Origin of the sequence: Streptomyces flavusporus (assembly GCF_046267975.1) — a bacterium.
Classification (GTDB): Bacteria; Actinomycetota; Actinomycetes; order Streptomycetales; family Streptomycetaceae; genus Streptomyces; species Streptomyces flavusporus.
The window spans coordinates 7,608,101-7,650,000 of sequence record NZ_CP176503.1 but is presented as its reverse complement, the minus strand read 5'-3'; the positions used below and the strand labels follow the sequence as shown (position 1 = coordinate 7,650,000).

40 protein-coding genes and 3 pseudogenes (2 of these 43 running past the window's edge) are annotated in these 41,900 nt (G+C 68.9%); 19 read left to right on the top strand and 24 right to left on the bottom strand.

Annotated elements, in window-relative coordinates; genetic code table 11:
- On the top strand, window positions 1–796 hold the 3' portion of the coding sequence (locus tag ACKTSN_RS36085) for a recombinase family protein (protein ID WP_409472950.1). Its footprint begins 671 nt before the window's first position; only the last 796 of its 1,467 coding nucleotides appear in the window; its start codon lies beyond the left edge, outside the window; it ends in the stop codon at window positions 794–796.
- Between the two features lie 163 nt (window positions 797–959).
- Window positions 960–1,127: a hypothetical protein gene (locus ACKTSN_RS36080; RefSeq protein WP_409472949.1), complete on the top strand. Its 168-nt coding sequence runs from the start codon at window positions 960–962 to the stop codon at window positions 1,125–1,127.
- A gap of 169 nt (window positions 1,128–1,296) precedes the next feature.
- On the opposite strand, the gene ACKTSN_RS36075 is transcribed toward ACKTSN_RS36080, so the two are convergent.
- The 7 genes and pseudogenes from ACKTSN_RS36075 to ACKTSN_RS36045 form a co-directional block, all read right to left on the bottom strand.
- On the bottom strand, window positions 1,297–1,764 hold the full coding sequence (locus ACKTSN_RS36075; RefSeq protein ID WP_409472948.1) for an NUDIX hydrolase: 468 nt from the start codon (window positions 1,762–1,764) through the stop codon (window positions 1,297–1,299).
- A gap of 598 nt (window positions 1,765–2,362) precedes the next feature.
- The gene (locus ACKTSN_RS36070) at window positions 2,363–2,965 is read right to left on the bottom strand and encodes a hypothetical protein (protein ID WP_409472947.1); all 603 of its coding nucleotides are present in this window, start codon (window positions 2,963–2,965) and stop codon (window positions 2,363–2,365) included.
- 178 nt (window positions 2,966–3,143) lie between these two features.
- Window positions 3,144–3,386, bottom strand: a complete 243-nt coding sequence (locus ACKTSN_RS36065; protein ID WP_409470354.1) for a hypothetical protein — start codon at window positions 3,384–3,386, stop codon at window positions 3,144–3,146.
- A gap of 38 nt (window positions 3,387–3,424) precedes the next feature.
- Window positions 3,425–5,137 carry a group II intron reverse transcriptase/maturase gene (gene ltrA / locus ACKTSN_RS36060; RefSeq protein ID WP_409467920.1) on the bottom strand — a complete coding sequence of 571 codons (1,713 nt, stop codon included), beginning with the start codon at window positions 5,135–5,137 and terminating at the stop codon, window positions 3,425–3,427.
- A gap of 725 nt (window positions 5,138–5,862) precedes the next feature.
- Window positions 5,863–6,207, bottom strand: a pseudogene (locus ACKTSN_RS36055) (transposase); the annotation flags it as partial.
- Window positions 6,208–6,302: 95 nt separating this feature from the next.
- Complete coding sequence (gene ltrA / locus ACKTSN_RS36050) at window positions 6,303–7,553, bottom strand: group II intron reverse transcriptase/maturase (RefSeq protein ID WP_409468519.1); 1,251 nt, start codon at window positions 7,551–7,553, stop codon at window positions 6,303–6,305.
- Between the two features lie 574 nt (window positions 7,554–8,127).
- Window positions 8,128–8,664, bottom strand: a pseudogene (locus ACKTSN_RS36045) (IS630 family transposase); the annotation flags it as partial.
- Between the two features lie 144 nt (window positions 8,665–8,808).
- Between ACKTSN_RS36045 and ACKTSN_RS36040 the strand changes: the two are divergent.
- Window positions 8,809–10,071 carry an IS701 family transposase gene (locus ACKTSN_RS36040; protein WP_409467247.1) on the top strand — a complete coding sequence of 421 codons (1,263 nt, stop codon included), beginning with the start codon at window positions 8,809–8,811 and terminating at the stop codon, window positions 10,069–10,071.
- 152 nt (window positions 10,072–10,223) lie between these two features.
- On the opposite strand, the gene ACKTSN_RS36035 is transcribed toward ACKTSN_RS36040, so the two are convergent.
- A complete protein-coding gene (locus ACKTSN_RS36035; protein WP_409470352.1) occupies window positions 10,224–10,553 on the bottom strand; it encodes a hypothetical protein in 330 nt (109 codons plus the stop codon).
- A 48-nt stretch (window positions 10,554–10,601) separates the two neighbouring features.
- On the opposite strand from ACKTSN_RS36035, the gene ACKTSN_RS36030 reads away from it, so the two are divergent.
- The 3 genes from ACKTSN_RS36030 to ACKTSN_RS36020 all read left to right on the top strand — a co-directional run bounded on the left by ACKTSN_RS36030 (window position 10,602) and on the right by ACKTSN_RS36020 (window position 14,279).
- Window positions 10,602–11,588, top strand: a complete 987-nt coding sequence (locus ACKTSN_RS36030; protein WP_409470353.1) for an IS630 family transposase — start codon at window positions 10,602–10,604, stop codon at window positions 11,586–11,588.
- Window positions 11,589–12,249: 661 nt separating this feature from the next.
- On the top strand, window positions 12,250–13,962 hold the full coding sequence (gene ltrA, locus ACKTSN_RS36025; protein ID WP_409467920.1) for a group II intron reverse transcriptase/maturase: 1,713 nt from the start codon (window positions 12,250–12,252) through the stop codon (window positions 13,960–13,962).
- 38 nt (window positions 13,963–14,000) lie between these two features.
- Complete coding sequence (locus tag ACKTSN_RS36020) at window positions 14,001–14,279, top strand: hypothetical protein (RefSeq protein ID WP_409472946.1); 279 nt, start codon at window positions 14,001–14,003, stop codon at window positions 14,277–14,279.
- A 280-nt stretch (window positions 14,280–14,559) separates the two neighbouring features.
- Here the strand turns inward: ACKTSN_RS36020 and ACKTSN_RS36015 are convergent, their stop codons facing one another.
- Window positions 14,560–15,171 (bottom strand): DNA-3-methyladenine glycosylase, encoded by a 612-nt coding sequence (locus ACKTSN_RS36015; RefSeq protein ID WP_409472945.1) that lies wholly within the window; start codon window positions 15,169–15,171, stop codon window positions 14,560–14,562.
- Between the two features lie 14 nt (window positions 15,172–15,185).
- Window positions 15,186–15,443: pseudogene (locus ACKTSN_RS36010) on the bottom strand (DNA-3-methyladenine glycosylase); the annotation flags it as partial.
- Window positions 15,444–15,581: 138 nt separating this feature from the next.
- Here ACKTSN_RS36010 and ACKTSN_RS36005 point away from each other — a divergent pair.
- From ACKTSN_RS36005 to ACKTSN_RS35995, 3 genes are all read left to right on the top strand, one after another.
- Window positions 15,582–16,364: a sporulation protein gene (locus ACKTSN_RS36005; RefSeq protein WP_409472944.1), complete on the top strand. Its 783-nt coding sequence runs from the start codon at window positions 15,582–15,584 to the stop codon at window positions 16,362–16,364.
- A 40-nt stretch (window positions 16,365–16,404) separates the two neighbouring features.
- Window positions 16,405–16,944, top strand: coding sequence for a YbhB/YbcL family Raf kinase inhibitor-like protein (locus ACKTSN_RS36000; RefSeq protein WP_409472943.1), 540 nt, complete (start codon window positions 16,405–16,407; stop codon window positions 16,942–16,944).
- Between the two features lie 185 nt (window positions 16,945–17,129).
- A complete protein-coding gene (locus ACKTSN_RS35995; protein WP_409472942.1) occupies window positions 17,130–17,639 on the top strand; it encodes an HNH endonuclease in 510 nt (169 codons plus the stop codon).
- A gap of 105 nt (window positions 17,640–17,744) precedes the next feature.
- Here the strand turns inward: ACKTSN_RS35995 and ACKTSN_RS35990 are convergent, their stop codons facing one another.
- From ACKTSN_RS35990 to ACKTSN_RS35980, 3 genes are all read right to left on the bottom strand, one after another.
- Entirely contained in the window at window positions 17,745–18,692 is a 948-nt protein-coding gene (locus ACKTSN_RS35990) for an SPFH domain-containing protein (RefSeq protein WP_409472941.1), read from the bottom strand.
- 146 nt (window positions 18,693–18,838) lie between these two features.
- The gene (locus ACKTSN_RS35985) at window positions 18,839–19,270 is read right to left on the bottom strand and encodes an NfeD family protein (protein WP_409472940.1); all 432 of its coding nucleotides are present in this window, start codon (window positions 19,268–19,270) and stop codon (window positions 18,839–18,841) included.
- 93 nt (window positions 19,271–19,363) lie between these two features.
- Window positions 19,364–20,161: an ABC transporter ATP-binding protein gene (locus ACKTSN_RS35980; RefSeq protein ID WP_409472939.1), complete on the bottom strand. Its 798-nt coding sequence runs from the start codon at window positions 20,159–20,161 to the stop codon at window positions 19,364–19,366.
- Window positions 20,162–20,312: 151 nt separating this feature from the next.
- Between ACKTSN_RS35980 and ACKTSN_RS35975 the strand changes: the two genes are divergently transcribed.
- Window positions 20,313–21,101, top strand: coding sequence for a hypothetical protein (locus ACKTSN_RS35975; RefSeq protein ID WP_409472938.1), 789 nt, complete (start codon window positions 20,313–20,315; stop codon window positions 21,099–21,101).
- Window positions 21,102–21,325: 224 nt separating this feature from the next.
- Here the strand turns inward: ACKTSN_RS35975 and chpE are convergent, their stop codons facing one another.
- The 3 genes from chpE to ACKTSN_RS35960 all read right to left on the bottom strand — a co-directional run bounded on the left by chpE (window position 21,326) and on the right by ACKTSN_RS35960 (window position 23,511).
- Window positions 21,326–21,571, bottom strand: a complete 246-nt coding sequence (gene chpE / locus ACKTSN_RS35970; RefSeq protein ID WP_409472937.1) for a chaplin ChpE — start codon at window positions 21,569–21,571, stop codon at window positions 21,326–21,328.
- 160 nt (window positions 21,572–21,731) lie between these two features.
- On the bottom strand, window positions 21,732–22,373 hold the full coding sequence (locus ACKTSN_RS35965) for a response regulator (RefSeq protein WP_409472936.1): 642 nt from the start codon (window positions 22,371–22,373) through the stop codon (window positions 21,732–21,734).
- Window positions 22,366–23,511, bottom strand: a complete 1,146-nt coding sequence (locus ACKTSN_RS35960; protein WP_409472935.1) for a GAF domain-containing sensor histidine kinase — start codon at window positions 23,509–23,511, stop codon at window positions 22,366–22,368. The genes ACKTSN_RS35965 and ACKTSN_RS35960 overlap by 8 nt, the downstream gene beginning before the upstream one ends.
- A 224-nt stretch (window positions 23,512–23,735) precedes the next feature.
- On the opposite strand from ACKTSN_RS35960, the gene ACKTSN_RS35955 reads away from it, so the two are divergent.
- The 3 genes from ACKTSN_RS35955 (at window position 23,736) to ACKTSN_RS35945 (ending at window position 26,691) form a co-directional block, all read left to right on the top strand.
- Entirely contained in the window at window positions 23,736–24,434 is a 699-nt protein-coding gene (locus ACKTSN_RS35955; RefSeq protein WP_409472934.1) for an SDR family NAD(P)-dependent oxidoreductase, read from the top strand.
- Window positions 24,431–25,567, top strand: a complete 1,137-nt coding sequence (locus tag ACKTSN_RS35950; protein ID WP_409472933.1) for an S-adenosylmethionine:tRNA ribosyltransferase-isomerase — start codon at window positions 24,431–24,433, stop codon at window positions 25,565–25,567. The genes ACKTSN_RS35955 and ACKTSN_RS35950 overlap by 4 nt, the downstream gene beginning before the upstream one ends.
- 299 nt (window positions 25,568–25,866) lie before the next feature.
- Window positions 25,867–26,691 (top strand): transglycosylase SLT domain-containing protein, encoded by an 825-nt coding sequence (locus ACKTSN_RS35945; protein WP_409472932.1) that lies wholly within the window; start codon window positions 25,867–25,869, stop codon window positions 26,689–26,691.
- Window positions 26,692–26,802: 111 nt separating this feature from the next.
- On the opposite strand, the gene ACKTSN_RS35940 is transcribed toward ACKTSN_RS35945, so the two are convergent.
- Entirely contained in the window at window positions 26,803–29,316 is a 2,514-nt protein-coding gene (locus tag ACKTSN_RS35940) for an ABC transporter ATP-binding protein/permease (protein ID WP_409472931.1), read from the bottom strand.
- Window positions 29,317–29,557: 241 nt separating this feature from the next.
- Between ACKTSN_RS35940 and ACKTSN_RS35935 the strand changes: the two genes are divergently transcribed.
- A complete protein-coding gene (locus ACKTSN_RS35935) occupies window positions 29,558–31,267 on the top strand; it encodes a streptophobe family protein (protein WP_409472930.1) in 1,710 nt (569 codons plus the stop codon).
- A gap of 157 nt (window positions 31,268–31,424) precedes the next feature.
- Entirely contained in the window at window positions 31,425–32,633 is a 1,209-nt protein-coding gene (serB, locus tag ACKTSN_RS35930) for a phosphoserine phosphatase SerB (RefSeq protein ID WP_409472929.1), read from the top strand.
- Between the two features lie 70 nt (window positions 32,634–32,703).
- Here the strand turns inward: serB and ACKTSN_RS35925 are convergent, their stop codons facing one another.
- The 4 genes from ACKTSN_RS35925 to ACKTSN_RS35910 all read right to left on the bottom strand — a co-directional run bounded on the left by ACKTSN_RS35925 (window position 32,704) and on the right by ACKTSN_RS35910 (window position 35,137).
- Complete coding sequence (locus ACKTSN_RS35925; protein ID WP_409472928.1) at window positions 32,704–33,222, bottom strand: SixA phosphatase family protein; 519 nt, start codon at window positions 33,220–33,222, stop codon at window positions 32,704–32,706.
- Window positions 33,223–33,287: 65 nt separating this feature from the next.
- Complete coding sequence (locus ACKTSN_RS35920) at window positions 33,288–33,494, bottom strand: hypothetical protein (protein WP_409472927.1); 207 nt, start codon at window positions 33,492–33,494, stop codon at window positions 33,288–33,290.
- A 181-nt stretch (window positions 33,495–33,675) separates the two neighbouring features.
- A complete protein-coding gene (locus tag ACKTSN_RS35915) occupies window positions 33,676–33,792 on the bottom strand; it encodes an SGM_5486 family transporter-associated protein (RefSeq protein WP_129797136.1) in 117 nt (38 codons plus the stop codon).
- A 43-nt stretch (window positions 33,793–33,835) separates the two neighbouring features.
- Complete coding sequence (locus ACKTSN_RS35910) at window positions 33,836–35,137, bottom strand: CynX/NimT family MFS transporter (RefSeq protein ID WP_409472926.1); 1,302 nt, start codon at window positions 35,135–35,137, stop codon at window positions 33,836–33,838.
- Window positions 35,138–35,218: 81 nt separating this feature from the next.
- Here ACKTSN_RS35910 and ACKTSN_RS35905 point away from each other — a divergent pair, with 81 nt between their 5' ends.
- On the top strand, window positions 35,219–35,914 hold the full coding sequence (locus ACKTSN_RS35905) for a FadR/GntR family transcriptional regulator (RefSeq protein WP_409472925.1): 696 nt from the start codon (window positions 35,219–35,221) through the stop codon (window positions 35,912–35,914).
- Here the strand turns inward: ACKTSN_RS35905 and ACKTSN_RS35900 are convergent.
- The 3 genes from ACKTSN_RS35900 to fabG form a co-directional block, all read right to left on the bottom strand.
- A complete protein-coding gene (locus ACKTSN_RS35900; protein WP_409472924.1) occupies window positions 35,889–36,239 on the bottom strand; it encodes a hypothetical protein in 351 nt (116 codons plus the stop codon). The genes ACKTSN_RS35905 and ACKTSN_RS35900 overlap by 26 nt on opposite strands.
- 156 nt (window positions 36,240–36,395) lie before the next feature.
- Complete coding sequence (fabI, locus tag ACKTSN_RS35895) at window positions 36,396–37,163, bottom strand: enoyl-ACP reductase FabI (RefSeq protein ID WP_409472923.1); 768 nt, start codon at window positions 37,161–37,163, stop codon at window positions 36,396–36,398.
- A gap of 5 nt (window positions 37,164–37,168) precedes the next feature.
- Complete coding sequence (gene fabG, locus ACKTSN_RS35890) at window positions 37,169–37,888, bottom strand: 3-oxoacyl-[acyl-carrier-protein] reductase (RefSeq protein WP_409472922.1); 720 nt, start codon at window positions 37,886–37,888, stop codon at window positions 37,169–37,171.
- A gap of 244 nt (window positions 37,889–38,132) precedes the next feature.
- Here fabG and ACKTSN_RS35885 point away from each other — a divergent pair, with 244 nt between their 5' ends.
- The 3 genes in view from ACKTSN_RS35885 to tyrS are tightly spaced (at most 57 nt apart) and all read left to right on the top strand, a layout consistent with a single transcriptional unit that may run on beyond the window.
- Window positions 38,133–39,656 (top strand): TldD/PmbA family protein, encoded by a 1,524-nt coding sequence (locus ACKTSN_RS35885; protein WP_409472921.1) that lies wholly within the window; start codon window positions 38,133–38,135, stop codon window positions 39,654–39,656.
- Window positions 39,653–41,050: a metallopeptidase TldD-related protein gene (locus tag ACKTSN_RS35880; protein WP_409472920.1), complete on the top strand. Its 1,398-nt coding sequence runs from the start codon at window positions 39,653–39,655 to the stop codon at window positions 41,048–41,050. The genes ACKTSN_RS35885 and ACKTSN_RS35880 overlap by 4 nt, the downstream gene beginning before the upstream one ends.
- A gap of 57 nt (window positions 41,051–41,107) precedes the next feature.
- On the top strand, window positions 41,108–41,900 hold the 5' portion of the coding sequence (gene tyrS, locus ACKTSN_RS35875; RefSeq protein WP_409472919.1) for a tyrosine--tRNA ligase. Its footprint extends 476 nt past the window's final position; only the first 793 of its 1,269 coding nucleotides appear in the window; its start codon is at window positions 41,108–41,110; its stop codon lies beyond the right edge, outside the window.

Here is a 41,900-nt window from a genome sequence, read left to right as displayed (position 1 = left end):
GAACCTCCGGTCTGTCCTCTTGAAACCGAGGAACGCGGGCATCCAGACCTACTCCCAGTGGGTCGAGAAGCCGGACGGGAGGCGCGTGCGGGTGACCGAGGAGACCGGCCCAGGCAACTGGGAGCCGATCGTCTCCGAGGGAATGTTCCGAGCTCTGGCGCGCTACCTGAGCGACCCTGAGCGCAAGACCGGCGGCGGAGGGAAGCGCAAGGCTCTGTTGTCCGGCGTGGTCCGCTGCTCAAAGTGTCAGGCCGTCGTGACACAGGGATGGAGCAAGAAGAACGCGGCAGGCGAGCGGTACCGGATCTACACCTGTTCAGGCGGCCGGTGCATCACATGCCCGGCAGACCCCCTTGACTCCTTCGTGGTCCGAAATGTCATCACCAGGGCCGAGGAGTGGAACCAGGCTCCGGCCACGGATGCCGCAGACGAGGAGCGCGAGGCCGAGCTGCTGGCCGAGGAGGTAGCCACATCCGAGAGGCGTACCGCCCTAGCGGAGATGTTCGCCGTAGGGGACATCGACGCATCGACCATGCGCGCAGGCATCGGCAGGTGTGATGCCGACCTGGCGAAGGTCCGGACCGAGCTGGCAGACCTGGCAGCAAAGCGGGTGCGGGTGGATCTGGGGGACGTCGAGTACCTGTGGGAGGAGCTGGACTACGAGGACCCCGACCGGATCGACTACGTGCGGACGGTCGTCATGCAGGTCTGCGAACTCGTCGAGCTGATGCCGAGAGGTCGAGGAGTCCGAGAGTTCAAGCCGGACCACTGCCAGATCACCTTCCGGAACCCGTGAGCGGTGCGTGACGGTCGGCTGAGTGGACGGTAGCCAACGACAGGGGCGCCCTACGGGGCGCCCTTCGGCGTCTTCATGCAACAACGCGCATACCCGCCTCCGTTCATGGACGGCCAGGGATGGCCTGTTTCTATGGGGGTGTTTGCGCCCCGATAGAAACACCTTGTCCCTACCGTCGGCCCGTCCGGAGCCCGTCCCGGGCTGCCGGGACCGCCTCGGCCTCGCGGTGCAGCGGGTCAACGCCGGATCGGTCGGGGACTACTCCAAGGTGTCCGACATGAACGTGACCCTGCCGGCTCACCTGCGTGACGCGCACGGGGACGAACAGTGATGTGCGTGTCTGTAAGCACCTGTTTTGGCTCCAGTGCACGGAGCTGTTTTGGCTCCAGCGACAGGCTGGAGGGAGCGTGCATTGGTGCGATTCACGCCCCTGTAGCAAGGTGATTTGGCCCCACTTCGATCGGGTGGTTCCGCTGGCCGGGGTGGGGGGCGTTGACGCCTCAGTGCTGGATCAGGCCGCCGACCGGGACAGGAGCGACGTGGCCCGTTGCCGGAAGGTCCTGTGCCAGGGTGAGACCGATGTCAACCAGCGATGACCGGCGCAGGCCAGCGACGTCGGAGATCGCAGTCCAGACCGACTCGGCGATTTCGCCGTTCGGCTCAGGCCGGAGCTGGCCGCCGGTGATACGGACCCGGTAGAAGATGCCGACATTCTGGTGCTCGACTCCCGCACGAGCGACGGCCGCAGGGATCACCCGTGAGTCCACTCCCAGCAGGCGATCCACCACCGCGTCGCAGCCGGTCTCCTCGGCGACCTCCCGGATCACCGCATCGAACGGATCCTCCCCCTGCTCGACCCTCCCGCCCGGAAGAGTCCAGTTACTCCCGCCCTCCGGTGGTACGTGACGGGCGAGCAGCACCCGCCCGTCCTCGATGCACACGGCGTACGCCGCCAGCCGGAAACTCATCCCCGCACCTCCCGCTGGACCCTATCCAACGTCCAAGATCTGCGCATCGCTACGCGGGGTGGAGCCAGATCAACTTCTTACGCCCTGGAGCCACTTCTGTTCCGTGCGGTGGAGCCCAAAGAGGTGCTTACAAACAGATGTGCGCCATGCTGCGGTAGTCCAGCACCGAATCACGCAGCACCCGGATACGGAAGTGACCTTCGAGGCGGAGTGTCTGGCCTATGGCTGCGGGTGGACGGCGACGCCGTCACCGGACGGCGCAGGTGTCGACGTGGAGTGCATGAGCCACACCGGTCGGACGGGGCACGGCAGCTTCCGGCGTATCTGTACGTCGTTCGCTTTGGTCGTGCGGGACGAGTGACCAGGACACCTGGCGTGCCGAGTGACGGCGAGCGTGACAGGTCTTGGTGCGTCGGAAGGGGAGCGGTCGAGCGACACGCGCCCCCGTGTTGACCCCTGTCGACTTCCCCCTGACCGATAGGGATCGACATCGCCCGAACCCATGTACGCACCCATGGGAGCGCTCAGCGGTTCGTGATGTGACTGCCGGGCTGGCCAGAGCGGAAAGCACAGCGGCCCCGGTCTACAAGAAGTCATCTCACTTGAGGGTTTCATGCTGTGGGACGCGATGAGGATCATGCCGGGCCTGCTCGGCCCACCGGACCGCATATGGCATCGCCAGTCCCGCAAGCACGAAGACACCACCCAGCGCCAGCCAGCCGGGGACGCCCCAGGTGAGGCAGAACAGGGCCAGGACCGACGGCGCCAGGGAGCTCACCAGGCCCGTGCCGGTGGCGTGCAGGCCGGAGTACTGGCCCTGAGCCTGGGCGGGCGCGAGTCCGAAGCTCAGCTCGAGCGAGGCCGCCGTGTGCCAGAGCTCACCGATCGTGTGCACGACGACACCGGCGCCGATCAGCACAGCGGCGAGCCACCCGGGCATACCCGCAGCGGCCGCGATCGCCGCCATGCCGAGCAGGAACGCCACGCCGGAACGGACCGCGACCCGCCCCGCCGAGGCGTTGTCGACGACACCCCGGCTCGCCCGCACCTGGAACGCCACCACCATCAGCGTGTTGACCACCGCGCATGCCCCGATGAGCCACTGGGGTGCTTTGCTATGGCCGACAATCCACAGCGGCAGCGCGAACACCAGAACGTGTCCCTGAAATGAGAGGACCGCGTCGAGCACGGTCACCACCATGTACGGACGGTCCTTCAGCACGGCCCACCGGCCAGCAGGGGGCGCCTCCGATGCAGATGTGGGCTCCAGTTCGCGCACAGGCGGCAGGTGCGGCAGTCGGGTCACGACGGCCGCGCAGAGAAGGAAGCTCAGGGCGTTGGCCAGTACTAGTGCTGCTCCGCAGAAGTTCGTGGAGGGGTCAGGCCGCTTCCTTGAGTGGGGTGCCGTCGTAGGTCCAGCGGAAGGGACGAGCGTGGTCGTTCCGCTGGATCGTCCAGGTGTCCATCTTCTCGATCAGGTCGTTTCGGCTGGTGAAGTCGCCGTGTCGTAGGACGGCGCGGGTCAGCGCGGAGAAGACGAGTTCGTCGGGTAGGACCGCTGCATTGCTGCAGCGGTCCCCCCTCAGAACCGGCCGTGCCCGCTTTCCAGGCAACCGGCTCAAGCAAGCCCCTTGGGCTCGCGGGCGAACAGAAGTGCTGGTCACCGGCCGGGGCCAGTGGCCAGCCGACGCCGGCAGTGGGTGTGTATCAGGCGTGAGGCGGCGGGTTTGTCCGGCTTGCCGTTGCCCGCTTCGGCGGTGACCGCGTGTTTGCGGATCGCGATGCGGGTGACCTTGAGCCACTGCTCCCACTGGTCGGGAGTTTGCGGCTCGTGGTCGGCGTGCAGCAGCAGCCCTCCGCAGAGCGGACATCGGCCGTCTTGCATCTGCAACAGATGCAAGGTGCCCTTGCCCAGCGGGAGTTTGCCGCGGCGGCACCGCTTGGCCCAGAAGTCGGCCAGGGCGGGATCGTCGGTTGACGCCCTCCCTGGCACCATCCGGTGCCGGACGATCGGCGTCCAGGCGAACTTGTAGAGGTAGAAACCGCTGGTGCGGTCCCCGAATACCCATGTGTCCTGCCTGAACGGGTTGAACATGGCGAAGTACCGGGCAGTCACCCAGCGCATCGGCTTGTTCGGGTGGGAGAACTTGGCCCACTTGTAGACCAGTCTCCACACGTAGGCGTCCAGCGAGTTGAACGCCCGCTTGGACACCCCGATCCGGTAGTAGGCAGCCCAGCCCTTGATGATCGGGTTGAGCTTGGCGATCACCGCGTCGGCGTTGGCCCCTCGCAGGGCCAGCACCTCGGCGGCAAGCCGTTCCCGGATCCGCCGCAAGGCCGCGTTGCTCGGTTTGGTCAGCAGCTTGCTGCGGTAGCGTCGGATGTTGAACCCCAGGAAGTCGCAGCCCTCATCGAGGTGGACAATGCGCGTCTTGTCCTCGTTGAAGGCCAGGCCCCGGGGCGCGAGCCACACAGTCAGCCGCGCCTTGACCTGCTCGGCCTGTTCCCGAGAATGACACAGGGCGAGAAGGTCGTCGGCGTAGACGACCAGAACCGGAGAATCGCGCGCCAGAATCGTGGCATCACTGCCGAGATTCTGGTAGCGGACTCCAGCAGCCTTTCCCATGCCGTGCAAGGCGATGTTCAACAACGCGGGACTGATCACCCCGCCCTGGGGAGTTCCCTCCACCGTGGGGGTGAACCAACCTTTCTCGACCACACCCGCCTTCAGCCATCCGGCGATCATTCCCCTCCCGGGAAAGGAGCCCAATGACGCGAGCAGGTGATCGTGGTCGATTCGGTCGAATGCCGCTTTCAAGTCCGCGTCGAGCACCCACAAGCGTTTGGCGTTCTTGCCGCTCGCCGTCGTGTGGATGGCAACGATCGCGTCATGACAGCCACGGCCTGGACGGAAACCGTAGACCTTCGGTTCCAGCCGTGCCTCCCACTCGGGCTCCAGTGCATTCAGCGTCAGAGCTTGAAGGCATCTGTCGGCGATCACAGGAATTCCAAGTGGGCGCTGCTTCCCATTCGCCTTGGCTATATACACCCGCTTGACGGGCTTGGGCTTCCACGGGGCCGCGCCATGCTGGACCCAGTCGGCCAACTCGGCCTTTCCCTGGGGCAGCAGGACGACTTTCCCGTCGATGCCCGCCGTCTTGCGGCCAGCGTTGACTTCCGTGACCCGCCGCACACTCGCGAGTGTGTTGGCGCGGGAGCGGAGCATCAACTTCTGCAGATTCCTGACCTTGGCCAGGTCTCCTGCCTGCGATGCCGTGAAGATGCGTTGCCGCAGACGCCGTACGTCGTCCTCGACGGTCCGCCAGTCGATCGACGGCCAGTCGGTGATCTCGTCCTCCGGTCCGTTCGCCATGCCGGCTGCGGTCGCAGCGGCTTGCGCCGCCCCAGCCACGTGTGTCGTCACGGCGTCCAACTTGCCCTTCGGTTCAGGTGTCTTTGGTCATCGTTTCTTCACGGGCTCACCAGACCCACGTCAGCGCCCTTTCAGGCCGGGACATCGGCCCCTATCCGGCCAGTTATGCGGGGACCACCGACGGAGGTGTCAGCGCATGGTTCCCGGTTTCCTGTTGCCTTTCGGCGACCGGCATTCGCTTGCTGGGTCTTCCTGCGCCCGCTGGAGAGTTGGGCCTTCCTTGCGGTTGGCTTACCAGGTCAGAATTGCATTGCCTGGACTCCATCGGGGTTGTCACGTTCCGCATGAGAGAGATGCTGCCGGTGAGGGGGCCCTCTGCACCCCGGGGACGGCGGTGCACTCCCGACTGGCCAGATTTCCCCAGTCGGCGCCTGCCGATTTCCAGCGGCCAGTCCCTATCTCTCGCTGAAACGACCCATCGGCGAGAGTGCTCATGACGAGGCATCATCAAGGGTTTCATTCGCATTCACCCGTCCGGCATTTCCCAGCCTGTAACCCCCGGATGGAACGAGGATCCTTGGGCATTTCCCCAGGCTTCGCACCCCGCGATTACTCACGACGCACGCTGAGGCGGGAACGAGCCCTGTGCACTGGCTCGGGAGCTACACCTTCGACATCAGTCGATCCTCCTTCGGTGAGTCCGCTCTTCTCAAGCGGCTTTCGTGTCGCACGACCTGGTTGATCCACGAGGAGCCGGTCGGGGTGAAGTGCATGTGAAAGCGTGGGTGCTTGGACAGCCACGTCCTGATCGCGGGCGTTTTGTGGGTGCCGTAGTTGTCGCAGATCAGATGGACCTGGAGATGTGCGGGCACCTCCTTGTCGATCCTGATCAGGAACTTCTTGAACTCCGCCGCCCGGTGCCGGCGGTGCAGGGAGCTGATGACCTCGCCGGTGGCGACGTCGAACGCGGCGAACAGGGTGGTCAGGCCGTTGCGGACGTAGTCGTGGGTGCGCCGCTCGGGCATGCCCGGCATTATCGGCAGCACCGGCTGAGACCGGTCCAGGGCCTGGGTGAGTCGGCGGCGGGAGTTTCACCCGCCGCCGCTCTCAGAACCGTGCGTAAGCCTCTCGGCTTACACGGCTCCCATCGTCCAGTCGTTCGCGGTCACGGCTTGACGAACTTCCAGTGGGCGAAGAGTCCGGGGAACCGCCTGGCGTGACGGCTCAGGGCTTCACGCGCTCTGGCTCGTTTCCGTTTGAACCGCTTGTACTTGCGGACGAGCCACCGCACCAGGTAGTCGTTGATGCGGTTGAGGCTGGGGTACAACGCGGACGGATGGAAGCGCCCGAAGTAGTTGATCCAGCCCCGCACGACCGGGTTGATCTCCCGGGCGAGCTGCTCCAGGGTCGTCTCACTTCGCAAGTGCAGCCGCCAGCGGCGGATCTGCACCCGGATCTGCTTGGCGGCCTCGTCGCTGACGGCCGGGTTGAAGCCGAAGAAGAAGTCTCCGCGCTTCGTCCGGAGTTTCCGTACGCGAAACCCGTACCCCAGGAACACGAACGAGGTGTGCTCGGCCAAGCCACGCCTGTTCCTGTCCCTGCAATACACGATGCGGGTCTTCTGGGGATGCAGTTGCAGCCCCCCGCAGTCGGCCAGCCGCCCGGCGATGGCCTCACGCATCTGATGCGCCTGGACCTCGTTGCGACAGTGGACCACCACGTCATCGCAATAGCGCTCGAACTGGACGCCAGGGTGCTCCCGGGCCATCCAGGCGTCGAACGCGTAGTGCATGAACAGGTTGGACAACACGGGTGAGACCGCCGAGCCCTGCGGGCTGCCGCGGTCCCGGGCTTGCAGGCTGCCGTCCGGCCGCTGGAGCGGGGCCTTGAGCCACCGCTCCACATACAGCAGGACCCACCGCTGGTCGGTGTGGTGCGCGACCGCCTTGAGGACGAGATCATGATCGAGGTTGTCGAAGAAGCCCCGGATGTCCAGATCGATCACCCAGTCCGTCTTCCAGCACCGCTCCCGGCACACCGCGACCGCATCCAGCGCACTGCGGCGGGGCCGGTAGCCGTAGGAGTCCGGGTGGAACACAGGTTCCACCAGCGGCTCCAGCACCATGGCCACCACCGTCTGCGCGATTCTGTCCGCAACCGTGGGCACACCGAGGATCCTGACCCCGCGTCCTCCCGGCTTGTCGATCTCCACCATCCGCACCGGCGGCGGGAAGTAGCAGCCCGACGACATGCGATTCCACAGCTTGTAGAGGTTGCCCCGCAGGTCAGCCTCGAACTGCTCGATCGACTCGCCGTCGACGCCCGCCGCTCCCTTGTTGGCCTTGACCCTCAAGTACGCCTCGAACACCAGGTGTTTCGAGATCCCGAACGACTTTGGTCCGCTCGTCCGGCTCATCCCGGGCACTCCGGTTGACCGCCAAACAGACCCGGACGACCCGTCCCCTTCGCTCCACCCGCATTACCGGGCTTCACCACTACTACGAGACGGTCCGCCCCCGTGCCCCGCTTCGGTACTCGGCCCCTCGCGGTCTTGTCCGCTTGGAGCACTCCCTCTCGCCGCCGGCCCACCGGGCCGACCGCAGTATCGGGGCGACAGGTTCCCACGTTCCGTGCAAGAGCCCGGGCCAGGCTCGCGCCGCCTCCATGCCGGACGCCATCCGGGCAGTCGGCAGGCTCCCCCCGGACTTGTCCCGGAGCCCAAATCATGCCCCGGTTTCGACGCCATTGAAGAAAGTTACGACACGTCGTCAGCGGTTCGCTCACGCTCGCCTTCCTGACCCACACCTGACGCGATCACTGCCGCGCCTTTTGCCGCAGCGCTCACCACGATCGGCACTTAACCGACGCAGCCTGCGGTGGTTTGGAGCCTCCCCCTGCAGGGCGACCCCGGAGGACCTATCTCCATCTCCTGCACAGCACCGCTTCCAGAAGCTGCTACATCAATGCCTCCTTCAGCGTTCGTGGCACACGATCTGGGACTTCTCGTCCACCGAGAGGACCACCGCGCCCTCGGGCGGGTTGAAGTACAGCCCGACGACGTCGTAGACCTTCTCCACGAACAGCGGGTCCGTCGACAGCTTGAACGTGTCGGTCAGGTGCGGCTTGAGCTGGAACTTCCGCCAGATCCGGCCGACCGTGGACTTCGACAGGCCGCTGTGCTCCGCCATCGACTTCCGCGACCAGTGGGTGGCGTTCTTCGGGATCTCCTCCAGCGTGGCGACCACGACCGCCTCCACCTGGTCAACGCTGATGGTGGGCGGCCGGCCCGGCCGGGGCTCGTCGACGAGGCCGTCCAGCCGCTCGGCCAGGAACCGGCGCCGCCACTTGCGGACGATATCGGCGGCCACCCGCAACTCGCGGGCGACCGCGACGATCGGCGGGATCTCCGGGCCTGCGCACGCCAGCACGATCCGCGCCCGCAGGGCAAGCGCCTGGGCCGACGACGCCCGCCGCGACCACCGCTCCAACACCGCCCTCTCGTCATCAGACAGCAGCAACGGTTCCAGCTTCGGGCCCCGACGAGGAACTGACGCACCAGCAGCAGAAGTCACGCAACAACTAACGATCAACTACTGGCGCAGGACACTAGTAGGGCTTTGTTAGGTACCCCGATTGATCATCGTCAGGTAGATTGTGATGTTCTGTCAGGTGTGACACCTGAGGAGATGGAGACGGTCCGCCCGCGCCTGGAGGCGTTCGCGGCGGAGATGCTCGGTTCGCTGGCGCGTCGGGACCAGCGGGCCAAGGGCGAGCTGTATCTGCGCGGGCTGATGCTGGACGGCAAGCGCAAGTCCATGCAGCCGATGGCCGAGCGCCTGGGCGTGGACCACCAGCAGCTGCAGCAGTTCGTCTCATCGTCCACCTGGGACTACTCCAAGGTCCGTGAGCGGCTGGCCCGTTGGGCTGCCGCGCACATTTCTCCCGAGGCGTACGCGATCGATGATGTCGGCTTCCCCAAGGACGGCTACGACTCACCGGGGGTGGCGCGGATGTACTGCGGCGCCCTGGGTAAGCGCGGCAACTGCCAGGTCGGCGTCAGTGTGAACCTGGTCAGTGACCGTGCGTCATCGGCTGTCGACTGGCGCCTGTTCCTGCCCGAGAGCTGGGACGACACCAAGTACGGCGAGGACGCGCTGATGGCCGAGGCGATCCGGCGCCGCCGCGCCAAGGCGGGAATCCCGGACACCGAGCGGCACCGGGAGAAGTGGCGCCTGGCGCTGGACATGCTCGACGAGGTGCGCGACAACTGGGAGTTGCCCGACCTTCCGGTCGCCGCCGACGCCGGATACGGCGACGCCACCGGCTTTCGCGAGGGCCTGACCGAGCGCGGCCTGACCTACGCGGTCGCGGTCAAAGCCACCACGACCGCGCACCCCGGCAATGCCACACCCCAACGCCCGCCGTACTCCGGGCAGGGCCGCCCTCCCGTGTCCGCCTACCCCCAACCGCACACCACCCTGCGCGCCCTGGCCCTGGCCGTCGGCCGAGCGGCCACCCGCACCGTCACCTGGCGCCAGGGCAGCAAGGCCACCAGACGCAACCCGAACGCCGAGATGCGCTCGCAGTTCCTGGCCCTGCGGGTCCGACCGGCCAACCGCACCATCCGCCGCGCCGCCGACGGCTCCCTGCCCGACTGCTGGCTGCTCGTCGAGTGGCCACCCGACTCCGCCGAGCCAACCGACTACTGGCTCTCGACGCTTCCCGCCGACACCCCACTGCGCGAACTGGTACGAATCGCCAAGATCCGATGGCGAGTTGAGCACGACTACCGCGAGCTCAAGGACGGTCTGGGCCTGGACCACTTCGAGGGCCGCAACTACCTCGGCTGGCACCGCCACGTCACCCTCGCGTCCCTCGCCCAGGCCTTCTGCACCATGCTCAGGCTCGACCCAAAAGCCCCTGCGCCGGCCTGACCCTCTACGCGGTCCTCCGCGAACTCCAGGCCCTCCTGGCCACCTGGACCGGCGCCTGCTCGATATGCGGCCAACCCGCACCAGCACCCGAACCCCACCACAGGACCTAACAAAGCCCTACTAGTGCTGCTCCGCAGAAGTTCGTGGAGGGGTCAGGCCGCCGGGCTGTCGAGGTAGAGGCCGCAGGCGCAGTCCAGGCATTCCTCGGGGCTGCCGACGGGGAGGCCGCTGGGTAGCACGTTGTCCTGGTAGCCGCCTCGGCTGGCGAGGTAGAGAGCGAAGCCCCAGGAGTGCAGGACGCCCGCGAAGCGCAGGCGGCACAGCGGCAGCTGTTCGCCGTCCTTCAACTCGCCGTCCACATAGGCGAATCCGGCTCGAAAGCGGACTCGGACCCGGGCGAGCTGCGGCCAGCGCTCGCTGGCGCGGGCGTTCAGCCGCTGGCGCAGGTGGTGCTGCATGGACTCGGGTGGGTTCTTCGGCACAGCCCCATCCTGCCGCCCCGACCGGCGCCTGCGCCATGATCACTGCTCATGGCGGAGGGCTCGGGGCGGTGTGCGGCGGCGGCCGTGGTGGTGGACGAGGAGGTGCGCGGCGTGCTGGAGCGGATCGTGTCCTCGACGAAAGCGCAGGTGCGGCAGGTGCTTCGGGCCAGGATCGTGCTGGCGGCAGCCGACGGAGTGGGCAACGCGGCGATCGCACGTCGGCTGGCGGTGAGCGTGCACACGGTCCGCAAGTGGCGCGGGCGGTTCGCCGGGCTGGGTTTGGCGGGACTCAAGGACGCCGCTCGCTCGGGCCGACCGCGCCGCTACGACGACCTGGTGCGCGTCGCGGTGGTCGCCGCGGCCACCAGCGCCCCGCCCGTCCCCGCCGCGACCTGGACCCACGTGTCCATCGCCGCTCAGGTCGCGGGCACGGTGTTCGCACCGATCTCCGCCTCCCAGGTCGGCCGGATCCTGGCCGACCTGGACCTCAAGCCGCACAAGGTGCGCGGCTGGCTCACACGCCGCGACACCCCCGACTTCTGGGAGCGGGTCAAGGACATTTGCGAGCTGTACCGCAACCCGCCGACCGGGGCGATCGTGCTGTCCATCGACGAGAAGACCGCGATCCAAGCCCGCGAGCGCCGCTACCCCTCACAGCACGTCCGACCAGGCCGAGCGGCCCGGCACGAGTTCGAGTACCGACGCCACGGCACCGCCTCGATCGTCGCCGCGCTGGAGGTCACCACCGGACAGACCCTGATCGAGACCATAGAACGCAACAACGCCGCAACCTTCACCGCCTTCCTGGACCGCCTCGACCGGCTCCTGCCACGCGACAAGGAAATCCACGTGGTTCTCGACAACGGCTCCTCCCGCACCGCGAAGCACACCAAAGAGTGGCTCGCGGCCCACCAACGCTGGCACATCCACTGGACCCCACCCCACGCCTCCTGGCTCAACCAGGTCGTGCGACACGAAAGCCGCTTGAGAAGAGCGGACTCACCGAAGGAGGATCGACTGATGTCGAAGGTGTAGCTCCCGAGCCAGTGCACAGGGCTCGTTCCCGCCTCAGCGTGCGTCGTGAGTAATCGCGGGGTGCGAAGCCTGGGGAAATGCCCAAGGATCCTCGTTCCATCCGGGGGTTACAGGCTGGGAAATGCCGGACGGGTGAATGCGAATGAACCCTTGATGATGCCTCGTCATGAGCACTCTCGCCGATGGGTCGTTTCAGCGAGAGATAGGGACTGGCCGCTGGAAATCGGCAGGCGCCGACTGGGGAAATCTGGCCAGTCGGGAGTGCACCGCCGTCCCCGGGGTGCAGAGGGCCCCCTCACCGGCAGCATCTCTCTCATGCGGAACGTGACAACCCCGATGGAGTCCAGGCAATGCAATTCTGACCTGGTAAGCCAACCGCAAGGAAGGCCCAACTCTCCAGCGGGCGCAGGAAGACCCAGCAAGCGAATGCCGGTCGCCGAAAGGCAACAGGAAACCGGGAACCATGCGCTGACACCTCCGTCGGTGGTCCCCGCATAACTGGCCGGATAGGGGCCGATGTCCCGGCCTGAAAGGGCGCTGACGTGGGTCTGGTGAGCCCGTGAAGAAACGATGACCAAAGACACCTGAACCGAAGGGCAAGTTGGACGCCGTGACGACACACGTGGCTGGGGCGGCGCAAGCCGCTGCGACCGCAGCCGGCATGGCGAACGGACCGGAGGACGAGATCACCGACTGGCCGTCGATCGACTGGCGGACCGTCGAGGACGACGTACGGCGTCTGCGGCAACGCATCTTCACGGCATCGCAGGCAGGAGACCTGGCCAAGGTCAGGAATCTGCAGAAGTTGATGCTCCGCTCCCGCGCCAACACACTCGCGAGTGTGCGGCGGGTCACGGAAGTCAACGCTGGCCGCAAGACGGCGGGCATCGACGGGAAAGTCGTCCTGCTGCCCCAGGGAAAGGCCGAGTTGGCCGACTGGGTCCAGCATGGCGCGGCCCCGTGGAAGCCCAAGCCCGTCAAGCGGGTGTATATAGCCAAGGCGAATGGGAAGCAGCGCCCACTTGGAATTCCTGTGATCGCCGACAGATGCCTTCAAGCTCTGACGCTGAATGCACTGGAGCCCGAGTGGGAGGCACGGCTGGAACCGAAGGTCTACGGTTTCCGTCCAGGCCGTGGCTGTCATGACGCGATCGTTGCCATCCACACGACGGCGAGCGGCAAGAACGCCAAACGCTTGTGGGTGCTCGACGCGGACTTGAAAGCGGCATTCGACCGAATCGACCACGATCACCTGCTCGCGTCATTGGGCTCCTTTCCCGGGAGGGGAATGATCGCCGGATGGCTGAAGGCGGGTGTGGTCGAGAAAGGTTGGTTCACCCCCACGGTGGAGGGAACTCCCCAGGGCGGGGTGATCAGTCCCGCGTTGTTGAACATCGCCTTGCACGGCATGGGAAAGGCTGCTGGAGTCCGCTACCAGAATCTCGGCAGTGATGCCACGATTCTGGCGCGCGATTCTCCGGTTCTGGTCGTCTACGCCGACGACCTTCTCGCCCTGTGTCATTCTCGGGAACAGGCCGAGCAGGTCAAGGCGCGGCTGACTGTGTGGCTCGCGCCCCGGGGCCTGGCCTTCAACGAGGACAAGACGCGCATTGTCCACCTCGATGAGGGCTGCGACTTCCTGGGGTTCAACATCCGACGCTACCGCAGCAAGCTGCTGACCAAACCGAGCAACGCGGCCTTGCGGCGGATCCGGGAACGGCTTGCCGCCGAGGTGCTGGCCCTGCGAGGGGCCAACGCCGACGCGGTGATCGCCAAGCTCAACCCGATCATCAAGGGCTGGGCTGCCTACTACCGGATCGGGGTGTCCAAGCGGGCGTTCAACTCGCTGGACGCCTACGTGTGGAGACTGGTCTACAAGTGGGCCAAGTTCTCCCACCCGAACAAGCCGATGCGCTGGGTGACTGCCCGGTACTTCGCCATGTTCAACCCGTTCAGGCAGGACACATGGGTATTCGGGGACCGCACCAGCGGTTTCTACCTCTACAAGTTCGCCTGGACGCCGATCGTCCGGCACCGGATGGTGCCAGGGAGGGCGTCAACCGACGATCCCGCCCTGGCCGACTTCTGGGCCAAGCGGTGCCGCCGCGGCAAACTCCCGCTGGGCAAGGGCACCTTGCATCTGTTGCAGATGCAAGACGGCCGATGTCCGCTCTGCGGAGGGCTGCTGCTGCACGCCGACCACGAGCCGCAAACTCCCGACCAGTGGGAGCAGTGGCTCAAGGTCACCCGCATCGCGATCCGCAAACACGCGGTCACCGCCGAAGCGGGCAACGGCAAGCCGGACAAACCCGCCGCCTCACGCCTGATACACACCCACTGCCGGCGTCGGCTGGCCACTGGCCCCGGCCGGTGACCAGCACTTCTGTTCGCCCGCGAGCCCAAGGGGCTTGCTTGAGCCGGTTGCCTGGAAAGCGGGCACGGCCGGTTCTGAGGGGGGACCGCTGCAGCAATGCAGCGGTCCTACCCGACGAGCGGTGGTTCGGCTTCCTGGCCGACCAGAAGATCCGCCGCGGCGCGCACAAGAACGTCCAGGCCCTGGAAGCCGACATCCGCGCCTGGGTCAAGGAGTGGAACGAGGACCCCAAGCCGTTCATCTGGACCAAAACGGCCGAGGAAATCCTCGACTCCCTCGCCCGCTTCTGCCGACGGATCTCCGGCGCAGGACACTAGCGGGGAATCATACAAAACGGGGAGGACCCCCATCAGGGGCCCTCCTGGTTGGTGCCGGTTCGGCTCAGTCTTCGCTGTACACGGTGACCGTGACCCTGGCGGTGCGGAAGAACTCACCAAGGGGGTCATCCCCCACCCTTCCGACCCGAGTCGGCGCACGTCGACAGTCACCGGACCGGCCGGGAACGCGTCACGCGCCACGCTCGCGAGCGATCACGCACCTTCGGGCCCAACTTCCGCGCCGACTCACCGGCGAGCCGCGAGCGAGGCGCACAACGGCTCAGGCTCCAGAGGGCGGCTTGGCTCTCGAGCTCAGTCGGTACACCGAGACCGTTGGATCACCAGCGAGGTAGAAACGGTGCTGCCAGTCGTGGGCTCTGCTCACGCCCACCCGAGGACCGACCCGGATGAGTTCGGCGGGTACTGGCTCGCCCTCGGACAGCGTGACCGAGGCGCCTGTGAGTAGATCTGTGCCGTTGTGCTCTGCCGTGATGCCGAGCGCCTGGCAGAAGTTCCCCGGGCCGCGCGCAAGGCGTGGGCCCTCGACCTTCGCCCCTCGCCGCTTGCGTGCCAGGTCTTCCCCTTCGATGACCCTGCCTGCCCGGATGAGGACGGCTGAGGCGATGCCGTCTGTCCCGGTGACGATGTTCGCGCACCAGTGGAGACCGTGAGACCGGTAGACGTACAGGTGTCCTGCGGGCCCGAACATGACGGCGTTGCGGGGCGTCCTGCCTCGGTAGGCGTGGGAGGCTGGGTCGGCCGCACCGGAGTACGCCTCGGTCTCCGTGATGGTGATGCTCACGGTTCCCTCGGGGGTCTCGTGGGTGAGGATGGCACCGAGCAGCTCGGGGGCGACTTCTTCAGCGAGACGAGCGAGATTCACAGCGTTCATGCTGACCGACTTGACATGCCGTAGGTGAAGTAGACGTACACATGGCCGGGCGGACCGAACATCACGTCGTTGCGGGCCGTGCGGCCGCGATAGGCGTGAGAGCCGGGGTCGTTCGGGCCGTCGTAGGCCTCGACCTCCGTCAGGCGCAGGGTGATCGGACCGTCCGGGGTCGTCCGCACGAGGAAGCGGCCGAGGAGGTCGGGGGCCACGTCCAGTACGGGCCGGTCGAAGAACCTCCGGGGCAGGGGCGTACGGTCGGGGGTCGCGATCATGCCGTCCGAGGGTAGTGCAGACGGCTGGGTGCAGCAGGGTGGTCAGGGGACGTTCGCCTTGCCGGAGTGGGGCGCGGAACCGGTCGCGGCCGGATCGCGTTTGTAGTGATCAGAGACGTTAGTGAACGAGGGAGAGACATGGCGTTCAAGAAGCTGCTCGCGAGTCTGGGGGCCGGTGGCGCTTCGGTCGAGACGGTGCTGACCGAGGTCAACGTGGTTCCGGGCGGTGTCGTCCAGGGTGAGGTGCGGATCCAGGGCGGGTCCGTCAGTCAGCAGATCGAGGCGCTGTCGGTCGGTCTGCAGGCCAAGGTCGAGGTCGAGGGTCAGGACACCGAGTACAAGCAGGACATCGAGTTCACGAAGGTACGGCTGGGCGGTGCCTTCGAGCTGCAGGCGAACGCCGTGCACGCGGTGCCGTTCGGGCTGGACATCCCCTGGGAGACGCCGATCACGATGATCGACGGTCAGCCGCTGCGTGGCATGCACATCGGTGTGACGACCGAGCTGGAGATCGCGCGTGCGGTGGACTCCGGTGACCTGGACCCGATCAACGTGCATCCGCTGCCGGCGCAGAAGGCGATTCTCGACGCCTTCATCCAGCTGGGCTTCCGTTTCAAGAACGCGGACGTGGAGCGCGGACACATCCGGGGTACGCGCCAGAAGCTGCCGTTCTACCAGGAGATCGAGTTCCTTCCGCCGCAGCAGTACCGCGGGCTGAACCAGGTGGAGTTGAGCTTCGTGGCCGACGAGCAGGCCATGGACGTCGTGCTCGAGATGGACAAGAAGCCGGGGCTGTTCAGCGAGGGCAGCGACACCTTCCGGTCGTTCCAGGTGGGGTTGCACGACTACCAGGGCACCGACTGGGTGGCGTATCTCAACCAGTGGCTGTCCGAGGTCGGCAGCAAGCGCAACTGGTTCTAGGCTCGGAGCCCACTGAACCATCCGATCAGGAGGTACCGAGGTGACCGAGCTCAAGAGGCGGCCGCTCCCCCACGACTTCCATCCGCCCGTGCCGTCGTTCACGGTCACGAGTGAGGACGTCGAGGAAGGCGCGACGCTCAAGGACGCTCAGGTCTACGCGGCCGGCAACACGTCACCGCACCTGCGGTGGGAGGGCTTCCCGCCCGAGACCAAAAGTTTCGCCGTGACCTGCTACGACCCGGACGCCCCGACGGGGAGCGGCTTCTGGCACTGGGTCGTGTTCGACATCCCGGTGTCGGTGACGGAGCTGCCGGCGGGTGCGGGCAGCGGGAAGTTCGAGGGGTTGCCGAAGGGTGCCGTACAGGCGCGCAACGACTACGGCACGAAGGACTTCGGCGGTGCCGCGCCGCCGCCCGGGGACGGGCCGCACCGGTATGTGTTCACGGTGTACGCCGTGGACCAGGAGAAGCTCGGTGCGGACGCGGACGCCAGCCCGGCCTTCGTGGGTTTCAACCTGCGATTCCACACGCTGGCGCGCGCCCAGCTGATCGGTGAGTACGAGGTGCCCGCCACACCCTGACGTTCACCGAACGTTTGCCCGCCTCTGGTCTTGGACGTGATCAGAGGCGGGCATTTTTGTTGCCGGGGGTCACGGGACACCCCTGTGGAGCAGCAGATATTGCGTTGTCCATCTCGGCGTGCACGGCCAGAGTTGATCCCAGCCCGCCATGGGGTGGGCCGGTGCACACGGGAGGTGGGCTGGTTATGCGGGACACGCTGGTTCTGAACGCGAGCTTCGAGCCGCTGTCGACGGTGACGTTGAACCGAGCCGTCGTTCTGGTGCTTCAGGACAAGGCCGTCGTCGAGCAGGCCCACCCCGAACTGCGTATGCGCGGAGCCGCGGTCGACATACCGGCGCCCCGGGTGATCAGGTTGTGCAGGTATGTACGGGTGCCGTTCCGAAGACAAGCGCCGTGGTCGAGGCGGGGTGTCCTGGTGCGGGACCGGCACAGGTGCGCGTACTGCGGGCGGCGGGCGACGACCGTGGACCACGTGGTGCCGCGGTCGCAGGGTGGTCAGGACACTTGGCTGAATACGGTCGCCTCGTGCGCGGAGGACAACCACCGGAAGGCGAATCGGACGCCGGAGGAGGCGGGGATGCCGTTGCTGCGGGAGCCGTTTGAGCCGACGCCGACGGATGCGATGTTGCTGGCGCTGGCCAACGATGACTTTGAGGCGCTGCCGGATTGGTTGGCGCAGTCGGCTGCTGCCTAGACCGTAGGGCTGCGGGTTTTGTTGACCTGCGGGCCGTATGTGTTGATCGCGCAGTCCCCGCGCCCCTGAGGGGGGTGTGGGGAACTGCGCGTTGTAAGGCGGCCGTCAGTCGATGCTGGGCTTCTCTCGGCGTTCGGGGGCTGTGCCGCTGTTGCCCGAGGAGCCCGAACCTCCTGCGTTCGGGGCGAAGTTGCCCATGGCGCCGGAGAGGCCCTTGAGGGCGTCACCGATTTCGCTGGGGACGATCCAGAGCTTGTTGGCGTCGCCCTCGGCGATTTTCGGGAGCATCTGGAGGTACTGGTAGGAGAGCAGCTTCTGGTCGGGGTCGCCGGCGTGGATCGCCTCGAAGACCGTACGGACGGCCTGGGCCTCGCCCTCGGCGCGCAGTGCGGCGGCCTTGGCCTCACCCTCGGCGCGCAGGATCTGGGACTGCTTCTCACCCTCGGCGCGCAGGATTTCGGACTGCCGGACACCTTCGGCCTGGAGGATAGCGGCGCGCTTGTCACGGTCGGCTCGCATCTGCTTCTCCATCGAGTCCTGGATGGAGGTGGGCGGTTCGATCGCCTTGAGCTCGACGCGGTTGACGCGGATGCCCCACTTGCCGGTGGCCTCGTCGAGGACGCCCCGCAGGGCCGCGTTGATCTCCTCGCGTGAGGTGAGGGTGCGTTCCAGGTCCATGCCGCCGATGATGTTGCGCAGCGTGGTGACGGTGAGCTGCTCGATCGCCTGGATGTAGCTGGCGACTTCGTAGGTGGCGGCGCGGGCGTCGGTGACCTGGTAGTAGATGACGGTGTCGATGTTGACCACCAGGTTGTCCTGGGTGATCACCGGCTGCGGCGGGAACGGGACGACCTGTTCGCGCAGATCGATGCGGTTGCGGATGGTGTCGATGAACGGGACGACGATGTTGAGGCCCGCGTTCAGCGTCCGCGTGTAGCGGCCGAAGCGCTCCACGATGGCGGCGCTGGCCTGCGGGATGACTTGGATCGTCTTGATCAGGGCGATGAAGACCAACACCACCAGAATGATCAGGACGATGATGACCGGTTCCATCGTCGTTCCCCGTACCCTTCTTCCGCCTCGGCGCTTTCGGCAGTTCTTATGGCGCAGATCTTATGGCTGTTGAAGATCTTGCTGGTCGAGTCTGACAGACCGTCGCGCAGCTCGTGCGGTGTTCGGTCACCTTGCGTCGCGCGAGGTCACATGACGATCGCCGTGGCACCCTCGATGTCCACGACGTCCACTTCCTGGCCTGCCTCGAAGGTGCGGCCGGCGTCGAGGGAGCGTGCCGACCAGACCTCACCGGCCAGCTTGATGCGTCCGCCCGAGCCGTCGACGCGCTCCAGCACGACGGCCTGTCGGCCTTTCAACGCCTCTACGCCGGTGGCGAGTTGGGGGCGTTGTGCGCGGTGCCGGTTGGCGATGGGCCGTACCACCGCGATGAGGGCCGTCGAGACGACGGCGAAGACCACGACTTGGAAGACGGCGTCACCGCCGAAGATGCCGGCGGTCACCGAGGCCGCGATGGCGCCCACCGCGAGCATGCCCAGTTCGGGCATCGCGGTGATCACGAGTCCTAGGCCGAGCCCCGCCGCTCCGATCAGCCACCACAGCCACGCGTCGATTTCCACACGGTCATGGTAGGACCGCGGAACGTGCGCGGACAGGGCGCGATCAGGTTGGGAGGTGCTTCTTACCCGTCTCTTTGCGGGTACTTCACCGGCTCAGGACAGCGGGAGGCCCTGGGCGGTCCAGCGGTCGCCGACCTGCTCGACGACGAGCGGGAGGCCGAAGCAGAGGGAGAGGTTGCGGGAGGTGAGCTCGAGCTCGATCGGGCCGGCGGCGAGAACCTTGCCCTGGCGGATCATGAGGACGTGGGTGAAGCCGGGGGCGATCTCCTCGACGTGGTGGGTGACCATGAGCATCGAGGGGGCGATCGGGTCGCGGGCGAGGCGGCCGAGACGGCGTACGAGGTCCTCGCGACCGCCGAGGTCGAGGCCGGCGGCGGGCTCGTCGAGGAGGAGCAGCTCGGGGTCGGTCATCAGGGCGCGGGCGATGAGGGTGCGCTTGCGTTCGCCCTCGGAGAGGGTGCCGAACTTGCGGTCCAGGAAGTCGGACATGCCGAAGCGGTCCAGGAACGCGCGGGCGCGCTGCTCGTCGATCTCGTCGTAGTCCTCGTGCCAGTGGGCCGTCATGCCGTACGCGGCCGTCAGCACGGTCTCCAGGACGGTCTGGCGCTTGGGGAGCTTGTCCGCCATGGCGATGCCGGCCATGCCGATGCGGGGGCGCAGTTCGAAGACGTCGGTGCCGGGGGTGCCGAGAGTTTCGCCGAGGATGGTGGCGGTGCCCTTGCTGGGGTAGAGGTAGCTCGAGGCGACGTTGAGGAGGGTGGTCTTGCCGGCGCCGTTGGGGCCGAGGATGACCCAGCGCTCGCCCTCCTTCACCGACCAGGAGACCTGGTCCACCAGAGCCCGGCCCTCGCGGACCACGGATACGTCCTGAAGCTCCAGAACATCGCTCATGAGCGCGTTGTCTCCCCTTGCAGTGTGGCCGGTCTCGGCTGTCGCGTACGCCTGTGGCTCGGTCCGCCGCGCCGGTGGGCGCAGCCCTCAAGGAAATCTACGCCACCGGTCGGCCAGTCCATTCCATCGGTCCGGTACTTAGGGTGGAGGCATGCTTTCGGAACCGCGCTCTGGACGCCTTGCCGCTTGGGGAAATGCCCTTCTTGCCGGACTTGTGTCGCCGGACGACGCCGTGCTCGCCATCGTCGGGGACGATGCCGTGCACCGGGTGGAGGGGCTGCCGGGTGAGTCGGCGCCGGTCGGGCTCACGCTTGCGCTGGGGCGGCTGCGGGCGCTCGGGGTGACCGGGCTGCGGGTGGCGCTGCCGGCGCCGGGGCATCCGCTGGGGCTGAGCGGGCCGCCGGAGTTCAATGCGCGGGCGCTGGACGCCGAGGAGGCGGTGATCTGCCACGGCGGTGCGCTCGGGCTGGTGCCGGAGGTGTACGAGGCCGGGCCCGACGGTGATGTTCATGTCGAGGTCGTGTGGCATGTGCTGCCGGTGCGGGAGGCGCCGCCGGCCGATGTGCCGTCGCTCGGGGAGGCGGAGCGAGAGCTGGCGGAGGCGCTGCGGGAGGCGACCGAGGTGCTGACGCGGCTGGACGTGGCCGGGTCGGGGCCGGTGGCGGAGGCGGCGATCGATGCGTATCGGGCGCGGGCCGAGCGGGGGCGGGAAGTGTTGGCGCCGGGGTATCCGGGGCGGGCCGTGCGGGTGCTGGAGCTTGCGCAGCGGGTGGGGATGCTGATCTCGGTGGCGTACGAGAACGGGCATGGGGGTGCGGTGAGTGCGTCTGAGATGGCGGCGCGGTCTCAGGCGTTGCGGCCGGTGGAGCGGGTGGCTCGGCGGGCGCAGGTCGCGGCGTACAACTCCGTTGTGGAGGAGCGGGAGCGGGGCGTGAGGTGAGGGTCGGTTGCTGTGGTGACCGGTGTTGGTGCGGGGCGGGGGTGGGTGCGCGGCCCGGCGCTGACGGGGTGCCGCCCGCGCCCACCCGTGCCGCCCATGGGGGTCCCCCAGGCCCTTAAGGCACTGGGGGAGGCACGACTGCCCGCGGCTCGACGCGGCAAAACTGACCGGCCTCCCGGAGGGAACCCGGGAGGCCGGAGGTCACTGCGGCTTTGCCGTGGACGTCAGCGGTTGACGCCCAGGTTGCCGAAGGCCGGGTTCAGCACGCCGATGACGTTCACGCTGTTGCCGACCGCGTTCACCGGGACGTGCACCGGGGCCTGGACGACGTTGCCCGAGAGGACACCCGGCGAGCCCACGGCCTTGCCGTCGGCCGTTGCGCCGTCGGTGGCGGAAGCCATCCCGGCACCGGCGGCCATGAGACCCCCGGCCACCATCGTCACGGCCGCTGCCTTCTTCAGGTTCTTCACTTCTGAGCCCTTCTGATGCGATCGCCGCGGCCAGTCGCCGCAGCACGCACTGAAGAACGGCGGAGATCGAGGAAGGATGCGCCATTCGGGGGACATTCCCACGACGGTATGAATCTCAGCCCGGAGCGGAACCCTCCATATTGCCGGACAGGCGTACTGATCAGCCGGTCACCCCATGGCGTACGGCCCACAGTGCCGCCTGGGTGCGGTCCGCCAGGTCGAGCTTCATCAGGATGTTCGAGACATGGGTCTTCACCGTCTTCTCGGACAGCACCAGCGCGCGGGCGATCTCGCGGTTGGAACGGCCGTCGGCTATCAGGCCGAGCACCTCGCGTTCCCGCTCGGTGAGCGAACCCGCCCTGCCCGGTCCGGAGTTGGCCCCCTCGTGGGACAGCAGGGCACCTGCCACCTCGGGCTGGAGCAGGACGTGCCCCGCGTGCACCGAGCGGATGGCGCCGGCCAGCGCGTCGGGATCGACGTCCTTGTACACATAACCGGCGGCACCCGCGCGCAGGGCCGGGACCACCGTGCGCTGCTCGGTGAAGCTCGTGACGATCAGCACGCGCGCGGGATTGTCCAGCTCGCGGAGCCTGCGCAGCGCCTCGACGCCGTCCATGCCGGGCATCTTGACATCCATGAGGACGATGTCGGGCTTGAGCTCCTCGGCGCGGGCGACGCCTCCGGCGCCGTCGGAGGCCTCGCCCACCACCTCGATGTCGTCCTGCACCTCGAGAAAGGTGCGCAGGCCCCGGCGGACCACCTGGTGGTCGTCGACGAGCAGCACCTTGATCGCTTCAGCCACCGGGGACCTCCATCTCGATGGTGGTGCCCTTTCCGGGCGCCGATTCCACAGTGAGCGTGCCGCCGACCCCGCTCGCCCGGTCCCGCATGGAGACCAGACCGAGGTGGCGTCCCGCCCGGCGCACCGCGCGGGGTTCAAAGCCGCTGCCGTCGTCCGTGACCCGCAGGACGGCACCGCTGCCGCGCCTCTCCAGGGTCACGTCGACCCGGTCGGCCCCGGAGTGCCGCAGGGCGTTGTGCAGGGCCTCCTGGGCGACCCGCAGCATGGCCTCCTCCTGGGCGGCGGGCAGGGCGCGCACTCCTCGGCCGGTGAAGGTCACGTGCGCGGTGTGGGCGCGGTCGAGGACCTGGATCTGGGTGCGGAGAGTGGCGACGAGGCCGTCCTCGTCGAGGGCCGCGGGGCGCAGTTCGACGACGGCGGCGCGCAGTTCGTCGGCGGCCTCGGCGGCGAGTGCGGCCACCTGCTGCAGTTCGCCCTTGGCGCGGGCCGGGTCGCGGTCGACGAGGGCCGCGGCGGCCTGTGCCGTCAGGCGCAGGGAGAACAGTTTCTGGCTGACCGCGTCGTGCAGTTCGTGGGCGAGGCGGGAGCGCTCCTCGGCGATGGTCAGCTCGCGGCTGCGTTCGTAGAGGCGGGCGTTGGTCAGGGCGATCGCGGCGTGCTGGGCGAGGATGGCCAGCAGTTCCTCGTCGTCCGCGGTGAATCCGCAGCCGCCTTGCGGCTTGGAGCAGTTCTTGTTGGCCAGGAACAGTGCGCCGATGACCTCGTCGCCGTCTCGGATGGGCAGGCCCAGGAAGTCGGACAGCTCGGGATGGGCCGAGGGCCAGCCCTCGAAGCGCGGATCGGTGCGGACGTCGCCGAGGCGCTGTGGCTTCGCGTCGTGGAGCATCGCGGCGAGGATGCCGTGCTGGCGCGGGAGGGGGCCGATGGCCCGCCACTGGTCGTCACTGATCCCGTCGACCACGAACTGCGCGAACCCGCCGTGGTCGTCCGGGACGCCGAGCGCGGCGTACTGCGCGTCGAGCAGCTCGCGGGCCGAGGCGACGATCGTCTTGAGGACGTCGCGCACCTCGAGGTGCCTGCTCATGGCCAGCAGCGCGGAGCTCACCGCGGCGAGGCCGGACCGGGGGCCGTGACTCATGTCCTCACGGTACCGGCGGGCTGTGACACCACGGATCGGACCGGTGACGGCAGCCGCCTGGGCCGGTGGGCCTAGGACTGGCCTAGGACCAAGGTTGTGGCCGGGTGGATTAGGTCGAAGGGCCCCGACCGATTGCGGCCTGCGGCCGAGGCGGGGCGGGCGGCCCGGTTCCTACGTTGAGGGCACGCCGATCGAGCGGCGTCGAGGACGAGGGGACGGGTGTCATGCCGGTAGCGATCATCACGGGGGCCTCGAAGGGGCTGGGACGGGCGCTCGCCGAGGCGCTGGCCGGGCGCGGCTGGGATCTGGTGCTGGACGCCCGTGGGGCCGAGGCGCTGCGGGAGACGGCGGCGGCGCTCGCGGAGTACGGAACCCGGGTGGAGACCCTGCCCGGCGATGTCACGGACGCCCGGCACCGGGCCGCGCTGGTCGCGGCGGCCTCGAAGCTGGGCGGCGTCGATCTGCTGGTGAGCAACGCGAGCGCGCTGGGCGCCGAGCCGCTCGTACGGCTGCGGGAGCCGCCGCTGGACGGGCTGCGGCGGGCGCTGGAGGTAAACCTGGTGGCCGCGCTCGGTCTGGTGCAGGAGGCGCTGCCGCTGCTGAAGGCGGCCGAGGCGGGGGCGGTGATCGCGGTCAGCTCGGACGCGGCCGCCGAGCCGTACGAGACGTGGGGCGGCTACGGGGCGTCCAAGGCGGCTCTGGACCATCTCGCAGCGGTGCTGGCCGTGGAGGAGCCGGGGCTGCGGGTCTGGGCGGTCGACCCCGGTGACATGGCCACGGACCTGTACGCGGCGGCTGTACCGGACGACGGTGATCCGCGGCCGGAGCCCGCCGGTGTGGTGCCGGCGTTCCTGCGGCTGCTGGACGAGCGGCCGGTGAGCGGCCGCTACGGTGCGCCGGCGCTGCTGGAGGGGGATCGATGACGCCGGCCGTCCAGGTGCCGGAGGAGTTGTCCGCGCGGGTGCCGGTGGAGCAGCGGGGGCCGGGGTTGGACCGGGACGCCGTACGGCTGCTGGTGTCGCGGGGCGCGGAGGTGTCGCATCACGCGTTCGTAAAGCTGCCGCGGCTGCTGCGGGCGGGGGATCTGCTGGTCGTCAACACATCGCCGACCCTGGCCGCCGCGGTGGACGGGCGGATCGGGCACGCGCGCGTGGTGGTGCATTTCTCGACGCGCGGGGACGACGGGCGGTGGGCGGTCGAGCTGCGGGATCCGGATGGGCAGGGCACCACGCGCGCGCGTGCGGGCTGCCCTGCGGGGACAGAGGTGCGGCTGCCCGGGGGCGTGCTGCTGGTAGTGGAGGAGCCGCTCAGTGCACGGGGCGAGCGGCTGTGGTGGGCGCGGCCGTCCGGGGCGGGGGTCCTTGGGATGCTGCGGGAGCACGGGCGGCCGATTCGTTACTCCTACACGGAGCGGGACCAGCCGTTGTCCGTCTACCAGACGGTGTTCGCGCTGCCGTCGGCCGACGGGGTGGGCAGTGCGGAGATGCCGAGTGCGGCGCGGCCCTTCACGGTGCGGATGGTGACGGAGCTGGTGAGCCGAGGTGTGCAGTTCGCGCCTGTGACGCTGCACACAGGGGTGGCGTCGGCAGAGGCACACGAGCCGCCGTATCCCGAGCGTTTCGCCGTGTCGGGGGCGTCGGCTCGGCTGATCAATGCGGTCAAGGCCGATCAAAGAAGGCGCGAAGCGCTTCCTTGGAAGGATGGTGGCGGGAGACGGGCGGGCGGCAGGGTGGTCGCCGTCGGGACGACGGCCGTGCGGGCCGTGGAGTCGGCGGCCGGAGCCGACGGGGTCGTACACGCGCGTGAAGGGTGGACGGATCTCGTCGTCACCCCGGAGCACGGGGTGCGGGTGGTGGACGGGCTGCTGACGGGGCTGCACGAGCCGGAGGCCTCGCATCTGCTGATGCTGGAGGCGGTCGCGGAACGGGCGGCGATCGACCGCGGGTACGAGGAGGCCCTGCGCGGACGCTACCTGTGGCACGAGTTCGGGGACGTGCATCTCCTGCTTCCGGCGGAAGGTGCTCACGCAGAGCATTGCTCAAGCAACTGTTGGTGAAACTGTTGCGCGGTCCATGTGAGCCCGCGCATAGGGCGCAGATCACGTACGAAGGCGCATAGGAGATAAACCCCCTCATGCCGAGCGGGACAGATGGCCCAATCTGTCCCGTTTTGTCATTTCCGCGTCTATTACCCGGGGTAGTACGTCACACCTTTGCCTGGGAATTTTGCGGCCGCTAACAATGGCTGCCGTCGCTCAGCGCCGTGGGTTTCGGCCCGCGGCGTTCGTGCGGGAAGAGCCGATTCCCCCGCTGGACGTAGAGCGACCTCCGCGCTACTCGAAGAGGTCCATCAGCCATGCCCAAGAACACCAAGCTTCGCGAGCGTGCTCGCGCGCTGACCAAGAACCACAAGATCGCCCTCGCCGGTGTCGCCACGCTCGGCGCCGTCAGCCTCGCGTTCTCGGCGGTTCCCTCGGGCGGACAGACGACCACGATCGACGCCGCCTCCGCGGCCCCGGTGACCTACAGCTCCGAGCGGGTCAAGGACGTCATGGCCAGCGTCACCGACCAGCTGGCGACTGCCAGCCTGAAGGTGGAGGCGATCGAGGCGAAGAAGAAGGCCGCCGCCGAAGCCGCCGCCAAGAAGAAGGCGGCCGCCGCCCAGGCCGCAGCCGCGAAGAAGGCCGCCGCCGAGCGGAAGGCCGCCGCCTCGAAGAAGGCCGCCGCCGCGAAGAAGGCCGCCGCCGCGAAGAAGGCCGCCGCCGAGCGGAAGGCGGAGCTGGTGCGTCAGGCGAAGGAGGCCGCGAGCCGGTCCGCGCAGCGCGTCCAGGTCCAGCAGGTCGCCGCGAAGGCGACCTACGCCAACAACCTCGACGGCTGGATCCGGCAGTCGCTGGACATCATGAAGAGCAAGGGCATCCCGGGCTCCTACAACGGTCTGCACCGCAACATCATGCGGGAGTCCTCGGGCAACCCGAACGCCATCAACAACTGGGACATCAACGCCGTCAACGGCGTCCCGTCCAAGGGCCTGCTCCAGGTGATCCCGCCGACCTTCAAGGCGTACCACGTCCCCGGCACGTCCTGGAACATCTACGACCCGGTCGCCAACATCACCGCCGCCGCCAACTACGCGGCCGACAAGTACGGCTCGATCGACAACGTCTTCGGCGCGTACTGACGAAACTGCGCGGACCGAGGCCGGCGCGGACCTCCGGTCGCGTACGCCGAAGGGCGGCACCCCTCCTGACCGGGTGCCGCCCTTCGGCGTCCTACGAACCCTTGAACGCGCCTACTTGCGCATGACCTCGGGCTCGTGGCGGCGCAGGAAGCGGGCCACGAAGAAGCCGCAGATCACCCCGAGGGCGAGCAGGGCGGCCATGTCCATGCCCCAGGTGCCGACGGAGTGCTCCCACAGCGGGTCGTTGTCGGCGCCCTCCTCGGGCGGGCTGATCTTGTTGAAGTCCAGCGTGGCACCCGCGGCGGCGACCGCCCAGCGGGACGGCATCAGGTACGAGAACTGGTTGACGCCGACCGTGCCGTTCAGGGCGAACAGGCAGCCCGTGAAGACGACCTGGATGATCGCGAACATGACCAGCAGCGGCATGGTCTTCTCGGCCGTCTTCACCAGCGACGAGATGATCAGACCGAACATCATCGAGGTGAAGCCCAGCGCCATGATCGGCAGGGAGAGCTCGACGAGCGTGAGCCCGCCGAGGACCAGGCCCTCCTCCGGGAGCTCCCGGCTGGAGAAGCCGATGACGCCGACCAGCAGGCCCTGCAGCACGGTGATCATGCCCAGCACGAACACCTTGGACATGAGGTACGCGGACCGGGACAGACCGGTCGCGCGCTCCCGCTCGTAGATCACCCGTTCCTTGATCAGCTCGCGGACGGAGTTGGCGGCGCCGGCGAAGCAGGCGCCGACCGCGAGGATCAGCAGGACCGTGGTGGCCGTCCCGTTCGGGATGATGCGCCCGGTCTGCGGGTTGGCCGGGTTGGGCAGCAGGCCGTTGTCCGGGTCGATGAGCAGGCTCACCGCGCCGAGCACGGCCGGCAGGATCAGCATCAGCGCCAGGAAGCCGCGGTCGGAGGCGATCACCGAGACGTAGCGGCGCACCAGGGTGACGAACTGGGACATCCAGCCCTGTGGCTTCGGCGGTTTCATCGCCTGCATCGGCGGCATCTGTACGGACTGTGCGGCGACGGCGTCGATGTCCGCGGCGTACATCTGGTAGTGCTGCGAGCCCTTCCAGCGGCCCGCCCAGTCGTAGTCGCGGTAGTTCTCGAAGGCGGAGAAGACGTCGGCCCAGGTGTCGTAGCCGAAGAAGTTCAGCGCCTCCTCGGGCGGGCCGAAGTAGGCGACCGAGCCGCCGGGGGCCATCACGAGAAGCTTGTCGCACAGTGCCAGTTCGGCCACGGAGTGGGTGACGACGAGGACCGTACGCCCGTCGTCGGCGAGGCCGCGCAGCAGCTGCATGACATCGCGGTCCATGCCCGGGTCGAGGCCGGACGTCGGCTCGTCGAGGAAGATCAGCGACGGCTTGGTGAGCAGCTCCAGGGCGACCGAGACACGCTTGCGCTGGCCGCCGGACAGGGACGTGACCTTCTTGTCCTTGTGGATGTCGAGCTTCAGCTCGCGCAGCACCTCGTCGATCCGGGCCTCGCGCTCCTGTGCCGTCGTGTCGGCGGGGAAGCGCAGTTTGGCCGCGTACTTGAGGGCCTTCTTGACGGTCAGCTCCTTGTGCAGGATGTCGTCCTGCGGAACCAGACCGATGCGCTGGCGCAGCTCGGCGAACTGCTTGTAGAGGTTCCGGTTGTCGTACAGGACCTCGCCCTGGTTGGCGGGCCGGTAGCCGGTGAGCGCCTTGAGCAGGGTCGACTTGCCGGAGCCGGACGGGCCGATCACCGCGATCAGCGACTTCTCCGGGACGCCGAAGGAGACGTCCTTGAGGATCTGCTTGCCGCCGTCGACCGTGACGGTCAAATGGCGGGCGGAGAAGCTGACTTCACCGGTGTCGACGAACTCCTCGAGCCGGTCGCCGACGATACGGAACGTCGAGTGGCCGACGCCCACGATGTCGGTCGGGCCGAGCAGTTGGGATCCGCCCTTGGGGATCGGCTGGCCGTTGACGTACGTGCCGTTGTGCGAGCCCAGGTCACGGATCTCCATGCGACCGTCGGGCGTCGAGTGGAACTCCGCGTGGTTGCGGGAGACCTGGAGGTCGGAGACGACCAGGTCGTTCTCCAGGGCGCGGCCGATGCGCATGACGCGGCCCAGCGCGAACTGGTGGAACGTGGTCGGGCTGCGGTCGCCGTAGACCGGCGGCGCCCCCGCGCCACCACCGGGGCCCTGCTGGTGCGGAACCTTCGCGACGGGCTGCTGAGGCTGCGGCTGCTGCCAGCCGGCCTGCGAGGCCTGCTGCTGCGGCGCCTGCTGGGACCAGCCGGGATTCGCGCCCTGAGCCGCGTACGGCTGCTGCTGGGGCTGTGCCTGCGGTGCGACAGCCGCCGCGCCGCCGGACAGGTTCAGCTGCGGCCCGTCGGTCGCGTTGCCCAGATTGACGGACGAGCCGGGGCCGATCTCCATCTGGTGGATCCGCTGCCCCTGCACGAAAGTGCCGTTGGTGCTGCCATGGTCTTCGATGACCCAACTGCGGCCGTTGAAGCTGACCGTGGCGTGCCGCCAGGAGACCCTGGCGTCGTCGAACACGATGTCTCCCTGCGGATCGCGTCCGAGTGTGTATGCCCTGGACGCGTCGAGCGTCCAGGTTCGTCCATTGGTTTGCAGTACGAGTTCCGGCACTCCATGCCCCACTGAGTTGTCCCCCGAATTACCCCCATCACAGGGAGTCTAGGGATGTCGAACATCGGGGGGAACTATTTCAGGAGCGGCCCCCTGACCGAAAGCCGGGCCTTGTGAAGACCGCGTACGGGCGCAACGACTCGTCCCGTTGACGGGGTTGAAACCGGCCCGGAGAGTGGTAATCCCACGCGAGGGGGACATGCGCGGTGGCGACACCGTGCCGCGGATCGGGGGGTCTGCCATGAGCGTCGAGAACGCCGAGAGCGCGGAGTACGGCAGGAGGCTGCCGTGGGTCGACATCCTGCTGTCCGCGATCGCCTCCGTGAGCTGGGCGTTGATCGGGATGGCGGGCACGGCGGCACTCGGGCTGCATCTGCTGGAGGCGGACTCGGCCGGTTCGCTGGGGCCGATGACCGCGGCGGTCGTGGCGCTCGGGGCGGGGGGTTCGGTCACGCCGTCGGGCGATGTGTCCGCGTTCGGACTGGAAGGCGCCGAGGCCACGACGGCCCTCGAGATCACGCCGCTGGGTGTGAGCCTGGTCGGCGCGCTCCTTTTGTCCTGGTTCTTCTTACGGTCCCTGCGTACGGCGGGAGTTGTGGTCGCACCGGCCGAACTCCTCGCGCGCGCGGGCGCGGTGGTCGCTCTGTTCGTGGCGACGCTGGGCGGGCTGGCCTGGGCGGGGCACGACGTCATCACGATCGACGGCGGCTCCCTGGGCCTGGACGAGCTGCCCGGCGGCTCGGGCTCCGGCGGCATCGAGATCCCCGGGCTCGGGGACGTCGGGGACATCGGCGGGCTGCTGCCCGACCGGGTCGGCGACCTCATCGACGCGGAGGCGGCGGTCGGGTTCACCGTGGACACCGCGCCCACGCTGCTGGGCGGCCTGGGCTGGTCGGCCGGGGTCCTGCTGATCGCCCTGCTGGCCTCGCGCCGCACTCCTCTGCCGCGCGGCTGGGAGGCCGTGCACCGGGTCGTACGGCCGGCCGTGTCGGCGCTGGTCACGGCGGTGCTGGTGGCCGTGGCGGCAGGGCTCGCGGCGGCGGCCTACGCGGCGATCGGCGACGACCATCCGAAGCGGATCGCGGGGGCCGCGCTGCTCGGCGCGCCGAACGGCGTCTGGCTGGGGATTCCCCTCGGGCTGTTCGTGCCGTGGGACGGAGAGGCCTCGGGGGCGCTGACCCGCTTTCTGCCGGATCCGCTGGACGACCTGCTCGTCGACTCCGACCAGCCGGTCACGCTGGGGCGGCTGGCCGAGCTGGACGGGCGGGTGTGGCTGCTCGGTGTGGCGGCGGCGTTGATGATGCTGCTGGCGGGCGTGTTGCAGGGGGTGCGGACGCCGGTACGTGATCAGGGCGCCCTCGGCTTCGCCGGGCGGTGTGCGCTGCGGCTGGGGGTCGTGACCGCGCTGGCGCTGCCGCTGCTCGGCCTGCTGACGGAGGTGTCCCTGGACGCCTCGCTGTCCGTGCTGGGGTTCGATGCGTTCGGGGCGGGGGTCGAACTGCAGGGGCACCTCGGGATGGCGCTGCTGCTCGGCGCACTGTGGGGCGCGGGTGCGGGTGCCGTCGGCGCGCTGCTGGCGTACGCGACCGGGGCCGCGGGGCGGCAGGCGGCGCCGTTGGCACGCGGTGACGGGGCGCGGGGGGCGCCCGTTCATGCGGGGTCGTCGGGGCCGTATGCGCCCAGTACGCCGTACCGGCTGCCGAACCCTGACACCAATCCCTATCTGCGGGTGCCGGAGGAGCTGCGGGAGCGCGAGGACGTACGGCCCTCCCAAGGGGCTCCGCGGGGCGACGACGTGTACGGCGCTCCCACCGTCGCCCGGCCCTTCGATCCGCCTCCACGGCGTCCGGGGCCGCCGTCGTCCGGGTCGCCCGGGAAGCGACCGCCGGAGGGGCCACCGCATCCGCCGCCCGGCCCTCCGCCACCGGGGCGACCCAAGGGCCCGCGGTGAGCCGCAGGCCGGCGGAGACCGGGGCGGGTGGCTCGGTCGTGGCCGACTCGTCGGGCGCGCGCCACCGGAGCGACATCCAGGGTTATCCACTGTTCCGTGTCCGCCAAGCGGACCTCAGGGGCGACAGGCACGGGGTGCCGGTTACGGTGGGAACACCATGAGCGCTTCGCAGACCTCTGACGTCCCGACTCTCCTTGTCAAGATCTTCGGCAAGGACAGGCCGGGCATCACGGCCGGACTCTTCGACACCCTCGCCGCCTACTCCGTCGACGTGGTCGACATCGAGCAGGTCGTCACGCGCGGCCGGATCGTGCTGTGCGCGCTCGTGACCGAGCCGCCCCGCGGACTCGAGGGCGATCTGCGGGCCACCGTCCACAGCTGGGCGGATTCCATGAAGTTGCAGGCGGAGATCATCTCCGGCCTCGGCGACAACCGGCCGCGCGGCCTGGGCCGGTCGCTGGTGACGGTGCTGGGGCATCCGCTCACCGCGGAGGCGACGGCCGCGATCGCCGGCCGGATCACCAGGACCGGCGGCAACATCGACCGTATCTTCCGGCTCGCCAAGTACCCCGTGACAGCAGTCGAGTTCGCGGTGTCCGGCGTGGAGACCGAGCCGCTGCGCACCGCCCTGGTCACGGACGCGGCGGCGCTCGGCGTGGACGTGGCGGTCGTCGCGGCGGGCCTGCACCGGCGCGCTCAGCGCCTGGTCGTGATGGACGTGGACTCCACGCTCATCCAGGACGAGGTGATCGAGCTCTTCGCCGCGCACGCCGGCTGCGAGGCCGAGGTCGCCGAGGTGACGGCGGCCGCGATGCGCGGGGAGCTGGACTTCGAGCAGTCGCTGCACGCGCGCGTGGCGCTGCTCAAGGGGCTGGACGCGTCGGTGGTGGACAAGGTGCGCAGCGAGGTGCGGCTGACGCCGGGCGCGCGCACGCTGATCCGGACGCTGAAGCGGCTCGGGTACCAAGTGGGCGTTGTCTCGGGCGGGTTCACCCAGGTCACCGATGACCTCAAGGAGCGGCTGGGGCTCGACTTCGCGCAGGCCAACACGCTGGAGATCGTCGACGGCAGGCTGACCGGCCGGGTCACCGGCGAGATCGTGGACCGGGCGGGCAAGGCGCGGCTGCTGCGCCGGTTCGCCGCGGAGGCAGGCGTACCGCTGGCGCAGACCGTGGCGATCGGCGACGGTGCCAACGACCTGGACATGCTGAACGCTGCGGGGCTCGGGGTCGCCTTCAATGCCAAGCCGGTGGTGCGCGAGGCGGCGCACACGGCGGTGAACGTGCCGTTCCTGGACACGGTCCTGTATCTGCTGGGCGTGACCCGCGAAGAGGTGGAGGCGGCGGACATGCACGACGAGGACTGAGCCGACCTCGGCTGCCGTAGGGAAGGGCCCCGGCACTGCGAGCGTGCCGGGGCCCTTCACCTGGACGGGATCACTCGGACGGCGCCCAGTAGTCGAGCAGGGTGGCCGCGCCCGGTTCCAGGGTCTTCCAGGAGCCGGTGAAGGTCAGCACGGCGAAGGCGGCGGCGGGGAAGCCGCGGCGGCTCATCCGCTCCCGGGCGTCCTCGTCGGCGGAGCCCGCCAGGACCTCGGCGAGGCCCTGCACGCCGGGGTTGTGGCCGATCAGGAGAACGCTCTGCGCGTCGTCGGGGGTTTCGTTGAGCACGGCGATCAGCTCGCCGGGCGAGGCCTCGTAGATCCGCTCCTCGTAGACGGTTTTCGGCCGCTGCGAGAACTCGTGGACGGCGAGCTTCCAGGTTTCGCGGGTCCGGATCGCGGTGGAGCAGAGGGCCAGGTCGAAGGGGATACCGGAGTCGGCCAGCTTGCGTCCGGCGACGGCGGCGTCCTTGCGGCCCCGCTCGGCGAGCGGTCGCTCGTGGTCGTTCACCTGTGGCCAGTCGGCTTTCGCATGCCGGAAGAGGACAATCCTGCGGGGTTCTGCGACGCTCATGAGATCCAGCTTCGCATGAAACAGGCCATGGGGCGCAGGGAGTTGACGGGCGGCTTCGCCTGTGCTCAGCGGGTCATCAGCTGGTGTGCACGCTCGACGAGGTGGGTGATGGCGGGCTCGCCGGTCGCCGCGTGGGCGTCGGAGGGGTTCAGCATCAGGCCCAGCAGCGCGACGAAGGCGACTATGGGCAGGGCGAGGGCCCACCAGGGCAGCCGGAAGTCGACGCGGCCCGTGGTCGCCGGGTGGGGCCGGGTGTGCGTGCGGGCCGACATGATGCCTCCGTGGGTCCGTCCTCGATGGGTCGTGGTCCGCGTCGCGCGGCCACAGTTCGAAGCTACGGAAACAAGAGCCGCCAACCCATCCGGTGATCCACCCACTTGACCCTGACCCTCACCCCCTAAGGGATGGTGGGGCCAGCCCCACCATCCCTTAGGGGGTGAGGGCCGAGGGGTGTCACGGGGCGGCGATCGACGCCACGATGGCGATGATCACGAAGATGGCGAAGAACGAGCCGAAGACGAGCAGCATCTTCTTCTGGCCGTTCTGGGGGTTCGGATCGAGCACTGGCATGCGGCAAGTCTCCCACCCCGCGCCCGTGCCTCCTCCGCCGGGGTCAGCGGGCCGCCTCCGCCTCCACCGTACGGTTGCGGCCCGCGAGGACCCCCACCGCCATCTGGGGGATCATCAGGCCGGCCATGAGGGCGATGGGCAGCCCCCAGCCGCCGCTGTGCTGGTAGAGCACGCCCACCAGGAGCGGCCCCGGGATGGAGATCAGATAGCCGGTGCTCTGCGCGAAGCCCGACAGCTGGGCGACGCCCGCGCCCGTCCTGGCGCGCATTCCGACCATGGTGAGGGCCAGCGGGAAGGCGCAGTTGGACACGCCGAGCAGCAGGGCCCAGGCCCAGGCGCCGCCGGCCGGCGCGAAGTACAGGCCGGCGTAACCGGCGAGTCCGCAGGCGCCCAGCGCGAGCACGATCGGCCCCTGCTGGGGCAGTCGCGTGGCGAGCCGGGGGATGACGAAGGCCAGCGGCACGCCCATCACCATGGTGACGGCGAGGAGCAGCCCGGCCGTGCCCGCGGCGACGCCCGCGTCGCGGAAGATCTGGGCCATCCAGCCCATGGTGATGTAGGCGGCGGTGGCCTGGAGCCCGAAGAAGACGGCGAGGGCCCAGGCGGTACGGCTCCGGGTGATCCGCAGCGCGGGAGCGTCCTCGCGCGCGTGCTCCTGCCGGTCGGCCGCCTCTCCGGCGGACGTCGCCCTCCGGTCCCGTACGAGGGCAATCCACGGGAGTACGGCCGCCGCGGCCGGAACGGCCCAGAGTGCGAGCCCGGACTGCCAACTGCCGCCCAGCACCTCGGTCATGGGCACGGTCACCGCGGCCGCGGCCGAGGTGCCGAGGGCGAGCGCCATCGAGTACAGGCCGGTCATCGAGCCGACCCGGTCCGGGAACCAGCGCTTGACGATGACCGGCATCAGCACGTTGCTGACCGCGATGCCCATGAGAGCGAGGGCGCTGGCGGCCAGGAAACCGGCCGTGCCGCCCGTGTACGGCCGGACGATCAGGCCCGCGGTGATGGCCGCCATGCCGGCGCAGACCACGGCGCCGGGGCCGAAGCGGCGGGCCAGCCGCGGTGCCATGACGCCGAAGACGGCGAAGCAGAGCGGCGGTACCGAGGTGAGCAGGCCGGCCACGCTGCCGCTCATGCCGAGCCCGTCGCGTACCTCTTCGAGGAGCGCGCCGAGGCTGGTGATGGCGGGGCGGAGGTTCAGCGCGGAGAGGACGATGCCGAGGACGACCAGGCGCATGGTCCACGCGCGCGCGGGGGACCTCTCCCCCACTGTCGCCGGCGGGCTGGTTGCCGGACCGCTTACGTCCGGGTGCGTCCTGGTCCGGGTTTCCTCGCTCGCTGCCATAGGCCCATCATAGAATCATGGGATGATTGGCTGTCCATCCCTCTGCGGTCCGCTGCCGCCCGTTCCGTGCGAAGGTGTGCCATGCCCCTGAGCCACCCCCGCCGTTCGGCACTGTCCGAGCAGGTCATCGCCGAGCTGCGCAACCAGATCGCCTCGGGCGAGTGGCCGGTCGGCTCCCGCATCCCGACGGAGCCCGAACTGGTCGAGCAGCTCGGCGTCGCCCGCAACACGGTCCGCGAGGCCGTCCGGGCGCTGGCGCACAACGGCCTGCTGGACATCCGCCAGGGCTCCGGCACATACGTCGTGGCGACCAGCGAGCTGGCGGGCGTGATGCACCGCCGTTTCGCGGGCGCAGATCCGCGGCACATCGCCGAGCTGCGTTCCACGCTGGAGTCGGCCGCCGCGAAGTTCGCCGCCGAGCGGCGCACCGAGAAGGACCTCAAGCAGCTCGACGCGCTGCTGCGGCGGCGCGAGGAGGCCTGGGAGTCGGGTGACACGGAGGCGTTCGTGGCAGCGGACGCCACCTTCCACCTGGCGGTGGTGGCCGCCTCCCACAACGACGTCATGACCGCGATGTACGCGGACCTGGGCGAGGTGCTGCGGGACTGGCTGCGCGAGGACGTCGGCGAGAAGCTGACGCCGGAGACGTACATGGACCACACACGGCTCCTGGACGCCATCCGCGCGGGCGACGCCGAGACGGCGGCGACCGAGGCCGCGGGCTACCCGTTCCAGTGCCGTCCGGGCCGGCTCAGCTCCCCCGGTTCTGGTGACTGACCCACACCGAGGCGACTTCCTTCCAGCAGCGGCCGGTGAGCCGCACGGTCATCGCGGGCCCGGCGTCGACAGGGGCGCTGTCGGTGTCGATGTCCCACCAACGGTCGCATTCGATGTGCAGTTGGACGCGATCGGTGTCCACGTAGGGATTGTGGCAGTGGGCCACCACACGGGAGCCCTGGATGCTCGTCCGGCACTCGGCGCCGAAGGGCGCAGCCGTCGGTTCGTCGGCCGGCACGCGCGCGTGGGGCATCGCGTCGTACGGAAGAAGCAGGAGGACAGCTACGGCGACGGTCACTGAGGCCAGGCTGCGGTACAGGCGCACAAGGGGACCTCCTCGGCCGTGCTGGGGAGGGACGCGTGGTGAACGCGAACTCCAGCGTGCCCGGTTGTGGCCCGCCCCCGCCCGGCCGGATAGGCCGAACGGGGGACACGCGAAGGGCCCGCACCCGGCGGGATGCGAGCCCTTGATCAGCGGTGATCAGGCGCCGATGGCATGCAGGCCGCCGTCCACGTGGATGATCTCGCCGGTGGTCTTCGGGAACCAGTCGCTCAGCAGGGCGACGATGCCGCGGCCGGCCGGCTCCGGGTCCTGCAGGTCCCACTCCAGCGGGGAACGGGTGTCCCACACGGAGGCCAGGTCGCTGAAGCCCGGGATGGACTTGGCGGCCATCGAGCCGAGCGGACCCGCCGAGATGAGGTTGCAGCGGATGTTCTGCTTGCCCAGGTCGCGGGCGATGTAACGGCTGGTGGCCTCCAGGGCAGCCTTGGCCGGGCCCATCCAGTCGTACTGCGGCCAGGCGAACTGCGCGTCGAAGGTGAGGCCGACGACCGAGCCGCCGTTCTGCATCAACGGCAGGCAGGCCATGGTGAGCGACTTCAGGGAGTACGCCGAGACGTGCATGGCCGTGGCGACGGACTCGAACGGCGTGTTGAGGAAGTTGCCGCCGAGCGCGTCCTGCGGGGCGAAGCCGATGGAGTGCACGACGCCGTCGAGGCCGCCGAGCTCCTCGCCTACGATGTCCGCCAGCCGGCCCAGGTGCTCGTCGTTCGTCACGTCGAGCTCGATGACCTTGGTGGGCTTCGGGAGCTTCTTGGCGATGCGCTCGGTCAGCGTGGGCCGCGGGAACGCGGTCAGGATGATCTCGGCACCCTGCTCCTGGGCCAGCTTGGCGGCGTGGAAGGCGATGGAGGACTCCGTCAGCACACCGGTGATCAGGACGCGCTTGCCCTCGAGAATTCCGCTCATGGTGATCAGTGACCCATTCCCAGTCCGCCGTCAACAGGGATGACGGCTCCAGTGATGTACGAGGCGTCGTCCGAGGCGAGGAACCGCACCGTCGCGGCGATCTCCTCCGGCTGCGCGTACCGGCCGAGGGGGACCTGCGACACGATGTTCGCGCGCTGCTCGTCGGTGAGCACCTTGGTCATGTCGGTGTCGACGAAGCCGGGCGCGACGACGTTGAAGGTGATGTTGCGCGAGCCCAGCTCACGGGCGAGGGAACGCGCGAAGCCGACCAGGGCGGCCTTGGAGGCGGCGTAGTTCGCCTGGCCGGGGCCGCCGTACAGACCGACGACCGAGGAGATCAGGACCACGCGGCCCCTCTTGGCGCGCAGCATGCCCCGGTTGGCACGCTTGACGACGCGGAAGGTGCCGGTGAGGTTGGTGTCGATGACCGAGGTGAAGTCCTCCTCGGACATGCGCATCAGGAGCTGGTCCTTGGTGATGCCGGCGTTGGCGATCAGCACCTCGACGGGGCCGTGCTCGGCCTCGATCTCCTTGTAGGCCTGCTCCACCTGCTCAGGGTCGGTGATGTCGCACTTGACGGCAAGGCAGCCCAATTCGGTGAGGGCGGCCGGCGGCTCCCCCGAACGGTACGTGATCGCAACCTTGTCGCCGGCGTCGGCGAAAGCGCGGGCGATGGCGAGGCCGATGCCCCGGTTGCCTCCGGTGACGAGAACCGAGCGGCTCAACGGATCACCCTTTCGATAGCGGTCTGATGCCCCCGCCCGAACACCTGGATGACAGGCGGCTTCACCAAAAACCTATCGTTCGGGCAGCGGTCCGTGACATTCGGGCGCCGACAGTGGCGCAGGGGACTCGCTGTTGGATCCCTACAGAAAGCTGCGTACGCCGGACGCAAACGTGTGGCCCGCGCCCCCGCCGACGCGACATGATCGGAGCAACCACCGGTCACACCAACAGGAAGAGACCCAGGTGCCACATACCATCGACGAAGCCTTCACGGCGCTTCCGCTACGCGCCCTGGCCGACGCCGCGCTGGCACGCGCGCGTGCGCTGGGTGCGGAGCACGCCGACTTCCGGCTGGAACGGGTGCGCAGTGCGTCCTGGCGGCTCAGGGACGGCAAGCCGTCCGGGTCGTCGGACACCACCGATCTGGGGTACGCGGTGCGGGTCGTGCACGGCGGGACGTGGGGGTTCGCGTCCGGTGTGGACCTGACCATGGACGCCGCCGCCAAGGTGGCGAGTCAGGCGGTGGCGATGGCCAAGCTGTCCGCCCAGGTGATCAAGGCGGCCGGGTCGGACGAGCGGGTGGAGCTCGCCGACGAGCCCGTGCATGCCGAGAAGACGTGGATCTCTTCGTACGAGATCGATCCGTTCACCGTGCCCGACGAGGAGAAGTCCGGGCTGCTGACCGAGTGGAGCATGCGGCTGCTCGCCGCCGACGGCGTGGACCACGTCGACGCCTCGCTGCTCACCGTGCACGAGAACAAGTTCTACGCCGACACGGCCGGCACCGTGACCACGCAGCAGCGCGTGCGGCTGCACCCGCAGCTGACCGCCGTGTCGGTCGACGAGTCGAGCGGCGAGTTCGACTCCATGCGCACCATCGCGCCGCCCGTCGGGCGCGGCTGGGAGTACCTCAGGGGCACCGGCTGGGGCTGGGACGCCGAGCTCGAGCAGCTTCCCGAGCTGCTCGCCGAGAAGATGCGGGCGCCGAGCGTCGAGCCGGGCCTGTACGACCTGGTCGTCGACCCGTCCAACCTGTGGCTGACCATCCACGAGTCCATCGGGCACGCCACGGAACTGGACCGGGCGCTCGGCTACGAGGCCGCCTACGCCGGCACCTCCTTCGCCACCTTCGACAAGCTCGGCAAGCTGCGCTACGGCTCGGAGCTGATGAACGTCACCGGTGACCGCACCGCCGAGCACGGCCTTGCGACCGTCGGGTACGACGACGAGGGTGTCGAGGCTCAGTCCTGGGACCTGGTGCGGGACGGGACGCTGGTCGGCTACCAACTGGACCGGCGCATCGCGCGGCTGACCGGGTTCGAGCGGTCCAACGGGTGCGCCTTCGCCGACGCCCCCTCCCACGTCCCGGTACAGCGCATGGCCAACGTGTCGTTGCAGCCGGATCCCGCCGGGATGTCGACGGAGGATCTCATCGGCGGGGTCGAGCGCGGCATCTACGTCGTCGGGGACCGGTCCTGGTCCATCGACATGCAGCGCTACAACTTCCAGTTCACCGGGCAGCGCTTCTTCCGGATCGAGAACGGGCGGCTCGCCGGACAGCTGCGGGATGTGGCGTACCAGGCCACGACCACCGACTTCTGGGGCTCCATGGCGGCCGTCGGCGGTCCCCAGACGTATGTCCTGGGCGGCGCCTTCAACTGCGGCAAGGCCCAGCCCGGCCAGGTCGCCGCCGTGTCGCACGGCTGCCCGTCCGCCCTCTTCAGGGGCGTCAGCATTCTGAACACGACGCAGGAGGCCGGTCGATGAACGCCCCCACGAACAAGCCGCACGAGATCGTCGAGCGGGCCCTGGAGCTGTCCCGGGCCGACGGCTGTGTCGTGATCGCCGACGAGCAGTCGACCGCCAATCTGCGCTGGGCGGGCAACGCGCTGACCACCAACGGCGTCACGCGCGGGCGCGCGCTCACCGTGATCGCGACCGTCGACGGCAAGGAGGGCAAGGCGTCCGGGGTGGTGTCGCGGTCCGCGGTGACCGTGGACGAGCTGGAGCCGCTGGTGCGGGCCGCGGAGGCCGCCGCGCGGGGCGCCGGGCCGGCCGAGGACGCGCAGCCGCTGGTCACGGGTGTGCCTCAGTCACCGGACTTCACGGATGCGCCCGCCGAGACCTCGTCCGCCGTCTTCGCCGACTTCGCGCCGGCGCTGGGTGAGTCGTTCGCACGCGCGCGTGCCGGCGGACGCGAGCTGTACGGCTTCGCCAACCACGAGCTGACCTCCACCTACCTCGGTACGTCGGCGGGGCTGCGGCTGCGCCACGACCAGCCCAACGGGACGCTGGAGCTGAACGCCAAGTCGCCGGACCGTACGCGCTCGGCGTGGGCGGGCCGGTCGACCCGGGACTTCAAGGACGTCGACCCGGCCGCGCTCGACGCCGAACTGGCCGTACGCCTCGGCTGGGCCGAGCGGCGTATCGAGCTGCCCGCCGGGCGGTACGAGACGCTGTTGCCGCCGACCGCGGTCGCGGACCTGCTGATCTACCAGATGTGGTCGGCGTCGGGCCGGGACGCGGCCGAGGGCCGGACGGTGTTCTCCAAGCCCGGCGGCGGCACGCGCGTCGGCGAGAAGCTGAGCGAGCTGCCGCTGACCCTGCGCAGCGACCCGAACGAGCCCGGCCTGGAGGCGCTGCCCTTCGTGCTCGCGCACTCCTCCAGCAGCGACTCGTCGGCGTTCGACAACGGGCTGCCGCTGACCCCCACGGAGTGGATGGGCCAGGGCGAGCTGAAGCATCTGATCACCAGCAGGCACACCGCCGGGACGACCGGGCTGCCGCTGGCGCCGGGGATCGACAACCTGATCCTGGAGAACGGGGGCGAGGGCCGCTCCCTGGAGGAGATGGTCGCGAGCACCGAGCGCGGACTGCTGCTGACCTGCCTCTGGTACATCCGCGAGGTCGACCCGGCGACGCTGCTGCTGACCGGCCTGACCCGGGACGGGGTGTACCTCGTGGAGAACGGCGAGGTCGCCGGCGAGGTGAACAACTTCAGGTTCAACGAGTCACCGGTCGGCCTGCTCGGCCGGGCCACGGAGGCGGGGCGGACCGAGAAGACGCTGCCGCGGGAGTGGAGCGACTGGTTCACCCGGGCTGCCATGCCTGCGCTGCGGGTGCCCGATTTCAATATGAGCTCTGTCAGTCGAGGCGTATAACCTCGTATGCGGCGGTCACCCGACTGCCCGAAGATCATCCAAGGAGACACGAGAACCGTGACGGACATCGTCGACGAGCTCAAGTGGCGGGGGCTGTTCGCCCTCTCCACCGACGAGGAAGCACTGCGCAAGGCGCTCGCGGACGGTCCCGTCACGTTCTATTGCGGCTTCGACCCGACCGCGCCGTCGCTGCATGTGGGGCATCTGGTGCAGGTGCTCACCATGCGGCGGCTCCAGCAGGCCGGTCTGCGGCCGCTGGCGCTGGTGGGCGGCGCCACGGGCCTCATCGGCGACCCGCGCCCCACGGCGGAGCGCACGCTGAACGATCCGGAGACGGTCGCCGGCTGGGTCGAGAAGCTGCGTGGCCAGATCCAGCCGTTCCTGTCCTTCGAGGGCGAGAACGCGGCCGTCATGGTCAACAACCTCGACTGGACGCAGAACCTGTCCGCGATCGAGTTCCTGCGCGACATCGGCAAGCACTTCCGCGTCAACAAGATGCTGACCAAGGACTCCGTCGCCCGTCGCCTGGAGTCCTCCGAGGGCATCAGCTACACCGAGTTCAGCTACCAGATCCTGCAGGGAATGGACTTCCTCCAGCTGTACCGGAGGTACGGCTGCACGCTCCAGCAGGGCGGCAGCGACCAGTGGGGCAACCTCACGGCCGGCCTCGACCTGATCCACCGGCTGGAGCCGCACGCCAACGTGCACGCCCTGGCGACGCCGCTGATGACGAAGGCGGACGGCACCAAGTTCGGCAAGACCGAGGGCGGCGCCGTCTGGCTCGACCCGGAGCTGACGACGCCGTACGCGTTCTACCAGTTCTGGCTGAACGTGGACGACCGGGACATCT

Bases quoted from the DNA above. Each gene is read 5' to 3' on its own strand.
- ACKTSN_RS36075 (WP_409472948.1), bottom strand. From the start codon at position 1,764: ATGAGTTTCCGGCTGGCGGCGTACGCCGTGTGCATCGAGGACGGGCGG.
- ACKTSN_RS36070 (WP_409472947.1), bottom strand. From the start codon at position 2,965: ATGGTGGTGACCGTGCTCGACGCGGTCCTCTCATTTCAGGGACACGTT.
- ltrA (WP_409467920.1), bottom strand. From the start codon at position 5,137: ATGGCGAACGGACCGGAGGACGAGATCACCGACTGGCCGTCGATCGAC.
- ltrA (WP_409468519.1), bottom strand. From the start codon at position 7,553: ATGAGCCGGACGAGCGGACCAAAGTCGTTCGGGATCTCGAAACACCTG.
- ACKTSN_RS36030 (WP_409470353.1), top strand. From the start codon at position 10,602: ATGGCGGAGGGCTCGGGGCGGTGTGCGGCGGCGGCCGTGGTGGTGGAC.
- ltrA (WP_409467920.1), top strand. From the start codon at position 12,250: ATGGCGAACGGACCGGAGGACGAGATCACCGACTGGCCGTCGATCGAC.
- ACKTSN_RS36015 (WP_409472945.1), bottom strand. From the start codon at position 15,171: ATGAACGCTGTGAATCTCGCTCGTCTCGCTGAAGAAGTCGCCCCCGAG.
- ACKTSN_RS36005 (WP_409472944.1), top strand. From the start codon at position 15,582: ATGGCGTTCAAGAAGCTGCTCGCGAGTCTGGGGGCCGGTGGCGCTTCG.
- ACKTSN_RS35995 (WP_409472942.1), top strand. From the start codon at position 17,130: ATGCGGGACACGCTGGTTCTGAACGCGAGCTTCGAGCCGCTGTCGACG.
- ACKTSN_RS35990 (WP_409472941.1), bottom strand. From the start codon at position 18,692: ATGGAACCGGTCATCATCGTCCTGATCATTCTGGTGGTGTTGGTCTTC.
- ACKTSN_RS35980 (WP_409472939.1), bottom strand. From the start codon at position 20,161: ATGAGCGATGTTCTGGAGCTTCAGGACGTATCCGTGGTCCGCGAGGGC.
- ACKTSN_RS35975 (WP_409472938.1), top strand. From the start codon at position 20,313: ATGCTTTCGGAACCGCGCTCTGGACGCCTTGCCGCTTGGGGAAATGCC.
- ACKTSN_RS35960 (WP_409472935.1), bottom strand. From the start codon at position 23,511: ATGAGTCACGGCCCCCGGTCCGGCCTCGCCGCGGTGAGCTCCGCGCTG.
- ACKTSN_RS35955 (WP_409472934.1), top strand. From the start codon at position 23,736: ATGCCGGTAGCGATCATCACGGGGGCCTCGAAGGGGCTGGGACGGGCG.
- ACKTSN_RS35950 (WP_409472933.1), top strand. From the start codon at position 24,431: ATGACGCCGGCCGTCCAGGTGCCGGAGGAGTTGTCCGCGCGGGTGCCG.
- ACKTSN_RS35945 (WP_409472932.1), top strand. From the start codon at position 25,867: ATGCCCAAGAACACCAAGCTTCGCGAGCGTGCTCGCGCGCTGACCAAG.
- ACKTSN_RS35935 (WP_409472930.1), top strand. From the start codon at position 29,558: ATGAGCGTCGAGAACGCCGAGAGCGCGGAGTACGGCAGGAGGCTGCCG.
- serB (WP_409472929.1), top strand. From the start codon at position 31,425: ATGAGCGCTTCGCAGACCTCTGACGTCCCGACTCTCCTTGTCAAGATC.
- ACKTSN_RS35925 (WP_409472928.1), bottom strand. From the start codon at position 33,222: ATGAGCGTCGCAGAACCCCGCAGGATTGTCCTCTTCCGGCATGCGAAA.
- ACKTSN_RS35920 (WP_409472927.1), bottom strand. From the start codon at position 33,494: ATGTCGGCCCGCACGCACACCCGGCCCCACCCGGCGACCACGGGCCGC.
- ACKTSN_RS35915 (WP_129797136.1), bottom strand. From the start codon at position 33,792: ATGCCAGTGCTCGATCCGAACCCCCAGAACGGCCAGAAGAAGATGCTG.
- ACKTSN_RS35910 (WP_409472926.1), bottom strand. From the start codon at position 35,137: ATGGCAGCGAGCGAGGAAACCCGGACCAGGACGCACCCGGACGTAAGC.
- ACKTSN_RS35905 (WP_409472925.1), top strand. From the start codon at position 35,219: ATGCCCCTGAGCCACCCCCGCCGTTCGGCACTGTCCGAGCAGGTCATC.
- fabI (WP_409472923.1), bottom strand. From the start codon at position 37,163: ATGAGCGGAATTCTCGAGGGCAAGCGCGTCCTGATCACCGGTGTGCTG.
- ACKTSN_RS35880 (WP_409472920.1), top strand. From the start codon at position 39,653: ATGAACGCCCCCACGAACAAGCCGCACGAGATCGTCGAGCGGGCCCTG.